The sequence below is a fragment of the Exiguobacterium qingdaonense genome, assembly GCF_018617855.1.
Lineage (GTDB): Bacteria > Bacillota > Bacilli > Exiguobacteriales > Exiguobacteriaceae > Exiguobacterium > Exiguobacterium qingdaonense.
The window spans coordinates 230,687-288,357 of sequence record NZ_JACSKY010000001.1 but is presented as its reverse complement, the minus strand read 5'-3'; the positions used below and the strand labels follow the sequence as shown (position 1 = coordinate 288,357).

Below are 57,671 nucleotides of genomic sequence, written 5' to 3'. Positions count from 1 at the left end.
GATAAGATTTACCGGAACGCCGAGGTCGATCGTCTCGTCTCCGGTGTCACCGGTGTGAAACGGACGACGGGTCAACACCCGGGGGGGATCATCGTCGTGCCGGACTATATGGACATCGCGGACATCTCTCCGATTCAATACCCGGCAGACGACAAAACGTCTGAGTGGAAGACGACCCACTTCGACTTCCACTCGATTCATGACAACTTGCTCAAGCTTGATATCCTCGGACACGATGACCCGACCGTCATCCGGATGTTACAGGACTTGTCTGGAATCGACCCGAAGACGATTCCGACAGATGACCCGACCGTCATGAAGATCTTCTCGTCACCTGAGGTACTCGGAGTGACACCGGAACAGATTGAGTCGAAGACCGGTACGCTCGGGATACCTGAATTTGGAACGAAGTTCGTCCGTCAGATGCTTGAAGAGACGAAGCCGTCTACGTTCTCGGAACTCGTTCAAATCTCTGGTCTATCCCACGGGACAGACGTCTGGCTCGGTAATGCGAATGAATTGATTTATAACGGGACGTGCGAACTGAAGGACGTGATCGGTTGTCGAGACGATATCATGGTGTATTTGATTTATGCGGGACTTGAACCGTCATTTGCCTTTAAGATCATGGAGTCCGTCCGTAAAGGGAAAGGGCTCACGGACGAGATGGAGTCCGAGATGCGAGAAAATGACGTGCCGGAATGGTATATCTCGTCTTGTAAGAAAATCAAATACATGTTCCCGAAAGCACACGCGACAGCATACGTCTTGATGGCGGTTCGAATCGCTTACTTTAAAGTGCATCATCCGATTCTCTATTACGCGACGTACTTCACCGTTCGGGCGGGAGACTTTGACTTGTCCGCGATGATCAAAGGACCTCAAGCGGTCCGTAAGGCGATGTCGGACATTCGCGAAAAAGGATTTGATGCGACTGCAAAAGATAAAGGACTGCACACGGTTCTTGAACTTGCACTTGAAATGCTCGAGCGGGGAATGAAGTTCCAAAAGATCGACCTATATCGGTCGAGTGCGACAGAGTTCTTAATCGAGGACAATACGCTGATCCCACCATTCAATGCGGTCGACGGACTTGGGACGAATGCGGCGAAAGCGATTGTTGAGGCGAGGGGAGAAGGACAGTTCCTCTCGAAAGAAGATTTGCGGAAACGCGCGAAACTGTCGAAAACGGTCATCGAGACACTCGATACGATGAAATGTCTCGAAGGTCTGCCTGATGAGAACCAGCTTTCATTCTTTGATTTTGGGGTGTAAGTTGCGATTTATCGGGAAAATATGATATATTGGTATCGAACAAAGTTGGATACTACGACGGAAAGGAGTAGGGAACCCTACTCCTTTCTTGTATGTAAAAGCCAGAAGGAGGGATGAGAGTGTCCAAAATAACAGAAGCCGTTGAGTCGATTGCGTTGCCGATCGTTGAACGGGAAAACATGGAATTGGTTGATGTGGAATTCGTAAAAGAAGGTCCAGACTGGTTCTTACGTGTCTACATTGACAAACCGGGGGGCGTCGATCTAGACGATTGTGTCAAAATCAATGAACAGCTCTCGGAAGAACTAAACGAAACCGATCCGATTGAACAGGCTTATTATCTTGATGTCTCGAGTCCTGGTGCGGAGCGTCCGCTGAAAAAGCCGAGCGACTTCGAACGTGCTGTAGGCAAAAACGTCTACATGAAAACGTTCGCTCCGATCGATGGTGCCAAAGAGTTTGAAGGAATTTTGACGGCATATGATGGGGAGACGGTCGTGATCGAGACGCGCATCAAGACTAGAAAAAAAGCGGTATCGCTACCGATAGACAAAATCGCACAAGCCCGCTTAGCGGTCACGTTTAGTTAAGGAGAGGGAAGAAGATGGGTCCACAATTACTCACTACAATCGAACAGATTGCCAAAGAAAAAGGAATCGACAAAAATATTATTATCGAAGCACTTGAACAAGCGCTCATCTCTGCGTATCGCCGCAACGTGGCGAACCCGAACGAGCACGTGAAAGTTGAGTTCGACCAAGTGACGGGAGATATTCGTGTCTACGCACTGCTAGAAGTGGTGGAGCGCCTCTCGCAACCAGACCAACAGCTTTCACTTGAAGAGGCACATGAGATTGACCCGAACTATGAGCTCGGTGATTTTCATAAAGAAGAAGTGACACCGAGCGATTTCGGACGTGTCGCGGCGATGACGGCAAAACAAGTCGTCACGCAAAAAATGCGTGAAGCGGAACGTGAGCGCATCTACAACCATTTCGCTGACAAAGAAGACGAGATCATGACAGGAATCGTGGAACGTTTTGACCCACGCAACTTGTATATCGGCCTCGAAAACAACATTGAAGCTGTCCTTACACCGAACGAGCAGATGCCAAACGAGTCATACCAAATTCATGACCGCATCAAAGTATACGTCACAAAAGTCGATTCGACGACGAAAGGATCTGGAGCCGCGATTCAAGTGTCGCGTACGCATCCTGGACTGTTACGTCGTTTATTTGAACTTGAAGTGCCTGAAATCTCGAACGGGACGGTTGACGTGATGTCGGTATCACGTGAAGCGGGAGACCGTTCAAAAATCGCTGTACACTCGGATATCGTCGACCCGGTCGGCGCATGTGTCGGGCCGAAAGGACAGCGTGTCCAAACGATCGTTGACGAATTGAATGGTGAGAAGATTGACATCGTCCGTTGGTCTGAAGACCCGAAAGAGTTCGTACGTAACGCACTTAGCCCTGCACAAGTAGTGGCTGTTTATGTGAATGAGCCAGCTAAATCGACGACAGTCGTCGTACCGGACTATCAGTTGTCACTCGCCATCGGGAAGCGTGGACAAAATGCGCGTCTCGCTGCGAAATTGACAGGTTGGAAAATCGACATTAAGAGTGAGACTGACTCAGAAGCGCTCGATTTGTTCGATACGTTCGCTGAAAAAGTTGAATCAGAACCAGAAATTGTTCAAAATGAAGTAGAACAAGAATTAGTAGATGCTTCGGTTGAAACGACTACGGTGAAAGAAGAGGAATGACCATGAAGCAAAAGAAAGTTCCTTTGCGCAAGTGTGTGGTCACACAAGAAATGCTCCCGAAAAAAGAATTGGTTCGTGTCGTTCGGACGCCTGAAGGTGACGTGGTCATCGATCAGACGGGTAAAGTGAACGGTCGCGGCGCTTACTTATCAAAAGATATCGAAGTCGTTCGTCAAGCAGAAAAGAAACGAACGCTCGACCATCACTTGAAAGTAAAGACGAGCGATGACTTGTATGAGCAGCTGAAAGCTGTCGCAGGTGGCGAATCATGAATCAGTGGGAATCATTGTTAGGCCTCGCCGCTCGAGCGAGGAAAGTAACGATGGGAGAAGAGTTTGTATTAAAGGATGTACGAGCGGGTCGTGCGAAGCTCGTTATTCTAGCCGGAGATGCAGGTGCCTCGACAAAAAAACGAGTCACGGACAAATGTGCATCTTATCAAGTGCCGCTGATTGAAGTGAGCGATCGTTATACAATCGGCGCCGCACTCGGTAAAGATATGCGTGTCGTCGTATCGGTGACAGAATCCGGATTTGCGAACAAGCTTAAGCAACTTCTCTCTTAACTATTAACGGAGGTGGATGCTTTGGGAAAACGCGTCTATGAATTTGCAAAAGAACAGAATGTTACAAGTAAACAAGTCATTACTCAATTAGAGAAATTAAAAAAACCGGTGAAAAACCACATGGCTGTCCTTGATGAAGAGACAGTTAAACAATTGGACCGCGTGTTCAATCCTGAAAAATACCGTGCTGAGAAGCAAACTGAGGCAAAAGCGACATCAACGTCGAACGAGCCGAAACAAGAGAAAAAAGAAGCACCAAAAGCACGTCCTCAAGCTGGGCAACAAAATCGTGGCGGTCAAAACAATCGCGGTGGTCAAACACGTAACGACAACCGTAACAACGACCCACGCAATAAAAAACGCGGAAAAGGGAAAGGGAAAGGCAAGCCGGTAAAAGCGGCCGTGCCACAAGAAGCCGACCCGAATTCGAAGACGAGTCAGCGTAAAGCGGCACGACTCGCTCAAGAGGCGGAGATGGGCAATGTCATCAAGTATGACGATGTTCTCACCGTATCTGACCTCGCTTCAAAAATGAATAAAAAACCGAATGAAATCATCATGAAATTGATGGGTCTCGGTGTCATGGCGACAATCAACCAGACACTTGATGATGAAACAGTTGAACTGCTCGCATCCGAGTTTGGTTTTGAAGTTGAAAAAGAAATCGTCGTGGATGAAACGGACTTTGAAACGGTTGAGATTGATTTCACGGAATACGATCTTGAAGAGCGCCCAGCGGTCGTCACTATCATGGGTCACGTCGACCACGGGAAAACGACGCTTCTTGACTCGATTCGAAACACGAAAGTCGTGGCTGGAGAAGCAGGTGGAATCACGCAGCATATCGGTGCTTATCAGGTTTCGGTGAACGATAAGAAAATCACGTTCCTCGATACGCCAGGTCACGCGGCATTTACAACGATGCGTGCCCGCGGTGCGGAAGTGACAGATATCGCCATCATCGTCGTCGCTGCAGATGACGGTGTCATGCCACAAACAGAGGAAGCGATCTCGCACGCGAAAGCTGCGAACGTTCCGATCATCGTGGCAGTGAACAAGATGGACAAAGAAGGAGCGAACCCTGACCGTGTCAAGCAGGAGTTGACTGAATTCGGTCTCATTCCTGAAGAGTGGGGTGGCGAAACGATCTTCGTCCCAATCGCTGCAATCAAAGGCGAAGGAATCGATGAGTTGCTCGAGATGATCCTTCTCGTGTCTGAAGTAGAGGAATATAAATCAACGCCAGACATGCCGGCTCGTGGTTCGGTCATCGAAGCCAAGCTCGATAAAGGACGTGGACCGGTCGCGACGCTTCTCGTCCAACACGGTACGCTCCGCATTGGAGACCCGATCGTCGTCGGTAGCACGTTCGGTCGTGTCCGGGCGATGGTCAACGATATCGGTCGCCGTGTGAAACAAGTCGGTCCATCTACACCGATTGAAATCACAGGTTTGAACGACGTCCCGCAAGCCGGAGACCAGTTCATCGTATTCGAAGATGAGAAGAAAGCGCGTGCCATCGGGGAGAAACGTTACCAACGTTACCTCGAGTCACAACGTCGTGAATCGGCGAAAGTCAGCCTAGACGACTTGTTCAGCCGTATTCAGGAAGGCGAAGTGAAAGATTTGAACGTCATCATTAAAGCAGACGTTCAAGGTTCTGCCGAAGCATTGGCTGGTTCACTCCGCAAGATTGATGTCGAAGGTGTCAAAGTCAACATCGTGCACCAAGGTGTCGGTGCAATCACGGAAGGTGACGTGATCCTCGCATCAGCGGCGAACGCCGTCATCATCGGATTCAACGTCCGTCCTGACGGGAACGCCCGTTCAATGGCTGAACAAGAAAACGTTGAGATGCGTCTCCACCGTATCATTTACAACGCGATCGAAGAAATTGAGAGCGCGATGAAAGGGATGCTTGACCCAGAATTCGTCGAAGAAATCACTGGTCAAGTTGAAGTCCGTGACGTCTTCAAAGTATCGAAAGTCGGTACGATTGCAGGTTGTTATGTGACAGAAGGTAAAATCACACGCGACGCCGGTGTCCGTGTCATTCGTAACGGAATCGTCGTATACGAAGGTAAACTCGATACGCTTCGCCGCTACAAAGATGACGTGAAAGAAGTGGCGACAGGCTATGAGTGTGGAATCAAAGTAGAGAAGTTTGATGACATCAAAGTGGAAGACGTCATCGAAGCGTTCGTCATGAAAGAAGTCGAACGGAAATAATGTGAGGAGGGATCACGTATGAATATTCGTGCCCAACGTGTTGCCGAGCAAATGCGCAAAGAGATTACAGATGTCTTGTTACGAGAAGTCAGTGACCCGCGTACTAAAAACGCTACAATCACGAGCGTCGATGTGACAGGAGACTTACAACAAGCAACGGTCTATTATACGGTGCTCGGTGATGAGGAAGATGTGAAAGCAGAGACACAAGCTGGTCTTGATAAGGCGAAAGGATTTATCCGTCGCGAAATCGGGAACCGCATCCGTCTTCGTAAAACACCAGAAATCTCGTTTGAATACGACTCATCGGTCGCATATGGTAGCCATATCGATTCATTGATTCGTGATTTGAACAAAGACCAATAATTTGAAAGGGGAGACATCGTTCTCCCTTTTTTGTATGGAGGGATGAAGTTGGAACCGAACGGAGTGCTCGTACTTGATAAGGACAGCGGGATGACAAGTCACGATTGTGTATTTAAACTAAGGAAGTTGTTCCAGACGAAAAAAGTTGGTCATACCGGCACGCTCGACCCGGAAGTGACGGGTGTTTTACCCATCTGTTTAGGGCGTGCGACAAAATTGTCCCGGTTTATAACGGATGAAGGCAAGCGCTATGTCGCCGAAGTGACAATCGGGACCTCGACGATGACCGAGGATGCACATGGCGAAATCGTTGAACAAAAATCTGTCGCTATGAGTGAAATCGATGCAGCACGAATCGATGAAGCGATGCGTCAGTTGACCGGCACGATTGAACAGATTCCTCCGTATTATTCAGCAGTCAAAGTGAATGGGAAGAAACTCTATGAGTATGCGCGAAAAGGACAAACGGTAGAACGCCCCCGTCGCTTGGTCGAGATTCATCGTTTGGAGCGGACGAGCGAACTGGCGTTTGAAGGAGGCGTGTGTCGATTCAACATGGCAATCGAATGCGGGAAAGGGACGTATATTCGAACACTCGCTGTACAAATTGGTGAAAAGCTCGGTTACCCCGCTCATATGAGCGAACTTCGCCGTACGAGTTCTGGGTCGTTCGATGAGACGATGGCGGTATCGCTTGAAACATTGCAGGCTCTTGACACGGTCGAGGAACGTCTGGCGTATGTGATTCCACTCGAAGACGTGATTAAACGCTGGCCCGCCTTGACGATTCCAAAAAATCGGGAACGCTATATCCGTAACGGCGGGAAGCTGAACGACGTTTCACTCGAATTTGAGTTGTTTACTGTCTATAATGAAGAAGGAATCCCTCTTGCTATTTACAAAAGACAAGAAGGAACGACAGACGCTACAGTCGAGGTCATGCTTGCCATCGACTAAGGGGGAATTTGACAGTATGGAAACAAGACATCTCACCTATCCAGATCAACCTGATTTGTATCCATCGGTCATGGTACTTGGATTTTTTGATGGTGTCCACAAAGGGCATCAATCTGTAATTGCGCACGCGAAGCGTGTGGCGGCGGAGCACAACCTTCCGGTGACGGTCGTCACGTTCGATCCTCATCCGAAACAAGTGCTCTCGAATAAACCGGATGCGATCCGTTATATTACACCGCTGTCCCGAAAGTTAAAGCGCATTGAAGCACTCGGTGTAGACCGTTGCCTCGTCCTGACGTTTACAAAAGAGTTGGCCGACTTGTCACCGCAACAGTTTGTCGATGACTATTTGATTGCTGCCGGTGCCGTACACGTGACAGCAGGTTTTGATTACTCTTATGGCAAGTTCGGTGAAGGGACGATGGAGACACTTCCGTACCATGCGCGTGACCAATTCACGACGTCCGTCGTCACAGAACAGACGATGGATGGTGAGAAAGTGTCGTCTACAAGGATCCGTAAGCTGTTGGCAGAAGGGGAGGTAAACGAGGCTCATCAGCTTCTCGGAGCTCCCTATGTCATTTGCGGAGAAGTCATTCACGGAGACGCGAGAGGGCGCACCATCGGTTTCCCGACAGCGAACGTCTTGATGGACGCATCGTACGTCATGCCACGCCTTGGTGTGTATGCGACACGGGTCACGCTCCCGGATGGCCGCACGTTCCATGCGATGACAAACGTTGGACGACGTCCGACGTTTTATGAGACGGGGTCGGTCTCTGTCGAGAGTCATCTTTTTGACTTTTCAGAGGATTTATACGGACAACTGATCGAGATTGAATGGATTCAATTCATCCGAAACGAGCGTGCGTTCGACGGTTTAGATGCATTGGTCACCCAACTGAAACAAGATGAGGAGACGGCCCGCTCAATCCTATCTTGACTTTCAAGAGCGGGTACGCTATCCTTGTCAAGTACGCAAAGTACACCGTTTCGCTTGGCTGGTCGATTCACCAACGCCGGCTCGGCAACACGGCAATTTTTCATTAAATGGAGGTGGAGAGGCAATGGCACTCTCAAAAGAACGTAAAAACGAAATTATCGCGGAATTCGCGACAAAACAAGGTGACACTGGTTCACCGGAAGTACAAGTGGCTGTGTTGACTGAACAAATCAACACGTTGAACGACCACCTTCGTACACACAAGAAAGACCACCACTCACGTCGCGGTCTCTTGAAAATGGTTGGACGTCGTCGTAACTTGCTTACGTACCTTCGTAACAAGGACGTTACGCGCTACCGTGAATTGATTCAACGCCTCGGTCTCCGTCGTTAATCGATCGAGACTGTTTAACGGGCTGGGACAATGTCCTAGTCCGTTTCTTCTTTTTAAAGAAAATGATTAGACATTCGTAGGAATGAGTTACATAATAAACTAGATAAGGTTTGAGAGGAGAATGTACATGTTAGGTACGAAACAAGTATTCTCTACAGAATGGGGCGGACGCCCGCTGTCTGTAGAGGTCGGCCAACTTGCGAAGCAAGCAAACGGCTCGGCGCTCGTGCGTTATGGAGATACGGTTGTCCTTGCGACAGTGACGGCTTCAAAGGCACCAAAAGATTTAGACTTTTTCCCATTGACGGTCAACTATGAGGAGAAATTGTACTCGGTCGGTAAAATTCCAGGTGGGTTCCTCCGCCGCGAGGGACGCCCAGGTGAGAACGCGATTTTGACATCACGTCTCATCGACCGCCCGATTCGTCCGCTCTTCCCAGACGGGTTCCGTCATGACATTCAAGTCATGATTTACGTCATGTCAAACGACCCAGACTGTTCGGCTGAAATGGCCGGTATGCTCGGTACGTCGATTGCGCTCTCGATTTCAGACATCCCGTTCGATGGCCCGATTGCCGGAGCGACGGTCGGACGTGTTGACGGTGAGTTCGTCGTTAACCCGACGACAGCTCAGCTCGAACAGACGGACCTCGAACTCCAAGTCGCCGGAACGGCAGATGCGATCAACATGGTTGAAGCAGGCGCGAGCGAAGTACCGGAAGACGTCATGCTCGAGTCGATTTTGTTTGGACACGATGAAATCAAGAAACTAGTTGCGTTCCAATCAGAAATCGTAGAGGCTGTTGGGAAACCGAAGTTCGAATACACGGTATCGAAATTTGATGACGCCTTAACAGAAGAACTCGAGGCGGCTCGTCCAGAAATCAACGCGGCGGTCCAAGTCGAAGAAAAGCATGCACGTGACGAAGCGATTAATGAAGTGATTGCTAAATACGTAGCTGCCTATGAAGAGACGCTCGCCGATGAACCAGCCAAGTTGAAAGAAGTGTCTGGCATTTTGAACAAATTCGTTAAAGACGAAGTCCGCCGTTTGATTACGGTCGACAAAGTTCGTCCGGACGGTCGTCGTCCTGAAGTCATCCGCCCGCTCGCATCAGAAACTGGCTTATTGCCACGTGCACACGGTGTCGGTCTCTTCACGCGAGGTCAAACACAAGTCATGTCGGTTGCGACACTCGGTGTGATCGGGGACGCGCAAATTATCGACGGAATCGGTTTGGAAGAGAACAAGCGCTTTATGCACCACTACAACTTCCCGCCGTTCTCAGTCGGTGAAGCTCGTCCGGTCCGTGCGCCAGGTCGTCGTGAAATCGGTCACGGTGCACTCGGTGAACGTGCGCTTCTTCCAATCATTCCGAAAGAGGCAGACTTCCCATACACGATTCGTCTCGTCTCGGAAGTACTCGAATCAAACGGTTCAAGTTCACAGGCTTCAATCTGTGGATCGACGCTCGCCTTGATGGATGCTGGTGTACCGATCAAAGCGCCAGTCGCCGGGATTGCCATGGGTCTCATCATGGAAGGTGAACACTACACGGTCTTGACGGATATTCAAGGACTTGAAGACCACCTCGGTGATATGGACTTCAAAGTAGCGGGGACGAAAGACGGAATCACGGCTCTTCAAATGGATATCAAGATTGCCGGAATCACGCGTGAGATTCTAGAGGAAGCGCTCGAACAGGCACGTGTCGGTCGGTTGCACATCCTTGACCACATGCTCGAGACGCTAGATACGCCACGCACGCAATTGTCGAAATATGCTCCGAAGATTGTGACGATGACGATCAATCCGGATAAGATCCGCGACGTCATCGGACCAGGTGGTAAGATGATTAACAGCATCATCGACCAAACCGGCGTCAAGATCGACATCGAACAAGATGGTACGGTCTTCATCGCTTCGACGGATCAAGAAGGAATCGACCTTGCCATGTCCATGATCGGTGACATCGTCCGTGAAGTCGTCGTCGGGGAAGTATACGATGCAACGGTACGCCGCATTGAGAAGTTCGGCGCGTTCGTCGAGTTATTTAAAGGGAAAGATGCACTCGTACACGTATCCGAATTCAGCCTTGAGCGTGTCGCTAACGTCGAGGATGTCGTGAAGCTCGGTGATTCGATTCAAGTCAAAGTCACTGAAATCGACGACAAAGGTCGTGTCAACGCATCGCGTAAAGCGCTCATCTTAGAAGGGTTGTCTCCTGAAGAGCGCGAGGCATATGAAGCGAAACGGAAGGCAGCACGTGAAAGCCGTCCACCTCGCGAAGGCCGTCCGCCACGTCGTGACGGGGACCGTCGTCCACCGCGCTCGACAAATTAATTATTCTGGCCATCGTCTTGGTGCGATGGCCTTTTTCATAGGAGTGAGGATATGGAACAAATGACATTAGAGAACGGTGTCCGCATCATCATCGAACCGATTGAAGGTTCGCGCAGCACGTCGACCGGGGTGTTTATTAAAGCAGGCACACGGACGGAGTCGTTTGAGAATATCGGCATCAGTCATTTGATTGAGCATATGTTATTTAAAGGGACAAATAAGATGAGTGCAAAAGAGATTGCTTCATTTTTCGATGAGCTCGGAGGAAGCGTCAATGCGTTCACTTCAAAGGACCATACATGTTTTTACGTCAAGACGCTCGATGAACATGCGGTCATGGCGTTTGACGTGCTGACAGATATGTTGTTTGAGTCGCTACTTGACGAAGCGGAGCTCGAGAAAGAGAAGCGGGTCGTGGTGGAAGAGATTAAAATGTATGAGGACACGCCGGAGGACCTCGTCCATGAACTGCTGGCCATTGCCGCATATCGGGACGACCTCCTCGCCCAACCAATCCTTGGAACAGAGGAGAGCGTCAATCGATTGACGCGGGACGAACTCGTTCGTTATCTAGAGGAGCGGTATACGGCACATGAGATTGTCGTCTCGATTGCGGGGCATGTGTCTAAAGAATTGATTGAGTCCGTGAAGCGCAGGTTTGCCAATATCCCTTCAAGGGAATCATCGAATGAGTTCCATCGACCAACGTTGTTTCATGACACGTTGACGAAACAGAAGGATACGGAACAAGCCCATCTTTGTTGGAATTACGAAGCGATTCCCGCGAATGACCATCAGTTACCACATTTGGCATTGATGAATAACGCGATCGGTGCGACGATGTCCTCACGATTGTTTCAGTCCATTCGTGAAGAAGAAGGTTTGGCCTATTCCATTTATTCTTATTACACGACGTTTGCCGATCACGGCACGTTCACGATTTATGTCGGAACTTCTCCGAAAACATTGAAACGAGTTGAACACATTCTCGAAAGAGAGTTGAAGCGACTCATTGAAGAAGGGTTGACCGATGAAGAAGTGGACAAAGGGAAGCGGCAGTTGAAAGGCTCGCTCGTCCTCGGGAACGAAAGCACGAGTGCACGTATGAACCGGAATGGACGGAATCTATTGTTACTCGATGAAGTGGAGCCGATTGAACAGGTGATTCAGAAGGTGGAACGGATTGAACGGAACGAGGTCAATGCATTGATTAAACAGGTGCTCAGCCTTCAACCAGCGAAGTCTTACGTCCTCCCGAGCGAAGCGTGACTTGAAACCGAATTGTAAGTTCTCTACACTGATTAAGAGGTATTCTTTAGTTTGGATAGGATACAGGTGAAAGAAGGGAAAGACTTGAACTTAACAGATTTAGTGAAGACGATACAGTTAATTAATCAACCTAATCTTGAAGGCATCGTCGTGACCCATGTGACGACGGATTCACGAGAAGTGATACCAGGGACACTGTTTGTCGCAATCAAAGGGTATACGGTCGATGGACACGAATATGCTTCACAAGCAGTGGCAAGTGGGGCGGTGGCAGTCGTCAGTGAACGACCGCTCGATCTGCCAGTGCCCAACCTGATTGTGCGTGACAGCTCGCGTTCGATCGGGTTGTTGGCTTCGGCCTTTTATGCGTATCCGTCTGAACAGATGCGTTTATTCGGAATCACAGGAACGAATGGAAAGACGACAACGACGACGATTTTGCGAGATGTCCTCGATGTTCTCGGTCACTCGACTGGATTGATCGGGACTGTTGAAGTACGAATCAATGACAAGGTCGTCCCAAGTAAAAACACGACACCTCAAAGTTCAGAACTTCAACAACTGCTGGCGCAAATGAGAGACGAAGGTGTAACGGATGTCATGATGGAAGTGTCCTCTCACGGTCTTGAACTCGGACGAGTCATCGGAGCGGACTTTGACATCGTCGGATTCACAAACTTAACGCATGATCATTTAGATTTTCATGGAACGTTTGAAAATTATGCACGGGCGAAAGGTCTACTCTTCTCACAGCTCGGTCAACAGGCATCACAAGGGAAAGTAGCCGTCTTGAACGCAGATGATGCTCAAAGTGCCCTTTATGAGACGATGACTGGCGCAAAAGTGTTGACGTACGGAATTGATACGACGGCGGATTTGATGGCATCAGACATCGAACAAACGTTGTCTCAGACGAGTTTCGTATTGAACTATCAAGGCGAGCGTTTACCGGTGACCGTGCAGTTCATCGGTCGTTTCAACGTGTACAATCTGTTGCTTGCGACCGGTTGTCTCCTCGCGGCAGGATATTCTCTCGACCGAATCGCAAAAGCACTTGAGAAAATTCATCCGGCTAAAGGGCGGATGCAACGATTGAACGTACCAGGCTATAACGTTTATGCAGATTATGCCCATACACCGGATGGAATCGAGCAATGCTTGAAGTCTCTTGTCGGTGTACCAAAAGAAAACATCATCTTTTTAATCGGTACGGGCGGAAATCGTGATATTACAAAACGTCCTGCGATGGGTGAGATGGCATCGACTTATGCCGGCACCGTCATCATTACGACGGACGATCCACGTTTCGAGCCGTACGAGACGATCACAAAAGGGATTGCGGCCGGGATGACCCATGACAATTATGTTGAGATCGGCGACCGAGAAGAGGCGGTACGTTATGCTGCAAGGTTGGCCAAGCCGGACAACATTCTCGTATTGGCCGGTAAAGGACATGAGAAATATCAGATTATCGGAAATGAGAAATTACCGCTCGATGAAGAGGCAATCGTTCGAGCTACCATTTTGAATACGGAGGAAGCATGATTTATGGCAGTACAACCAGTTAAGTTGACAGAAAAAGAACATGATGACTTCGTCAAGGCACACGATCGAGGGGATCTGTTGCAACTATCGAGTTGGGGAGACGTGAAACGTCAAAACGGTTGGATATCAGAACGTGTCGCAGTGGCGCGAGATGGTTTGACGACCGGTGTTGCACTACTCTTGTTCAAACGCGTTCCGAAACTACCATACACACTATGTTATGCCCCGCGCGGATTTGTCGTGGACTACGATGACTTAGCGTCCCTACAGGAGCTCGTAAAAGAAGCGAGACGCGTGGCATCGACACATAAGGCGGTTGTCATAAAAATCGACCCGAATATCGACCGGGATGAGATGCCGGGATTATTGACCGAGATGGAAGCCATCGGATTTAAACATAAAGGATACGGGGGCGGCTTTGACTATGCCCAACCTCGGTTCACAATGGAGACGGATTTGCGACCGAATGAAAAAGACATTTTCGCAAAGTTTCATCACAAGTTCCGGTATAACGTCCGTTTAGCAGAGAAGAAAGGGATTGTCTGTAAGGAAGTCGGACGTGACGGGTTAAAAACGTTTGCTGACCTCATGAAGGTGACGGGGGAACGTGACGGGTTTGCCATTCGTGGTCTCGATTACTTTGAGAACCTATACGATTGTCTGCAACCGAATGACGCCCGTCTCTTCTTGACGAAGCTTGAACCTCAAATTGCACTCGATCAACTTCAGACGACGCTTCAAAAGGCGAAAACAGATTTGGAGAAAATTGGACGCAATCTAGAGAAAGAGACGGTCGAAAAGAAACGGACGAGCCTTCTCAATCGCAAGGAGCAGACAGAGGCACAAATTGTGAAAGCCGAACAAGCGTTACCTGAACTCGTCGAACTGAATCAGACATACCCTGATGGTCTCGTCCTGTCAGGTGGGTTGTTGACACTCGCCGGACGTCGTTCTTATTACTTATACGGTGCCTCATCCAACGAGTTTCGTGAGTTCATGCCGAATCACTTGATGCAATGGACGATGATGAAGGCGGCTAAAGAGAGTGGAGCGGAGCGATATGACTTCGGTGGGATTTCAGGTAGTACAGACCCGGATGATGAGTATGCCGGATTGTACGCCTTCAAGTCTGGTTGGGGAAGTGACGTGATCGAGAAAGTCGGAGAGTTCGACCTCGTCTTGAATCGTCCATTATATATGGCATTTGAAAAAGGATTACCAATTCTAAAAGGGCTACGTAAACGGTTAAGAAGATGAGATGGACTGGCGTATTATCACTTGCGATGATTGCCTTTCTAATTGGGGTCACGCTCGCCTATTTCTACATGCAACCCGATCCGGTGCCATGGGTGGATGAACCGACGTTTGAGGCGGACATGTGTGTACGAGATATGGAAGCGGAGAATGCGGTTCTAGCGAGGACGAATATCGATTTCGATCAATTGCACCCTCATGTCGCGAATCGAGGTGCCTCGTTCGTACGATTGGCACATTCTTGTCTAGATCTCGAGATCCGACTTACATCGGGATTTCGTTCGACCAAAGAACAGAATGACCTGTATGCACAAGGTCGTTCTGAACCAGGTCGCATCGTGACGAATGCTAAAGCAGGTCAAAGCTATCACAATTACGGACTTGCGATTGATTTCGTCATCATCTATAACAATAAAGTGGATTACGATTTGAGCACTGACCGGAATCGAAATGATCTACCGGATTGGCAAGAACTCGGTGAATTAGGGAAGGCGCTCGGGTTCGAATGGGGAGGGGACTGGAACTCATTTCCTGACTATCCTCATCTTCAAATGGACTTTGGTTTGTCGATTCGACAGCTGAAAGCAGGCAAACGACCGGACAAGGAAGCAACCATTCCAGTTGCTGATACACTACAGCCTCTACTAAATTGAACGGGAATGTTGGCAATGAAGCCGTTTTCCGCTACAATATTCAGTAGCGATAAGGGACGGAACAGAATATGAATCAATTAGGAGGTTTTTGTTAGTGTCAAAAAAGAAGACAGAGAATGTTAGCGTCTTTGCGCTTGGAGGCGTAGGCGAAATCGGGAAGAACATGTACGTCGTGGAACTAGACGACGACATCTTCGTGATCGATGCCGGTCTCATGTTTCCGGGCGATGAGATGCTTGGGATTGATATCGTCATCCCGGATATCACGTATTTGAAAGAAAATAAAGAGCGCGTACGGGCGATTTTCATCACACACGGTCACGAGGACCATATCGGTGGACTTAGCTACGTGCTACGCGACTTGAAACACGTTCCAGTATATGGGACGAAATTAACACTTGGGTTGATTGAACTAAAATTAAAAGAGGCCGGCTTATTGAAAGAGGTCGACCTTCGCATGATTGACGCAAAAACGAAATTGACTATCGCTGATCATTTCATCACGTTCTTCCGCGTCAATCACTCGATTCCTGATTGTGTCGGGGTTTGCATTCAAACCTCTCAAGGGGCGATCGTTCATACTGGAGATTTCAAGTTTGATTATACGCCCGTTGATGGAAAACAATCCGACTTTAACAAGTTGGCTGCAATCGGACAGCGAGGAGTACTCGCGTTACTTTCAGACTCGACGAACGCTGAGCGACCGGGACAAACCGGTTCAGAGTCGATTGTTGGCGCCGAATTGAACGATGTCATCTATCAAGCGGAAGGCCGAGTCATCGTGGCGTCGTTCGCGTCGAACGTCCATCGCCTGCAACAAGTCTTCGCGGCAGCAGAAGCAAACGACCGTAAAGTCGCCGTCGTCGGTCGCAGTATGGTCAACATCGTCGAAGTCGCCCAAAAACTGAACTATTTACGCTTCAAAGCGAAGACACTCGTCGAGTTGTCACAAGTGAATCGTCTTCCCGACGATAAAGTCGTCATTTTGACGACTGGTTCACAAGGTGAGCCGATGGCGGCATTGACACGCATGGCACGCAATGCGCATAAACAGGTCAATATCCGTTTGAACGATACCGTCGTCATTGCGGCCACTCCGATTCCGGGGAATGAGAAGTCCGTTTCAAAAACAATCGACTTATTGTTCCGCTCAGGCGCAAATGTCATTTACAATCAGCGTAAAGTACACGTATCTGGACACGGTTCGGCCGAAGAGTTGAAGTTGATGCTCAACCTCGTCAAACCGAAATACTTCCTCCCGATTCACGGAGAGTATCGGATGCAGATGGCGCATTCAAAATTGGCTGAACAAGTCGGCGTAAAGCCAAACAACATTTTCATCGTTGAAAAAGGGGATGTCGTCGAATTCACCGGTCGAAAAGCCCGAATGAGCCGTAAAGTACCTGCAGGGAACGTCTTGATTGACGGAATCGGCGTCGGTGACGTTGGAAACATCGTCTTACGTGATCGTCGATTGTTGTCACAAGACGGGGTTGTCCTTTGTGTGGTCACGTTGAATCGGAAACAGAAGAAATTGATTTCAGGACCTGAGCTCATCTCACGTGGATTCGTTTATATGCGCGAGTCAGAAGAGATGATTTCAGAGGCAAACCGGATTGTCACGAAACAGATTGAAAAGAGTCTGCAAGCTGGCAGTGATTGGACCGAATTGAAATCAAATATCCGCGAGCGGCTGAGCGTCTTCTTGTTTGAACAGACGAAACGTCGTCCGATGATCTTGCCGATCATCATGGAGATTTAATGGAATGAGAGTGAGGCAAAAGTCATCCGACTTTTGCCTTCTTTTTTTAGGAGGAACTAATGTGGCTCAAAAATCAAGTAAGACTCCCGTGAAGCGCAAGCGGCCAGCGACAAGGAATACGAGAAAACGAAGAAAGCAATCGATTGCGCCACGTACATACGGATGGGGGATCTTTGTTCTCGCCATCGTCGCATTCGTATTTTCCTTGTTTGACTTAGGATGGGTCGGACAACAGTTATCAAATCTAGCTGAATATATATTTGGCGGATGGGGGGCGCTCACATACTTAATGGTGGCCCTGCTTTCGTGGATCATCCTTCAACCGATGAAGCCGATCGAGCGAACCGGGTTACTCAGCATGACCTTCTCATTTCTACTGTTCGGTGATTTATTGTGGGGAGAAGAACGGGGGGGCATCAACGGTGTCCTATATGATTTAAATCAATATTTACTTTCTGACTTCGGCATCATCTTTTTAGGAATCGTCTGTTTCCTCGTCGGTGTCTCTCTATACGTGCCAACAATTTGGGGGACGATGTATCATCGGATGAATGAGTCGTTTGTGGCTGTAAGAAAAGAATGGCAAGCCCGTCCGAAAGGCGAGAAGAAGGCAACGAGCCAAGCGAGGAAGAGACAGTCTAAGCCAAAAGATGTAGATGCGGTGACAGAAACTGAGTCGGACGTTGAGTCGGATGCGGTCACGATGAGTGATATTCCAATCGTCGGGTTCAGTGAGAAGGTAGTGGCGGAAAAGAAAGAGACGGGGCATGAACCATCGACGTCTGAGGAGACGGTCACGACCGAGGAGATGATGATGACTGCAGCACAAGATGTTTCAGATTCATACGAACTCCCTCCTTTCTCACATTTGAAAGAACCGGTGCTCACCGACCTATCGGGTGAAAACGCCCGATTAAAAGAGAATGCGTCTAAATTGGTGAAGACGTTGAAATCGTTCGGTGTCGGGGTGAAAGTATTGAAGATTCATTTGGGACCGACCGTCACAAAATATGAGTTGCAACCTGATATCGGAGTGAAAGTCAGTCGCATCACCTCTCTAAGCGATGACTTGGCATTGGCTCTTGCGGCAAAAGATATTCGGATTGAAGCCCCGATCCCTGGAAAAGCGGCGATTGGAATCGAGGTGCCGAATCAAGAAGTCGCCCCTGTTTGCTTACGAGAAGTTCTCGAGGCGGATGTTGTGAAACAAGATGAAGCAAAGTTACTCGTCGCTCTAGGACGTAGTATAAGTGGAGAGACGGTCGGCATTTCTCTTAATAAAATGCCACATTTGCTTGTCGCAGGATCGACAGGTTCAGGTAAATCAGTCTGTATCAATGGGATGATCGTATCTTTATTGATGCGTTCTCGACCGGACGAGGTGCGGCTCATGATGATTGACCCGAAAATGGTCGAATTGAATGTTTATAACGGTGTCCCACATTTATTGACACCGGTCGTCACCGACCCAAAAAAAGCGGCGCAGGCGTTGAAGCAGGTCGTTGCCGAGATGGAACGTCGGTATGAACTCTTCAGTCGGTTCGGTGTGCGCAATATCGAAGGGTACAATGAACTCGTCGACCAATCAGAAGATGAAGATGCGAAGCGATTGCCGTTCATCGTCGTCATCGTCGATGAATTGGCGGACTTGATGATGGTCGCATCAAATGACGTCGAGGATGCGATCATGCGACTCGCTCAGATGGCAAGGGCGGCAGGCATCCATATGGTGCTCGCCACGCAACGTCCGTCGGTTGATGTCATCACAGGGGTCATCAAAGCGAACATCCCGTCTCGAATCGCCTTTGCGGTCTCATCTCAGACCGATTCACGAACAATCCTTGACGGTGGAGGAGCTGAAAAACTGCTCGGACGAGGAGATATGCTCATGTTAGCCAACGGAATGAACAAGCCGGTCCGAGTGCAGGGTGCGTTCGTCTCAGACCAAGAGGTCGAGACGGTCGTCAATCATGTGATTGCACAACAACGCGCACAATACGTTGAATCGATGATGCCAAAAGAAGAAGAGGTCACAACGATTGACTCGGATGATTCGTTATTTGGTGAAGTCACTCAGTTCATCATCACTCAGGAAACGGCATCGACTTCGATGATACAACGAAGATTTCGGATTGGGTACAACCGTGCGGCCCGTTTAATCGATTCACTCGAAGAGGCGGGTTACGTAGGCCCGTCAGAGGGGTCGAAACCACGGAAAGTACTCATCCATGAACGGGAAGAATGAATATTACGAACGATTATGTATTTATATATATAATCGTTCGTTTTTTATTTGGTTTTAAATAATATGGAAATATGTATCGATTCGATAGAGGTTCGTTATAATTTAAATGTAATATAGCACATATGACCTATATCAATAATTAGTACATACTTTTAAAAAACACTGAAGCGCTTACATTTTTTAATAACGTTTACATTTTACAAAAGTTTTTCAGAGGAGATTGAAATAGGGAAAAATGGCTCAGATGTACGGTTATTCGTAGTTTTTCAAAATATTTCCCTGATTCCGAACAAAAACTATTGCGTTCTAATTCTCGAATCCCTATACTTAAAATTGGCAAGGACATTCATACGTCAGATGTCTGAGCACCGGAAAGTAAATTAAAGGTGGTGAGGCCAATGTCGATTAAGCTCGATCATCGATTGCTCTATCTTCGAGTGATTGAGAAAATTAAGCAAGATATCGACGCTGGTGTCTATCGTGAAGGTGAGAAACTACCTTCAGAATTTGAACTATCGAAGCAACTCGGAGTCAGTCGGGCAACCCTACGTGAAGCGCTCCGAATTCTCGAGGATGAAAAGTTTGTCGTGCGAAAACACGGAGTGGGGACGTTTATCAGTTCTAAGCCTCCATTCACGTCAGGCATTGAAGAATTGTTCAGTGTCACGGACATGATCACACGAGCGAAAATGACACCAGGAACGAAAGTATTGGTGGCCGAGAAAGTGTTGGCAACAGAGAGAGAAGCCGAGCGTCTCAAAATTGAGCCGAACTCACCGATTTATCGAATCGTCCGGATTCGATACGCGGATGACACACCGGTCGTTTATTGTGTCGACAAAGTGCCGGCCCATCTCGTCTCAAATCCTGAGGCGTTGACAGAAGGGAAGTCTTTGTTTGACGCTCTCGAACAAGAGGTAGGACGTCGAGTCGCATATGCGATTACGCACATCGAACCGAGTGTCAGCTCTGAAATTTCGTCACAGCTTCAGACGGACCAACCGTTACTCGCTTTGAAACAATTGCATTATGATGAGAGTGATTTACCATTGCTCGATTCAGCCAACTTTTTCCGTGCTGATCGATTCGACTTCCATGTCGTACGTAAACGAGTTTGAACAGGCAGTTCTGAACGGAAGAGTTATTTTTGGGGAATAGCGTGAAAGCGCTTTCTTATACCGGTGTAAAGACTACTGATGACATGACAACAAATTTGTTATGAACCGAAAGGGGAAACACGACGATGATGAACAAAAAGAAAACGATTCTCTCAGCTTTAGCAGCAGGACTTACACTCTCTACAGTACTCGCAGCTTGCGGTGGAGACGACAATGAAGGTGGCTCATCTAACGGTGAAGGCGGCGGCGAAGGCAGCGACTTCAAAGTAGCCATGGTTACGGACACTGGCGGTGTTGACGACAAATCATTTAACCAATCAGCATGGGAAGGGCTCACAAAGTTTGGTGAAGATAACGACTTGACTGAAAATGAAGGGTTCAAATACCTTCAATCAGCTAAACAAGCGGACTATCAACCTAACTTGCAACAATTGGCTCGTGACAACTTCAACTTGATTTACGGAATCGGTTTCTTGATGGCTGAAGACGTAAAAAAAGTAGCTGACCAGTTCCCAGATAACAACTTCGCAATCGTAGATATGGTTGTCGATGCTCCTAACGTCGCTTCAATCACGTTCAAAGAGCAGGAAGGTTCATTCCTCGTTGGTGTCATCGCAGGTCTTTCTACAACGACAGATAAAGTCGGTTTCATCGGTGGGGTAGAATCAGACTTGATCAAGAAGTTTGAGAACGGATTCAAAGCAGGCGTCATGGCTGTCAATCCAGATGCGACGATCGACGTGAAGTATGCAGAAGACTTCAACTCAGCTGAAAAAGGAACTGCGATCGCTTCAGGTATGTACGGTTCTGGGTCTGACATCATCTACCACGCAGCTGGCGGTACGGGTGTAGGGGTGTTCACAGAAGCGAAAAACCGTAAGAAGAACGGTGAAGATGTTTGGGTAATCGGTGTCGACCGTGACCAATATGAAGAAGGTCTTCCAGAAGACGTCACATTGACTTCAATGGTCAAACGTGTAGATACGGCGACTTATGAAGTATCGAAACAGACGATGGACGGAGAGTTCCCAGGCGGCGAAATCATCGAGTTCGGTTTGAAAGATGAAGGTGTCGGCATCGCGGAAACATCTGACAAGCACGTGTCACAAGACATCCTCGACAAAGTTGAAGAGTACCGCACACAATTGGTTGACGGAGAACTTACTGCACCAGCAACTGATGCTGAGTTCGAAGAGTTCATGAAAAACGTAAAATAATTCATTTGAGTAAAGGGGGGACCCATGTGGTCTCCCTTTACTTAAAGTTAGGGGTGAACTTCCTTGGAATATGTAATTGAAATGCTAAATATTCGCAAAGAGTTCGGTACGTTCGTTGCGAACGACAATATTACGCTCCAATTGCGCAAAGGAGAAATCCATGCGCTTCTAGGAGAGAACGGAGCGGGGAAATCGACGCTCATGAACGTGTTGTTTGGTCTTTATCAGCCTGAGGGCGGAGAGATTCGCGTACACGGTAAAAAAGTGGATATTGAGAATCCGAACATCGCCAACGAGCTCGGGATCGGGATGGTCCACCAACACTTTATGTTGGTAGAAAAATTCACGGTCACTGAAAACATCATCCTTGGCCTTGAACCGAAGAGTGGAGTCACGATTGACCGTGATACAGCTCGTAAGAAGGTTATGGAAATTTCAGAGCAGTATGGACTTAAAATTGACCCGGACGCAAAAATTGAAGATATTTCAGTCGGCATGCAGCAGCGCGTAGAAATCTTGAAAACACTTTATCGCGGAGCCGATATCTTGATTTTCGATGAACCGACAGCAGTGTTGACACCACAAGAGATTCAAGAACTTATCCAAATTATGAAACGTCTGATTGCTGAAGGTAAGTCGATCATCTTGATTACGCACAAGCTAAAGGAGATCATGCAAGTCGCCGATCGTTGTACGGTCATCCGTCGTGGTCGCTATATCGGTACGGTTGAAGTGGATGAAACGGTGAATGAAGACAGTCTCGCAGAGATGATGGTCGGACGTGAAGTCAACTTTGCTGCGGAGTATTCAAAAGCCGACCCACAACAAGTCGTGCTCGACGTCCAAGGGCTCGTCGTCAAGGACAGTCGTGGATTGAAGGTCGTTGAAGGATTAGACTTACAGATTCGAGCGGGAGAAGTGCTCGGAATCGCTGGGATTGACGGGAATGGACAAACCGAGTTGATTGAATCCATCTCTGGATTGAAAAAACCGGAGTCAGGTAAAGTGTTACTCAATGGAAAAGATGTGACGGGACATACACCGCGTAAAATGACGGAAGCCGGGATCGGACATATCCCACAAGACCGTCATAAGCACGGGCTCGTCCTCGACTACTCGATTCGTGACAACATGGTTCTTCAAACATATTATAAAGAACCATTTTCAAAGCGCGGTCTCATGAACTATAAAGCTGTCGCTGAGAAGGCGAAGGCGTTAATTGAGAAGTTTGACGTCCGAACTCCGTCGATTGATGTGGCGGCGCGTGCACTTTCGGGAGGAAACCAACAAAAGGCGATCATTGCTCGTGAAGTCGACCGTTCACCTGATTTGCTCATCGCGGCTCAGCCGACACGCGGACTTGACGTTGGTGCGATTGAATTTATTCATGAGCAACTGATAAAAGAGCGCGAGAAAGGTCGTGCGGTCTTGCTCATTTCGTTCGAGCTTGATGAGATTTTACACGTATCCGACCGGATCGCTGTTCTCTATGAAGGAAAAATCGTAGGGATTCGTGATCCGAAAGAGACGACGGAACAAGAACTAGGCTTCTTGATGGCCGGCGGTCAGAGAGGGGACGAAACAGAATGAAAAAATTAAGTTTAAACCAGCTTCTCATTCCTTTCCTATCCATCATTTTAGGACTGCTCGTCGGAGCAATCGTCATGTTGATTGGTGGTTACGACCCGGTTCAAGGGTTCATCTCCTTGTTTAACGGGATGTTCGGTAGTCCTTATGCAATCGGTGAGACGTTACGTGCGGCTGCACCGCTCATCTTCTCAGGTCTAGCGGTCGCGTTTGCATTCCGTACAGGACTATTCAACATCGGGGTAGAAGGGCAAGTACTCATCGGCTGGGTCGCCGCCGTGTACGTCGGAATCAATTTCGACTTGCCGATGTTCATCCACTTACCGCTCGCGCTTCTCGCAGCAATGCTCGCAGCAGCGATTTGGGCGTTTGTCCCTGGTTTTTTAAAAGCGAAGTTTTACGTGCACGAAGTCATCACGTCAATCATGATGAACTATATCGCGCTTTACACGACGAATGCGATTTTGCGTAACATCATCGGTGTGACGAATGAACGTACAGATTCAATCAACGAATCAGCGTCGCTCGCATCTCCTTGGTTACAGGAATTGACCACGTTTTCACGTCTACACTGGGGTGTTCTCGTCGCGGTTCTTGCGGCGATCGTGTACTACTACATTCTTCAACGTACGACGCTCGGTTATGAGTTACGCGCGGTTGGATTCAACAAACATGCATCTCAATATGCGGGGATGAGCGTCAACCGTAACATTGTCCTCTCGTTCGTCATCTCTGGGATGTTCGCAGGTCTTGCCGGTGCGATGGAAGGTCTCGGAACGTTTGGCAGTATGACGCTGTCGGCATCGTTTACTGGTGTCGGTTTTGATGGGATCGCCGTAGCGCTCCTCGGTGCGAACACGGCAATTGGAGTCGTTCTCGCAGCAATCTTATTCGCAGGATTGAACATTGGCGGTTTGGCGATGCAACTCGGTGCGAACGTGCCGTCTGAGCTAGTTAAAGTCATCATCGCGGCAATCGTCATCTTTGTGGCATCTGGTTATGCCATCAACTATGTCATCGATAAACTTAAAGGAAATCGTAAGAAAGGAGTGGAGAAAAAATGAGCTTCTTAGAAGTCCTTTACATCGTCGTACCGGTAGCACTCGCCTATGCGACTCCACTCATTATTGCAGCACTCGGTGGAATCTTCAGTGAACGTTCTGGTGTCGTCAACATCGCCCTTGAAGGGATTATGATTATCGGTGCCGCAACGGGAATCATCACGACCCTCACTTTGACAGATTTAGGGGCCGGTGTGTTTAGTCCGTGGATCTCCTTGCTCGTCGCGATGGTCGTTGGTGCATTGTTCTCACTCTTCTTGGCCGTCCCGGCTATCCTTTGGCGTGCTGACCAAACGGTTCTCGGGGTAGCGATCAACATGCTTGCAATCGGTCTCGCCATCTTTGTCGTCCGTGTGCTTTATAATAAAGGTCAAACTGACTTTATTGAGTACCGCATTGCGAAAGAGAACGTACCATTCTTATCAGATATTCCTGTTATAAAAATGTTCTTCATTAACGTGCAATACACGTCATTCGTTGCCATCGCCTTGGCGTTTGTCGTCTGGTTCGTCATCTTCAAGACACCGTTCGGGCTTCGTCTTCGCTCGGTCGGGGAACACCCGATGGCCGCAGATACGATGGGGATCAACGTCACAAAAATGCGCTTCATGGGCGTCATGCTCTCTGGGGCATTCGGTGGTCTTGCCGGTGCGGTCTATGCTGTAACGGTTACGACGAACTTCAGTGGAACGACAATCGTCGGTCAAGGATTCTTGGCGATTGCCGCCATGATCTTCGGGAAATGGAATCCACTTGGTGCACTCGGTGCCGGGCTGTTCTTCGGATTCGCCCAAGCGCTCTCGATTATCGGAAGCAACTTGCCGGTGATCAATAACGTGCCGCAACTTCTGCTTTTGATTGCGCCATATGCCCTCACGATTCTCGCACTTGCCGGTCTCGTAGGTCGCGCGGATGCGCCGAAGTCGGTCGGTATCCCATATATTAAAGGGAAGCGATAATTCAAGATAGGACATATGTCCATTTTAGTAAGGTTGTTTGGTACTTAAGCCAAACAACCTTTTTTGATATACTTGTCTAAAGATGTCATAATCGACACAATGTGAGAGCGGACAAATAAAAAAGACATATCAGTCGAGTGACCGATATGTCTTTCATTGATTATTCGAATTTTAAAGCGTCGCCATCGAACGACTCGTCCGCCACTTTGATTGAATCAGTCGGACAACCTTCGAATGCATCCATCATGTCTTCGTATAGTTCATTTGGGACTTCAACGGTACCTGTGTTGTCATCCATCAAGTTGAACGCGAGACCTTCATCGTCATAATCGTAAATATCTGGTGCTGCCGCGCCACATGCGCCACAGGCGATACATGTGTCTTTGTCAACGATTGTAAATTTTCCCATAGTGATTCCCCTCCAAATAGTTCGTTACGCATATTGTACGTAAACAATTAACGGACTACGAGTTATTGTAGTCTACATACCCAATTAATTCAATGAGAAAACGAGTGTCTTTTTGTTAAGATAATGATTTTTTTAAGGATGTGACGATTTGATTCATTTAGCGGATGGCGTTTTATTACTGGCCATTAAACGATTGAACGGTGAACGAAGTGAACGCAGTCTGTACCATGTTTTAAACGGCAAGCGATCGGCGACGACGTTACAAGATGCGTTCTTTTATGAGATGGAACCCGTTTTTGGACAGTTTCCGCAAACGACGTACTTATATGAGGCGATGTTGAAACGCTTCGAGAAACGTGGATGGTTGAATCGAAAAGACTTTACGTTGACCGAGGCGGGCGAGATGTTGGCGTCACCCGAAGCGGTTGAGCAGTTGATGAATCGACTAGGCGGTGAACGTCGTGATTATAATTTGACGACGTGGAAGCGGTTGAGCCTGTTCGTTCAAACGTTCATGTCGCGAGAGCATGACCGGACGTTTTATCCGGTTCAAGCCGACCGGCCGGCAGAACAGTGGGTCAAACAGTTATTACGGTTCGATCGCGATTGGAAAGAGCTTATGCGAACGTTCCATCAAGAGATTGAACGAGCGCTCGAGCGTATCGGGGACCCGTACGCGTCGGCCGTCGTCTATCGATTTACTGGCGCCTTTGAGACAGGTCTGACATATGAACAAATCGCCAAACTGCTCAATGTCGATGCTGAAACGGCTCGTCTGTACTTTTTGGCAGGATGGAATGAACTGTTGATCGTTCTACCGGACGAGGCGAAACTCCGAGGGTTTACGTATGGGTTATCGACGGAACGGATGACGTTCTCGGCACGTGAATCGTACGATCTGTTTTTGAAAGGGTACACGTTCGAGCAGGTTCAGGCAAAAAGACGTTTGCGGACGAGTACGATTGAAGATCATGTGGTCGAGATGGCGATGTATCTGGACGTCTTCCCTCTCGATCAATTCGTGCCGATGGAGGATGTCGCTACGATCGAACAACTGCGACATCCGAGCAGTTGGGCACTGAAACCGATCTTTGAGAAAATGGGGCGTGTCAGTTACTTTCAAATACGTCTTGTGTTCGCAAGGCTGAAACGAGGTGAGACATTTGTATGAATCGACATTAAAGCGAGTGTTCGGATATGATTCGTTCCGAACAGGTCAACATGACATCATTCATGCGGTAGTAGAAGGACACGACGTATTGGCTGTCATGCCGACCGGGGCAGGGAAGTCGTTGACGTTCCAACTCCCTTCTTATATCAAAAATAAAGGTTTGACGGTCATCGTCTCACCACTACTCTCATTGATTGAAGACCAGATGCAACATATCCGTGCGCGTGGGGAACGAGGTGTCGCGCGACTGACATCGATGGAGTCGGCAGAAGAAAAACAAGAGATTATCAATCAGTTGAAACGTTACCGCTTCCTCTATTTATCTCCTGAACAACTGGCCGTCCCATACGTCACGCGCGCACTTTCGAATGTATCCGTTCAAATGCTCGTCATCGATGAGGCGCATTGTATATCGCAGTGGGGGCACGAGTTTAGACCGGAGTATGCCCGACTAGGAGAGTTACGAAAGCAAATCGGTAGCCCACAATGTATGGCAGTGACGGCGACGGCACCAGAAAACGTGAAACGAGACATCATCGAGAAGCTTGCGCTCTTCACGCCCGAACAGTTTGTTCATTCCGCCAATCGACCGGAAATACGGTTGGTCGTCGAACGATTGGACAAAGAACGAAAACTAGAGCGGTTGAAGGAACTGATTCAAAACATCCCAAAACCGGCAGTCGTTTATACGGCGACACGTCGCGAAGCGGAGGCGCTGGCGTTTGAACTAGACGATGCCTTGTTTTATCACGGTGGGATGTCTACGGAGGATCGACGGCTCGTGCAGTCCCAGTTTCTACGAGACGAGGTGTCTGTCATGGTATGTACGAGTGCGTTCGGGATGGGTGTCAATAAGGACAACGTTCGTTCCGTCGTCCACTTTCAAATACCGGCGACCGTCGAGGCGTATATGCAAGAAATCGGACGGGCGGGTCGAGACGGGCAGCCGGCGTTCGCCATCCTTTTGTACGCAGAAGGGGACGAGCGCATCCAACAGTTTTTAATCGACGGTCAATATCCAAAAGATGAAGACGTTCGTATGGCCTATTTCGAGAGTGAGAACGGGACTGCTATAACCCAGTTGCCACGCTTGCTACGAATGAGTGAGGAAGAGTCAAAGTTTTTACTCCTTAAACAATTGCTTACGGAACGCTCTCTTCAAGAAGCGCTCGAGTGGGTAAAAGAAAGAAGACGGGATCGCTATCGTCAACTCGGTCAAATGATGGACTATGCACTCATCCGTACGTGCCGACGTGATTATTTGCTTCGTTATTTTTCGGAGCCGACGATTGAGCAGGAGGAATGTTGTGATATTTGTGGAGAGATCATTTATCCCGAGACTTCAACAATTGTTCGAGAAAATGTGACAGAATGGAAAATACGGTTGACGCAAATCTTTTCCTTTGAATAATATCATAGTAAAATGATAAAAAAGGTAAAGGAGGGCATACGTTGCGACATCGGAATCAAGCGGATTCTTTACGTGAGCAATTGGCAGACACGTTGCCGTCTCGAGCGGAGCGGCAAGAGGGCGAACGAAAGAGGAAGTTGAATGATAACTGGATGAAGCGCCCATTGGCGATGACATTGACTTTCGCCATGTTAGCGATTATTCTCATTTTCATATATATCGGGCGACATGCCATGTTTTAACGGGTGCGGACACAGTCCGCATCTTTTTTATATTCAAAAAATACTCAATTGCACAATAAAAGGGGTAAACCGATTTGATTGAGGATATACTTATAGCATAAGAACAAGTAAGGGAGGAGGGCGGAGATGCCGAAATACTCCATCAAGACCGTGGCGACATTGACCGGTGTCAATCCGACGACCATTCGTGCATGGGAACGTCGATACCAATTTATCGTACCGAACCGAACCGAATCTGGTCACCGCCTGTATTCAGATCAAGATGTCGAGAAAATCAAGTGGGTCGTAGACAAGCAAAAAGAGGGACTGTCCGTCTCACAGGCGATTCAACAACTTCAACATAACTTTGAGCCTAAACCATCGGCCACCAAGTTATACGATGAAGAATTAAAAGATAGACTGCTCGAGGCATTGCTATCTTTTGACGAACGTTTGGCGCATGACTTGATTAACCGTGCGTTCAACACGTTCAGTTTTGAAAAAGTGACGAATGATATCATTCAGCCTTTATTAATGGATATTGGCTCGAAATGGGAAGAAGGTTCGATCACAATCGCCCACGAGCATTTTGCTACTGCCTTCTTAAGAGCGCGACTTTCGACGTTGTCTCTTCAAATGCCGATGAACCCATTTCTTCCGAGAATCACCTGTGTGTGCGCGCCGGACGAAGTGCATGAAATCGGATTACTGTTCGTCACACTCTACTTGCGCCAGCATGGATATGACGTGATCTTTTTAGGGGCGGGATTTCCTAAGGAAGATTTGAACAGGGCGTTACACGATATAAACACGACGTTTCTCATCTTCGCGTGCACACAATCCGAACACATCCCAAACCTTCTCGATGCGATGGATTATATTCAGGCAGACCACCCTGATCTGAAAATCGGTGCTGGTGGTATTGCGGTCAGCCTCGAGAAAGAACGATTCCAAGAAGCGTTTCTTGGGGACACCCCAGAAGAGTGGACGAAATGGTTATCTACTATTTGACAAGGGATAAAAACGAGAGTAGCTTATTAGTAGGATTGACTATTCACTGGAGGTTTTCGATTGAGATTTGAAAAACAAACAAAAGAGCATCTTCGTGTATATGTGACTGCGAACGAACTCTCGTCGCGTGGCATCGCCATCGATACAATCGTAGGAGAAAACGGTCAACTGCTATGGAAAGAACTGCTTGAGACAGCAGAAAGCGAGTACGGATTCTCACCGCAAGGAGCGGTCGATTTGAACGTGACGATGTTCCCTCGGGACGGACTCGTCATCGACGTCCAAAAAGGGGAGGCGATCGCGGAACTCGATGTCGAGCAGGTCGAGATTCGACTGACGATCGATGTGATTCATCATTTGATTTATCAGTTCGAGGATCTCGAAGATTTGATCAACGCCTCGATTCGCCTGTTTCCTCACATGCATGAGACCGAGCAAGGCGGCGCACTATATCACTACGAAGGCCGATACTATTTGCATTTTGTGGAGGTGCTCCCTTCACAGGTAGAAGAACGACTTGCTGCCATCCTGTCCGAGTATGGGAAGACGACTACGGTCAGTCCATACGTCATGTTGGAGTACGGCAAGACGATTCAAACAGAACACGCCGTCAAAGAGCTGTACGATGCATTCGCATGAGTACGGCTTTTTTACTGTTCTGTTTCTATTGTTTTGATCACACCCGTGTTATGATAAGACTTGAATTTTCAGTAGTTAGTTGAAGGAGAGATTGGAATGAAAGTCGCTGTATTATATGGTGGAGTGTCAGGAGAACGAGAGGTATCTCTTACGAGTGGTAAAGGAATGATTGATGCGTTGACGGAGCGTGGCCATGACGTCACGGCAATCGACTTTCATCCGGAACGGGCGAACGAGCTTTTGACGCTCGATGTTGATGTCGTCGTCAGCGCGTTGCATGGTAAGTACGGCGAGGACGGTCGCGTGCAATCATTACTTGAGATGGCCGGAATTCCATATACTGGTTCGGGTGTTTTGGCATCTGCTCTGGCGATGGACAAGGCGAGAGCAAAGATCATCTTTGCGGCATCCGGGATTCGGGTCGCGCGAGATGTGTTGATTGAGTCCAAGCATTCCATTGATGCGAAATTGAGTGAGTGGGGGGGCGAGTTCCCGTGTGTCGTCAAGCCGGCACAAGAAGGTTCTTCCAACGGGCTGACGATTGCTATGAACGAAGAGATGTTGCGTGAAGGGATCGACAAGGCGTTTGGCTGCGATTCAGCAGTTTTAGTCGAGCAGTACATCAAAGGGAAAGAACTGACCGTCCCGGTCATCGGAAACTTCGGGAAGGAAGAGGCGCTTCCTGTCATCGAGATCATTCCGAAAAATGAGTATTACGACTATGAGTCGAAATATACAGAAGGTGGTTCTAAACATGTCTGTCCTGCTGACATTTCAGTTGAACTGACGACAGAGGTTCAAAAAGCCGCTATTCTGGCGCATCGTGCACTCGGTTGTTCCGGCTATTCGCGATCGGATTTTCTCGTTTCACAGACGGGGGAAGCTTATATTTTAGAGACGAATACACTACCGGGTATGACACCGCTCAGCTTGTTCCCGGACAGCGCAAAAACAATCGGGATCTCATACGGGGAGCTGTTAGAGCGATTTATTGAACTCGCTCTCGAACGTGAAGGGTCGACGAGCTAAATCATCGCCCTACCGAAGAAAACGCTTTCATTATTTTTCTAAAACCCTTTCAAATTGAGCGTGTATCGGCTATACTTTTAAACGAATACGAGGTTGATTCTTGGGGGAGAATCGACAATTTAGGGGAGGAAACCTTCATGATTACGGATCAAGAAAAAGGTCATCAAAAACGAAAAAACATCTTGGAATCGACACAAGAAGTGATTCACGAAGCTTTAGATAAACTCGGCTATCCAGACGAGATGTACGAGTTGTTAAAAGAACCGCTTCGCATGCTGACCGTTCGGATCCCTGTTCGCATGGACGATGGCTCAACGAAAATCTTCACAGGCTATCGTGCTCAACATAATGATGCCGTTGGACCGACTAAAGGGGGAATTCGGTTCCACCCGAGCGTAACGGAAGTAGAAGTGAAGGCACTGTCCGTATGGATGAGCTTGAAAGCCGGGATTGTCGACTTACCTTACGGTGGAGGTAAAGGTGGGATCGTCTGTGACCCTCGTGAAATGAGCTTCCGCGAAATCGAGCGCTTGAGCCGCGGATATGTTCGTGCCATCAGTCAGATCGTTGGCCCGACGAAGGATATTCCGGCACCTGACGTGTTCACGAACTCACAGATCATGGCCTGGATGATGGATGAGTATAGCCGGATTGACGAATTTAACTCACCTGGGTTTATTACCGGTAAACCACTTGTTCTTGGAGGGTCGCACGGTCGTGAGACGGCGACAGCGAAAGGTGTGGCGATCATGATTCGGGAAGCGGCGCTTCGCCGTGGCATCGAACTCAAAGGGGCGCGGGTCGTCGTCCAAGGGTTCGGGAACGCGGGTAGTTTCCTGTCGAAATTCATGTATGATGCTGGAGCAAAAGTGATAGCGGTCAGTGACGCTTACGGTGCCATTCATGACGAGAACGGGCTCGACATTCCGTATTTGTTGGATCGTCGCGACTCGTTCGGTACGATTTCAACATTGTTCAAAAATACCATCTCGAATAAAGAGATGTTAGAGCTTGACTGTGATATTCTCGTTCCTGCTGCGATTGAGAACCAAATCACGGAAGAGAACGCGGATGCCATCAAAGCGTCCATCGTCGTCGAGGCGGCGAACGGTCCGACAACGAACGAAGCGACGAAAATCTTGACAGAGCGTGGGATCCTCCTCGTTCCGGACGTGTTGGCATCGAGTGGTGGTGTCACGGTTTCATACTTCGAATGGGTACAAAACAATCAAGGATACTATTGGACGGAAGAGGAAGTCGAAGAAAAACTCGAAAAAGTTCTCGTTCACTCGTTCAACACAGTCTACAACACATCATCAGCCCGAAAAGTCGACATGCGTCTCGCCGCCTATATGGTCGGTGTACGGAAGATGGCGGAAGCATCACGTTTCCGCGGCTGGGTATAAAAAAGTTCGGTCAACTCGCGTTGACCGAACTTTTTTTAGACGTTGATTCGGTTGGCAATCGTATGTGCGATCGCCTTACCGTGGAACCGACCATTTTCGATGAAAATTTTATTCGCATCGTTTCCGGCTGCCACGACCCCGGCGATGAACAAATGCTCGACATTCGTTTCAAACGTTTCTTCATCATACGTCGGGACACCAGTCGCTTCATCGATTGATATACCGGCGTCTTTGAAAAGATGATGATCTGGCTGATATCCGGTCATGGCGAACACGTGATCCGCATATACATGCTTCTCTTCACCATGCTGACGATAGTAGACACCGTCTTCGGTGATTCGCTCGATCGTCGACTCAAACTCCATCCGGACTTTTTCATGACGGACGAGTGAGTCGAAGTTTGGGAGTACCCACGGTTTGACGGATGGGCTATACGCATCCCCTCGGTAGAGTACCGTCACATATGCGCCGGCCTTCTCGAGTTCAATCGCTGCGTCGACTGCGGAGTTTTTTCCCCCAATGATCGTGACGTGTTGCCGGTAAAATGGATGCGCCTCGTTAAAGTAGTGATGGACGTGTGGAAGCGTCTCACCGGGAACGTCGAGCATACGGGGGCGTCCATAATATCCTGTCGCTAAAATCACATAGTCCGCGTCACGAACCGTCACGCCACGTTTTTCATGTCTAGATGTCACGACGAATCGGTCGTTGACTTTTTCAACGGATTCGACCGTTTCGAACGGCTGGACGTTTAGACCGGTCCGCGTCACGACTTCCCGATAGTAGACGAGGGCATCCTGCCGTCGTGGTTTCAAATCTTTACAAATAAACGGAACGTCTCCGATTTCGAGTAGGCTAGCGGAAGAGAAGAACGTTTGGTGGGTCGGATATCGATAGATCGCATCGACGATGTTTCCGCGTTCGATCACGGTACATGAGACACCGATTTTTTCTAACTCGATTGCCGCCGAAAGGCCACAAGGGCCTGCGCCAACAATAATCGCTTGTTTCGTCACAATAAATCACCTCTTTGCTCATTGTAGGGAAGGAGATGCGGTTGCGCAAGCTTATTGCTGAAAACTGAAGCTATGTTCCATGACCGATTGAGAAGAACCGGACTCGAGTTCTACGAGAAGCCGGAGCCGAGCTTTTTGTGAATTCAAACCGTTTGAAAAAATCACACCTAACTCTTTCAATTGTTTCCCGCCCCCATCGTAACCGTACACGTCTTGGACGATTCCGTTGAAGCAACGACTGACGATCACGACGGGGATTTCTTCTACTAAACGCTCAAGCGCTGATAGGAGCGTCGGTGGGACATTCCCTTGTCCTAGTACTTCAAGGATCAGTCCGTCATATCCGAGTGCGGCGACGGACTCGAGTAAATCAGGCTCCATTCCCGCGACGACCTTCAAGACGGCTACACGCTTTGTGATAGAGGGAATCATTTTAGGCTGTCTAGTCGATGGTTGACTATATATGAGTACGTGGTCCTTTGTGACCATACCCACATTTCCGAAATGGACGGATTTAAATGTGTCGACTGATGACGTATGTGTTTTTGTGACGTTGAACGCTGAATGGATTTCCCCATTGAATACGACGAGCACCCCTTTTCCGCGAGCGACCTCACTCTTGGCGACACGCAGTGCCGTGATCAGGTTGAACTCGCCATCGGAACCGACTTCGTTTGAAGAGCGCATCGCCCCAGTCAATACGATTGGGACAGGTGCCCCGAGTGTGATTTGTAAAAAATAGGCGGTCTCTTCAAGCGTATCGGTGCCATGTGTGATGACAATCCCGTCGTATGTGGCCTGTGTCAATTCTTGTTGGATGAACTGCGCCAACTCGAGCATTTTTTCCGGGGTCATATGCGGAGACGGGATGTTTGAAAAATGTTTTGTTGTAATCTGGGCGATGTCCGTCGCCTTCGGCAATGTGGCATCGATTGGATTGACGTCACTCGGTGCGACGTGGCCCGCCCCCGATTGAGACATGGCAATCGTTCCACCGGTGTGGATTAATAATAAATGATTCATGGATGACCTCCTGATTATTTTTATCGTTTTTTCCATTTTCTAGGCTTTACGCACTTTTTCTTTCAAGCATTTCAGTGTATGCTAATGAGAGAAAGGAGAGATGCATCATGATCGCAATCGCCTTGTCTGCGGTTGCACCTGGGCTCGCCCTTCTTTCCTATTTCTATCTTCGCCATGAGCTAGAGGCGGAACCGCTCGGATATGTGATTCGTTCTTTCGTAGCCGGGGCCGTTCTTGTGTTCCCGATTATGTTTATCCAATATGCATTCGTCGAAGAAGGGGTGCTTACCGGACCGTTTTGGCAAGCGTATGTCGCTACTGCCTTGCTTGAAGAATTTTTCAAGTGGTTTATGATTTATTATACAATATATATACATAAAGTCTTTGATGATTACTACGACGGGATTCTCTATGCGGTAGCCTGCTCATTAGGCTTTGCGACGTTAGAGAATTTTTTATACTTATGGGTGTACGATTCACTAGAGATTGCGATTTGGCGAGCAATCCTGCCGGTAAGTGGACATGCCTTGTTCGCAGTCGTGATGGGTTATTGTTTAGGGAGAGCGAAACATTCGGCGCGAGAACGGATTTGGCTCTTCATGGCGGTCTTTTCCGCGACGGTCATTCACGGCACGTTCGATTTGATCTTGATTCTCGAGCCGGACCACAAGCTACCTGCCGTTCTTTATATCGTCATTTTATGGATGGTGGCATTCCTGCTCGTACGAGCAGCCAACCTGTCTAACCGCCGTCAATTTAAATAAAGGGGAAGAAAACGTATGTTAAAAGAAGGTCAAGAATTAAGAATCGAAGTGGAAGGACGCAAAGAAGGAAAGACGAAGATTGCGGGTATTACCGGCCAGGTCGTATGGATTGAGTCACCGAGTGATATGGCGACGCTAAAAACATTTTTTTTACATGAAGAAGAGGAGATGCGAGTCTATTTCTTTCAAGGTGAAAATCAACTGTATGCATTCGACACAAAAGTCGTAAAACGAATGAGCGATGCACAGTTGACGCTTCGCTACGCCTTCAAGATGCCGGACGAGAAAAAAATCAAACGAATTCAACGACGTGAATACTTGCGTGTACCTGAAATGATTGACGTAACGGTGCTTGCCGCCGATGGGGAAAGCTTTGAGTCGTTCGAGACGATGTCGCTCGACGTTTCCGCCGGTGGGATGAAAATCATCGCCAACCGTGCGCCGGTCGATGTCGATGAGTCGCTCATCGTCGTCTTTCGAATTGAAGACGAACATGGCACACCTCAGCTGTTCCGAGTGAAGAGTCGCCTTGTGCGGGTACACGAGCAAGAAGTGAAGCAAGAACTTTCTTTGGCCTTTGAAGATTTGACCCCTCGTGACCAGGAGACGATTTTACGATATTGTTTCCGTGTGCAGCTAGAAGCACGGAAGCGGACAGGGTCTGTATTTTCTTCAAGATAAAAAACTGTTATGATGTTCTCGGGATTATTGACCGAGAGGAGGAGGGTATCGGGAACACTCGATACCCGTTTTGTATGAAAAAATCATTACAAATTGCATTGGACGGACCGGCTGGTGCCGGAAAGAGCACGATTGCCAAGTCATTGGCGAAACAATTGGGATATGTCTATATCGATACAGGTGCGATTTATCGGGCGGTCACTTACCGTGCGTTAAATGAGGGCATCGCACTTGAAGACGGTGACATGCTTGCGAAGATGATTGACCGCATGTCACTTCGACTCGTTCCATCCGAAGAAGGACAACGCGTGTTTGATGGTGAAGAGGAAGTGACATCTGTCATTCGTTCAAGTGAAGTGACGAACAACGTCAGCTTTGTCGCGCGTCAGCCTGAAGTGCGCGATGCCTTGATGGATTTGCAACGGGACTTGGCCAAGGATGGCGGGGTCGTCATGGACGGTCGTGACATCGGAACTCACGTATTGCCACATGCGGACTTAAAAGTATTTATGACCGCTTCGGTCGAGGAGCGTGCACGTCGTCGTCACGAAGAAAATGTCTCGAAAGGGATTCCGAGCGACTATGAACAACTGAAAGAAGAGATTGCGCTTCGTGACAAACGAGATTCAGAACGTGAAGTCGCGCCGCTCCGTCAAGCGGAGGATGCTTATTATCTTGATACGACGACGTTGTCCATTGAGGGTGTCGTTCAAGCGATTGAAAGACTGATCGGTGAGGTGAGCGCATGAGCAAGCCATTGAACAACGGGCCTTTCGGCATGTATCGGCTAGCGAGGGGCGTCGTGAATGTCATTCAACGGGCTTCGTTTCGAGTCGAGTTCATCGGACGCGAGCATGTCCCGATGGACGGGTCGATTCTCGTCTGTTCGAATCACCAGTCGAACTGGGACCCGGTGCTCCTCGCATGCGCGATCCCAAAAGAACGTCCTCTTCGCTTTTTTGCGAAAAAGGAACTGTTTAGCGTCCCTGTGTTGAAACATATTTTAAATCGGGCAGGTCAAATTCCCGTCTCTCGTGGAGAAGGTGACCGTCAGGCACTTCGTGTCGTCCTTCAAAAGATGAAAGAAAACGAGGTCGTCTCTATATTCCCTGAAGGCACGCGCTCAAAAGACGGGACACTCGGAAAAGCACAAGCTGGTGTCGGCTTCTTTGCGATGCGGTCCGATGCCCACGTCCTGCCGATCGCCATCATCGGTCGATATAAGTTCCGTGCAAAACTCCGGGTTGTCATCGGTCAGCCGATCGACTTGACCGCGTTAAAGGAACGTAAAGCAAGTGCACAAGAAGCGGCTGACTTGATTATGGAAACGATTGCTGACCTCTATTTACAACATTCGTTTACAAAGTGAGTGACGGATCGTGAAAATGAGGTTTAAACATCTTACGATAGAGGTACAATCTTCATAACGCCTTGACAAATTCTCGGAATTATAAGAGATTTATACTAGGTGTAAGCGCCTGTTGGCGCTCCTTTTTGTACTCATCGTGAGGGGGTAGTGTTGGAATGGTCGAAGAAATGAAAGATATGCCTGATTTTGAAATGAATCGTGGTCAGATTGTGACCGGAACTGTCGTCAAAATCGAGGATAAGCAAGCGCTGATCGATATCGGTTATAAGACCGAAGCGATTTTGCCAATTAGCGAAGTATCAAGCATGCATCTAGACGATTTAAACGAATCACTCCAAGTGAACGACGAGATCCGTGTCAAAGTGAAAAAGGTCACGGACGAAGAAGTGGTCGTTTCGAAAAAAGATGTCGATGCTGAAGCAGCATGGGATCGCATTGTTGAAAAATTCGAATCGGGCGAAGTGTTTGAAGTGATGGTGAAAGACAAGGTCAAAGGTGGCCTCGTCGTCGATATTGGAATCCGTGGGTTTATCCCAGCTTCCCTAGTCGAAAGTCACTTCGTCGAGGACTTCTCGTCATACTTGAACAACCCAATTACCGTAAAAGTCGTCGAGATCGATCGCGAAAAAAATCGCGTCATCTTGTCACATAAAGCAGTTGTCGAAGCAGAGATGAGCGCGAAGAAATCAGAGACACTTGAATCACTCGAAGTCGGTCAAGTGATCGAGGGGACGGTTCAACGGTTAACGGACTTCGGTGCGTTCGTCGATATCGGTGGCGTGGACGGCCTCGTTCACATCTCAGAAATGGCACATAGCCGTGTCGAGAAACCGAGCGACGTCGTAACGGAAGGCGACCGTGTCAAAGTGAAAGTACTCGGGCTCGACTTAGACAATGAAAAAGTGAAGCTTTCCATCAAAGAAACGCAACCAGGTCCGTGGGAGACGATCGAAGGGAACATTCAACCTGGCGATGTCATCGAAGGAACGGTCAAGCGTCTCGTGACGTTCGGTGCGTTCGTTGAAGTCGCTCCACAAGTCGAAGGGCTCCTTCATATTTCACAAATTGCGAACCGTCACATCGCAACGCCGTCTGAAGTGTTGACGGAAGGGCAAGAAGTGAAAGTAAAAGTGTTAGATGTTCATCTCGACGATAAGAAAATCTCATTGTCGATGCGTGCACTCGAATCATCTGAACCGACTCGTCAAGATGATGACCAGGCGCTACTCGATGAATATAGCGACCAAGGAGGATTCTCTGTCTCTGAATTGACAGGCGATGATTCTTCGGACGATTCTAAATAAGATGATCGTTCAAGCGGGAGTCATGCTCCCGCTTCTTTTTGTATGGTCACTTAATTTTGCCTGTGATATGATAGGTAAGTTGCGTTTCGAAATGATGAAATGATGAAATTTTGATAGAAAGTTAGTGAGGTGTTGTTATGGGAATTCCAGCAGTGGCCATCGTTGGCCGTCCGAATATCGGAAAATCCACAATTTTTAACCGCATCATCGGGGATCGTGTGTCGATCGTCGATGACAAGCCAGGTGTCACACGTGACCGTATTTACGGCACAGGAGAGTGGCTCAACCGTAAGTTCCACTTAATCGATACAGGTGGGATCGAAGTAGGGGACGAGCCGTTGCTCGTTCAAATGCGTCATCAGGCGGAGCTCGCAATCGATGAAGCGGACGTTATCGTCTTCATGGTGAACGGACGTGAAGGGATCACGGCGGCCGATGAGGAAGTCGCGAACTTGTTGTTCCGTTCGAATAAACCGATCGTTCTTGCCGTCAACAAAGTCGATAACTTTGAAATGCGCGATCTTATGTATGAGTTTTATTCCCTCGGATTCGGGGACCCGTTCCCGATTTCAGGTACGCACGGGTTAGGTCTCGGTGATTTACTCGACCAAGTATTTGAACTCGCGCCAGAAAAAGATGAGTACGAGTACAACGAAGACGTCATTCAGTTCTCGCTCATCGGTCGCCCGAACGTCGGGAAGTCAAGTTTGACAAACTCAATCCTCGGTGAAGACCGTGTCATCGTTTCAAACATTGCCGGTACGACTCGCGATGCGATTGATACACCGTTCACACGTGACGGACAAGAGTACGTCATTATCGACACGGCAGGTATGCGTAAACGCGGAAAAGTATACGAATCGACAGAACGATACAGTGTCATGCGCGCGCAAAAGGCGATTGAACGCTCGAACGTGGTTCTCGTCGTCCTCGACGGTGAAGAAGGAATCATCGAGCAGGATAAGCGTGTTGCCGGTCTCGCGCACGAAGCAGGGAAGGCGATCGTCATCGTCGTCAACAAATGGGATGCCGTCGAAAAAGACGATAAGACGATGAAGAAGATGGAAGAAAAGATTCGTCAAGAGTTCTTATTCCTCGACTATGCACCGATCGTCTTCTTGTCAGCGCTCACGTCGAAACGCTTACAGACATTGTTGCCTGTCATCAAACAAGTTGCAGAAACACATCGTCGTCGTATCTCGACGAGCGTGTTGAACGATGTCATCGTCGACGCGGTCGCGATGAATCCGACACCGACGGACAAAGGACAACGATTGAAAATCAACTATGCGACTCAAGTTGCAATCGAGCCACCGACGTTCGTCTTGTTCGTCAACGATCCTGAGTTGTTGCATTTCTCTTATAAGCGTTATTTGGATAATCAAATCCGTAAAGCGTTCGATTTCACCGGGACACCGATCCATATCGTGGCTCGTCAGAAAAACTAATATCGGGGGGTGCCACTTATGGCAAACGTAGCTGTCATTGGAGCAGGGAGTTGGGGAACGGCCATCTCGCTCGTCTTAGCGGATAACGGTCATGATGTCTTGCTCTATGGACGTGAACAGGAACATGTAGATGAGATCAATACATCTCACACCAATTCGTTTTATTTAAAAGACGCACCTTTACCGGAGTCGATTCGTGCGACGACAGACTTGAAAGAAGCGCTTGATGGTCGAAACATCGTGTTTCTCGTCGTCCCGAGTTCAGCGATTCGACCGGTGGCAAAACAGTTGAACACGATGTTGACGGAACCGGTCACGATCATCCATGCGGCGAAAGGGATTGAACCGAAGACCCATAAACGCCTCTCGGAGATCGTCACAGATGAAATCGATTCATCGAAACGCCTTGCGGTCGGCGTCTTGACGGGTCCTACCCACGCAGAAGAAGTGGCCGTCAGAAAACCGACGACGATTACGATCGCTTGTGAGAATCTTGACGTCGCTGACGAAGTACAAGAGTTGCTCACGAACGATCAGTTCCGTGTCTATTTGAATTCCGATGTCGTCGGCGCCGAGTACGGCGGTGCGCTCAAAAATATCATCGCCCTTGCTGCCGGTATGACGGACGGACTTGGATATGGGGACAATGCGAAAGCGGCTCTCATGACCCGTGGGATCGTCGAGATTGCAAGGCTTGGTGTGAAGCTCGGTGCGAATCCGGCCTCATTCTCAGGATTGACTGGAATCGGAGATTTGATTGTGACGGCGACGTCACAACATAGCCGAAACTGGAGAGCAGGCAATGCGATCGGACGCGGGGAGAAACTTGAAGACGTTCTTGGAAACATGGGAATGGTCGTCGAAGGTGTCCGGGCCTGTGAGGCGGCTCATTCACTCGCGAAAGAGGCGGGTGTCGAGATGCCGATTACAGAAGCGCTCTATAACGTATTGTTCGAAGGCAAAAGCCCTCACGACGAAGTGAAAAAATTGATGCGTCGCCCACAAAAACATGAAATGGAACAAGTGTTTCATTTTGAAGAGTGATGACTGAATACAGAGGAACTGACGTTTTCGTTCAGTTCCTCACTTTTTTTTGTTAAACTTAAACTCTGGAGAACATAGAGAAAGTAGGGGGATAGACGTGACACCGTCACTCATCAAAATGTGGATTTCTTTTGCAGGGATTGGTGCATTCGCCATCGCTGCTTTAATGGTCGCGATCAGTCACACGAAATTGACCGGTTGGTTTGCGGCAATTGTACGTTTGGTTGCATTCATCATTTTCTTGTTTGGAACTGTGATTATGATTTTTGTCGTCGTCTCAGGACCGACGGGAGGATAACGATTATGAAGAAGATGATTGTCATAGTCAGCCTTGTGCTGACAACGTTTTTAGCAGGGTGTATGTTCCCTGAATCGGAACGGGCCAATAACCTTCCGTATGAAGACCAATTGAATAGTGTGCAAAGCGCGGTCGATGCATATCGTGAACAGTCAGGCGTGTTACCGATAAAGACGAAACCGGCGGATACCCCTCTCATGGAGCGCTATCCAATCGATTTTTCCCGTCTCGTCCCTGGGTATATGGCGGATCCTCCAACGAACAGTTTCGAAGGTGGAGGTTTGTTCCAATATATCCTCGTTGACGTGGAATCAACACCGACCGTCAAATTGATTGACTTACGCGTAGCTGAGCGTTTACAGCGACTTCAGACAAATATTAATGCGTTTCGGGCGAAGGAAGGCAAATTCCCGTTCGATGGATCGCTCGGAAAAAACCAGTTCACTCTTGATTACGAGAAGATTTTTGTCACAGAAGAACCTGTCATCCCGAGCCCATACTCCGACCGTGAGCTTCCGATCTATGTAGATGGGACGGGGCAGCTTTTCGTTGATTACCGAGCTGACGTGGAAGAAGCGCTTCAAAAGACGGATGAGTCGGTGCAAAATGGTGAGGACATTCGTTATTTGCTCTATAAAGACGCCCCATTTGCCCCGGCGTATTCACAAGGTTACACGATAGATGAACGAGGGGAAGTCGTTTTTTTAAACAACTGAACCCGAATTGATGGTGAATGTCGTGAAATCACGTAAAAAATGTTGTCATATCAACGTTTGTGCGATATGATTAATCCCGTAAACTCCCTGTGAGAGGAGGTGAATCGTGATGAACAAAACTGAATTGATCCAAGCTGTTACTGAGAAAGCCGATGTTTCTAAAAAAGAAGCAACGAAAATCGTAGAAGCTACGTTTGAATCAATCACTGAAGCACTCCAAAACGGTGAGAAAATTCAATTGATCGGTTTTGGTACTTTTGAAGTTCGTGAGCGTGCTGCCCGTAAAGGTCGTAACCCACGTACAAAAGAAGATATCGAAATCCCAGCGAGCAAAGTTCCTGCATTTAAAGCAGGTAAAGCGCTCAAAGACGCGGTCAAGTAATCTGCAATACATAAGTCGCCGAAAGGCGGCTTTTTTTGTTGTGTTTGCGAGTTCGAATGACGTGAATGTGAAGAAAATGTGCTATACTATGTCAGAATGACAATGAAGTGGACGAGGGGGGATAGCATGGAAAAGTTGACAAATGATTTCGTTGTCACAGACCTTGCTCGTCAAATCGAACAACGTATGAATCATCCCTATTTGACGAAACATTCGGTCGTACCAGCCGTCGACATGCTGTTGCTTCGTTGGATGGTCGAGATGATTGATTTGGAATCGATTGAGCATCGACAACTCGTGATGGCAACCTATTTCGCACATCAAGCGCTCGAATTGCATGATCAAGTGAATACGAGTCCGAGCGGATCGCTAGAGCGTCAGTTGACGGTGCTCGCAGGCGATTTTGCGTCGGCCCAGTTCTATAAAATGTTGACGGACTTCCCTTCGTCATACAGTGACCGGTTCGGACAGTCCGTACAACGGGTCAATGCAGCGAAGTGCACGTTATTGCTCGAGAAGAACGTCTCAATGGACGTTTGGCTCGTGGCGAACGTCGGATTGATTCAAACACTTTCCGAACTGATTGGACAGCCTTATTTGACAACGAGTGGGAAACGAATGATTGAAATAAAAGCGACTGCACTGAGACAAGACCAAAAAGAGCAACTCACAACGCTGCTCGCGCATGCGGTCGCTTAGAACGGAAAGGATGTTACACGTTGCAACCGATTGAAAAAGAGCAAAAAGTATACGAAGTATTTCAGTCCATTTCTCCTAGCTACGATACGATGAACTCGATTATCAGTTTCCGACTTCACAAATGGTGGCGACGGACAACGATGAAAAAGATGAACGTCTTTCCTGGGGCCAAATGCTTAGACGTTTGTTGCGGGACTGCAGACTGGACGATTCAATTGGCAGAAGCTTCCGGAAATACGGGCGTCATAAAAGGGATCGATTTTTCAGAGAATATGTTAAAAGTGGGAGAAGAGAAGGTCAAAGCATGGCCAAACATCGAGCTACTTCACGGCAATGCGATGGCACTGCCGTTTGGAGACAACTCGTTTGATTATGTCACGATCGGCTTTGGACTACGGAACGTCCCGGATTATATGACGGTGCTACGTGAAATGCATCGTGTCTTGAAACCGGGTGGGACGGTCGTGTGTCTCGAAACGAGTCAACCGACGGCACCAGTCTTCAAGCAACTGTATTCGCTTTATTTTGGAACGGTCATGCCGCTCTTTGGAAAAGTGTTTGCCGGCTCATACGATCAGTATAAGTGGCTACAAGAATCGACTGACCAGTTTCCTGACCGTTTAAAACTCAAGCGGATGTTTGAAGATGCCGGGTTTGAACAAGTCGAAGTGAAGACATTCTCCGGAGGTGCATGTGCCATGCATCTAGGAAAGAAGTGGTGAGACATGTCTTTGAAGCGACTTTATCGTCATATGAACCGAGAGATTGATCAGATCGATCAATTCTTATCCACTCGTGTCAGGACGGACCACCCCATCATTGAATCAGCATCTCGACAATTACTCGATGCCGGTGGCAAAAGGATTCGACCGGCTTTCGTCCTTTTAAGCGCTGGCTTTGGTGAGACAAAAGATATCCGTTTGACGAAAGTTGCCTCAAGTCTCGAATTGATTCACATGGCGTCGCTCGTCCATGATGATGTGATCGATGATGCGATGCTCCGGCGGGGAAAACCGACCGTGATGGAGCGGTATGATGAAACGGTAGCGATGTATACAGGGAACACGTTGTTTGGTGAGGCGATTCGCCTCGTATCCGAAATCGAATCGCCGGAAGTGATGCGCATCATGGCGGACACGATGGAACGCATCTGTGTCGGTGAAATCAATCAAATCCAAGACCAGTTCGAGTGGGCGCAATCACCGAAACGGTATTTAGACCGGATCGCACGAAAGACCGCCTTGTTGATTGAGACGAGTTGTGCTGCCGGTGCCGTCATCTCGGGAGCATCTCCTCAAGTGGTGAAGCAGTTGAGTCTGTTCGGGTATGATATCGGCATGGCCTTTCAAATGACAGATGATTTATTGGACTTCACGGCAAAGAGCTTTCAACTTGGTAAGCCGGTCGGTGAGGATTTAAAGCATGGTCACAAAACATTGCCCCTCCTTTACTCGTCCGAAGATGCTGGCTTTTATGAGCGCCTTTCTAAAGTGAGTGCGTCGACCGACCCGGATGTGACGAAATCACTCGTCCGAGAGGTACAGCGGAACGGGACGTTAGAGCGCAGCCAACGAACGATCGACCGATACGTCGAGCGCGCGATTCGACGGCTCGATGGGTTGCCGGACGTCCCAGATAAACGTTCATTGATCGAGATTGCACAGTATATCGGAAAACGTAAGTGGTGAATGCTTGGGTACCCCCTTTTAAAAACGTGTTGGACCGTGTACACTAAAAACGTACATCGTACACATTTATTGACTTAGGGGGATTTGGGGAATGGAAAAGACTTTTTTAATGGTTAAGCCGGATGGGGTGAAACGTGGATTGATTGGGGAAATCATTTCACGCTTTGAAAACAAAGGATATACGTTGAACCGTCTCGAAATGGTGACACCGTCAGTTGAGGTCGCAGAGGCACACTACGCAGAGCATAAGGAAAAACCGTTCTTTGGTGAATTGGTACAGTTTTTGACTTCTGGCCCGGTCGTTGCGATGGAATGGGAAGGGGAAGACATCGTTGCGGTCTCCCGTCTCATGATCGGCAAGACGAAGCCGCTTGATGCGCAACCAGGAACAATTCGCGGTGACCTTGCATCAACGATGTCACAAAACGTGATTCATGGTTCTGATAGTGTGGATAGCGCAGAACGTGAACTTTCACTTTGGTTCGCTAAAGCAGCCTCACACGTTTCATAACTGATGGAGGGACGGGGAAACCTGTCCCCTTTTTGATTCCTTTGAAATGGCGGTAGGTTGAAGAACGAGGAAATGAGATAGAATTGAGGTTGAAACTGGTGATGAATGATTATGCCATCTTCGTAAAAAAATTTTATATCAAGTCGGGCATCGACTTGAATTTATATAAAGAGGCGCAAATGAAGCGCCGCATGATTGCCTTGCGTGAAAAAAAGGGATACGCTTCGTTTCTTGAGTATTTGAAGGCGATGGACACGGATCGTCAGTTATATGAAGAATTTCTTGATCGGATGACGATCAATGTGAGTGAATTTTACCGTAATCCAATCCGCTGGAAACAGTTAGAAGAAGATATACTCCCGCATTTAAGTCGTTCAAGTCAAGGAAAGCTCCGCGTGTGGAGTGCTGCGTGTTCGACGGGGGAGGAACCTTATTCGCTCGCCATGTTACTATCGAAGCATTTGGCTCCATCTCAATTTTCCATCACGGCCACGGATTTAGACGATATCGTCATCGAAAAAGCAAAGCAAGGGAAGTATCATGAACGTGCACTCATCGATTTACCAGACGAATTTCAGAAACGTTACTTCACACGTCGTGGTGACGACTATTATATTTCAGACGAAATCAAACAGCTCGTGACGTTTAAGAAACACAATTTGCTGGCGGACGTCTATGAACGCAATTTTGACTTGATTGTTTGTCGAAATGTGTTGATTTACTTCACGGAAGAGGCGAAAGAGAAAGTGTATACATCGTTCCAACGAGCATTACGGCCAGGTGGGGTGTTGTTTGTCGGGGGGACCGAACAAATCTTTCAGCCGAAGCGTTACGGTTATGCGATGAAGCAAAGTTTCTTTTACGAAAAAATAGATGGATGAGGTGAACGGATGCGTTATTTGACAGCTGGAGAATCGCACGGTCCCGGGCTTACGGTCATCATTGAGGGGGCTCCTGCCGGACTCGCCGTGAATCTAGATCAAATCAATCTGGAATTGAAGAAGCGCCAATCCGGTTATGGGAGAGGCCGTCGCATGCAAATCGAATCGGATGAGGTGGAAGTCCGTTCCGGTATTCGACATGGGAAGACGACCGGTGCGCCCGTCACATTTTGGATTGAGAATAAGGACCATACGCATTGGAAGCATGTGATGCAGCCAGGACCGATTGAGGATGACACGGAAGTGAAACGCCGTGTCTCGCGACCCCGTCCGGGACATGCGGACCTTGTCGGTGGATTGAAGTATGACCACCGCGATTTACGGGACGTGTTGGAACGCTCGAGTGCGAGGGAGACGGCTGCCCGTGTCGCGGTCGGTGCATTTTGTAAGCAGATGCTACAACAGGTCGGAATATCCCTTTTCAGTTATGTGAGGGTGATCGGTGGGGAGAAGGCGGATTCCATGACGTTTGACACGCTAGAAGAAGCGATGCGCGTCATCGATGATTCACCCGTCCGTACACTTGATCCAAAAGCAGAGAAACGAATGATGCAACGAATCGATGAAGCGAAGGCGAACGGTGATTCAATCGGTGGGATCGTCTGTACGGAAGTGCATGGGGTTGTGCCAGGCCTCGGTTCTTACGTTCAATACGACCGAAAGCTCGATGCTAAAATCGCACAGGCGGTCATGAGCGTCAATGCCTTCAAAGGTGTTGAATTCGGGGATGGATTCGAGATGGCATTCCGACCGGGTTCGAAAGTGATGGACCCGATTGCTCATGAGGATGATGGATACACGCGGCTTAGTAACCATCTTGGGGGCTTTGAAGGCGGTATGACGACGGGCATGCCGATTGTCTGTTCGGCGGTCATGAAACCAATCCCGACGCTCTATAAACCGCTACAATCCGTTGATATCGATACGAAAGAGCCGTTCCTCGCTCAAATCGAGCGGAGTGATTCATGCGCCGTTCCCGCGGCATCTCTCGTCGTCGAGGCGGTCATCGCTTTTGAAATGGCAAAGGAGATTTGTGAGACGTTCGGGCACGACACGATGGAACGGATCAAACATCGGGTCGACGAGTATCGAGAGGAGTTGCGCGTATGGTAACCATCCCGATTGAAGCGACGACCCCGTACGACGTCGTCGTTGACGATCAAGATCGTTGGATTGAAATGAAAGAGTGGTCAAGTTATTCGATGCTATGGGTCGTAACAGACGAGCATGTCGACTCCCTTTACGGGGAAACGTTCCGCTCGAAATTGACGCGAGTTCATCCGCACGTCGTCTGGTCTGTCGTCGAACCGGGTGATGCCTCGAAGTCTTTATCATCCCTTGAACATCTTGTCACGGAAGGGTTAGGACATGGATGTGACCGCCATACGCTACTTGTCGCCTTTGGTGGCGGAATGATCGGTGACCTGGCTGGCTTTTTGGCGAGCGTCTATATGCGTGGTATTTCATACATACAAGTGCCCACGACCATCTTGGCGCATGACTCTGCCGTCGGTGGAAAAGTGGCGGTCAATCATCCGCTTGCAAAAAATGCAATCGGTTCATTCCATCAACCGTCAGGCGTCTACTATAACGTCTCCCGTCTGGATACGTTACCAGTGCAGGAAGTACGAAGCGGTCTAGGTGAACTATTGAAACATGCGTATTTATCACGTTACGTCCTCGAATCTTCTTTCGAGGACGACTTGTTTTTAGCCTTGAACAAAGGTGAAGAGATGGACTGGGTGTCATGGCTCGCCCGTGGGATCCGGGTGAAGCAAGCGATTGTCGAAACGGATGAAAGGGAACAGGGGATTCGAGCCTGGCTCAATTTTGGGCATACGTTCGGTCATGCCCTCGAGTCAGTCGAGTCCTATCGCATCCCACATGGAGAAGCGGTTTTACATGGGATGGTGTTTGCCTTTTTATTATCTGGGGATGAGGAACGGGCCGAGCGATTGTTTGATTGGATGCGCTTGAACGATGTCACGCCAATCGACTGGAAACCGTCGGCCCACTATATTGAACGAATGATGGTAGACAAAAAGAATCGTCATGGATCGATTCGCTTTGTCCTACTCCGTGAATCTATCTCTGTTGAATCAGTATCAACCGAACAGATTTACTCTACGCTAGAAAAGATGAAAGGATGGTGGGGACGATGAGTTTAAACGGTTCGATCCGTGTCCCGAGTGATAAATCGATTACACATCGGGCACTTGTTTTTGGAATGATGGCATCCGGAACGACGAGAATTAGACGACCGCTCCTCGGCGCCGATTGTCGCTCGACGCTCGATGCGATTCGGTTGCTCGGTGCAGATGTGACGGAACGAGAAGACGAGCTCATCATCAAAGGTGTCGAATCACCGCGTCCGGCTCGTCTAGATTGTGGGAACTCTGGAACGACGATGCGCTTACTCATTGGACTTTTAGCCGGCTATGACGGTACGTTCGAACTCGTAGGTGATAAATCGTTATCGAAGCGTCCGATGCGACGTGTCAACGCTCCACTTCGTGAGATGGGGGCGCATGTGACGGGAGATATGGCACCGCTCGTCATCGACGGCGCATCGCTAAAGCCAATCGATTATACACTACCGGTCGCAAGTGCCCAAGTGAAATCGGCCGTCCTTCTCGCCGGACTACGAGCTGAAGGAACGACAATCGTCCGTGAACCAGTTCTGTGCCGTGACCACACCGAGCGAATGCTGCCACTCTTTGGGGCGAACCTATCTGTTCAGAAGACGGAGATGGGACGTGTCATTCGCGTCGAACCATCTCGTTTGACTGGAGCGACGATCGATGTGCCGGCAGATCCTTCGTCTGCGGCATTTTTCTGGGCAGGTGCGGCCATCATACCGAACAGTTCAGTCACGACGACTGACGTTTGTTTGAATGAGACGCGCATCGGATTTTTGCGCACGTTAGAACGGATGGGCGCCGATGTCACCATTTCAAATGAACGAACGGTCGGCGAGGAAATGATTGGCGACGTCACGGTCACGACGAGCACCCTGGTCGGTACGACTGTCGAAAAGGACATGATTCCTGCGCAAATCGACGAACTCCCGTTATTCGCACTCGTCGCCTCGCAAGCATCGTCACCGTCCGTCGTGAAGGATGCGGCAGAACTTCGGGTGAAAGAGACCGACCGAATCGACGTGGTCGTGTCGGAGTTAAGTAAGTTGGGCGTAGATATCACTGCGACAGAAGACGGATTTATCGTAAAACCGAGCCGTCTTCATGGCGGGAGTGTCTCAACATACGGTGACCATCGTCTGTCGATGATGTTACAAATCGCGTCACTCGTGACGGATGAGACGATCCAGATTGAGGGGCTCGAGGCATCTGATGTCAGCTATCCTCGCTTCCGTGAAGATTTACAACAGATTCAACGTGATATAAAATAACGACAAACCGTAAGCCAGGAGGACGAACCATGCTAGATGAAACAGCATTGACACATATAGTCGAGATGCTTGAGTCCGGAGACACGGAACATGCACTCATGCATTTAGAAGAACTTGAGAAGGAAGGGTCGGATGACGACCGCTTGGCGATCGCTGACCTATATTTAGAACTAGGTCTTGCCGACCGGGCGACAGACGTACTCTCGAAACTGTACGTCGACTATGAAGGGGACCCGAATGTCGCCTTGTCGCTCGCGGAAGCGTATTTGGATAGCGACCGGGAAGAGGAGGCGATTGCCGTTCTTGAGAAGGTCAAGTCGGATGATGCGGATACACAAGTGAGAAGCCTCGTCCTCTTAGCTGACTTATATCAATCCCAAGGGTTGGATGAAGTGGCTGTGAAAAAACTGATGGAGGCACTCGAGAAAAATCCGGATGAACCGTTACTCATTTATGGGTTAGCCGAACTGTATGCCTCTACCGGTTCATTTGAGCAAGCCATCCCACTCTATGCACGACTTTCAAAGTCCACGCTACCTTCAGAAATCGATTATCAGGCAGACTATGCCGAGGCACTGACGATGGTCGGGTCGTTCGAAGAGGCGCTTAAGGAGTACGAATCGGCAAATCATCGCGATTTGAACACCGTCTTTGGCCATGCGATGACGGCCCATCGCATCGGTCGCGAAGAAGTGGCGATCAAACAGTTCAAAGAACTACAGGCGATGGACCCGGACTTCACGTCACTCTATCTGCCTTACACAGAGTCGCTCGACGCCCTCGGACAAACAGAAGATGCGTTAGAGGTCGTCGAACAAGGAATCACGCGTGATGATTATAACGATGAGCTTCGACACGTCAAAGCGAGACTACTTCTCAAACTTGGCGATCGGGATGGGGCCATCAAAGAGCTGCGTGAAGCGCTCGTATTAAACCCGGAATCGTTACAAGCGACAGAATTGCTCTTATCCATCTTGTTTGAGGCAGGGGAAGTCGATGATGTTCTCGAAACAATCGATGCGCTTGAAGAACATACGACATCGCCGCTCATGACATGGTACAAGGCGAAAGCAAAATATGCGCTTGAAGAATATGATGAAGCGGTCAGTCTATATGCATCAATCGAACCGATTATGCAAGAGGACGTGTCATTTGTGACGGAATGGGCTACACTGTTGATAGAGGAAGGTCGTAGACAAGATGCACGACGCGTGGTCGAGCAATCGCTTGCATTAGTGATTGACCTGGAAGATCGCCAAATGCTCGAAGATCAGCTCGAACAATTGTCTGATGACATAGAATGATAACAGGAAGGGAATGAGGTCAAATGGTCGAGCGAAAACGGAACTTCTTGAAGCGATTCGTCGCTCATCATACACTTCGGAAGCGTGAAGCAAAGTGGATTCTTGATTATTGGTTAAGACATCCTGAAAAGCTTGGTAATGTCCACTTCGTGACAAACGCCTCGGTCTCGCCACGAAGTCTTGTGATGACGGCGTATGGATTTGATGGCGAACCGTTTCGGTACCGGCGGGGAGACCTTGTGACTATGAATCCAGAGAAGGCGTATCATGACATCCGCTTACACGATGGACCGATTTATGTGGAGTTAAACTTTCAAGGGATGATGATTGACGAGAACTGGGTCGATATCGTAGAGCAAAATCCGTTCGAACCTGTGGCAGAAGTGAAAGATGAAGTCTCTACCTCTGCCCAAACGGTCATCCAAGCTTCAGTCGCTCAGTTTGAAGAAGAACGATTATTGATCGAAATCGATCGTGCCCTCGATTGCAGAGATGAGAATTTATTCCGCAATTTGACGTCAAAGCTTCACCAAGTGCGAGCATCTAAATTATTTTAAAAAAAACAAGCGCTTCCGTTCCGGTCGGCGCTTGTTTTTTGGTATATTAATAACGAAGGAATACACAATTATTTCACAGTTCGTTCATAACTTTGAAAGGTGAGCGAAGTCATGTACGCTACAATAGACATGATGAGATAAGTTGGAGAGGAGGGAAAAGATGAGGTTCGATAGTCAAGGGGCACTCCGCTCAATTGCCGAACGACAATATGTCGATACGCTCATCGTTCCGCTCGCAGAATTGGCGTTTGGTGAGGAGATGGTTCGTAAAGCGGAAAGCTATGAAGTCATTCATGCTGTCACTGTCGAGACAGAACGTCAACTATCTGGTCGAACGATGCTTAGCCCGACAATTAGTTACGTCGATGTAGAGGCAGGCGTGAAACTGGTAGAAGATGTCGTTTCAAACGCCGGCTCATCCGGATTTTCTCACGTGTTGTTCATTGCGTCAGACGTTCGTTTTAAACCGTATGATTTACCGATTTTGTTCGTACCGCCGCTTGCACTTGGGTCGATGTCGGGCGATCAGGCGCATACGTTAGTTCAAAATTTTGCAACACAAGTCATCACGGAGCTTTCGAGCCGTTGGATGGCGACATGAAGCGGTTGACGTAGAGGTTTTATTGATATACTATTTTGTTGAGTGAGAAATTTTTGTGAAGAATGCATAAAGAATTATGGGGTTATGCACACGAATGAGGGGGGAACGAAATGGCTCAAAATGGGTCTAAAGTCACACGCCGACAGTTCTTAACGTATACACTGACTGGAGTAGGTGGCTTTATGGCGGCAACATTGATCAGTCCGATGGTCAACTTTGCGATCGATCCGGTATTAAAAAAATCTGGAGCGGGCGACAAAGTAAAAGTAATCAGTCTTGATGACATTACGACTGAGCCGCAACGTGTCGACTATAAGAAACAAACACAAGATGCTTGGTATGAGTTCGAAGAAACACTTTCAGCATGGGTATACAAAACAGAAAGTGGCGAAATCGTCGCACTTTCTCCGATTTGTACACACCTCGGTTGTCAGGTCGCATACGCAGGTGACCCGACTCGCCCAACGGAGTTCTTCTGTCCATGTCACTTAGGACGTTATGAAAAAGATGGAACGAACATCCCAGGGACACCACCGACAGCACCGCTCGCACGATATGAAAAAGAAGAAAAAGACGGCTTCCTATATCTAGGTAGTCCAGTCGCTCAGTAATGAGAGGGGGAACTAGCCGATGTTACAAAAAATTTATGACTGGGTCGATGAACGCGTAGACATCACACCGCTCTGGCGCGATATCGCAGACCATGAAGTACCGGAACACGTCAACCCTGCTCATCACTTCTCTGCATTCGTCTATTGTTTTGGCGGTTTGACGTTCTTTACAATCGTCATCCAAATCCTTTCGGGGATGTTTTTGACGATGTATTACGTACCGGATATCATTAACGCGCACGCGTCGGTTTACTATTTACAAAACGAAATTGCACATGGTCAAATTGTACGTGGGATGCACCATTGGGGCGCATCGGTCGCAATCGTCATGCTATTCTTACATACGCTCCGCGTGTTCTTCACGGGATCGTATAAGAAGCCGCGTGAGTTAAACTGGGTCGTCGGTGTTCTCTTATTCTTCGTCGTCTTGGCGTTAGGATTAACGGGATACCTTCTCCCATGGGATATGAAAGCATTGTTCGCAACGAAAGTTACACTTCAAATCGCTGAGAGTGTACCGGTCATTGGTGGTATTGCGAAGACACTTCTCGCCGGTGGTGAGATTGTCGGGGCAAGTACACTCGCACGCTTCTTTGCGATTCACGTCTTCTTCTTACCAGCGGCATTGTTCGGATTATTAGGAGCCCACTTCATCATGATCCGTAAACAAGGGATTTCTGGACCGCTATAAGCCGATTCGAGGAGAAAAAGGAGGAGAAACGTTATGCATCGCGGTAAAGGGATGAAATTTGTTACCGACTCTCGAGTAGGGATCTCGAATCGGAAACAAAACATTGCAAAAGATTACTCAGAATATCCAGGACGCACAGAGGCGTTTTGGCCGAACTTCTTGCTTAAAGAGTGGATGGTAGGATCGGTCTTCTTGATCGGGTTCATCGCTTTGACAATCGTCGAGGAACCACCGCTTCAAAACATCGCTGATCCAACGAACACGTCATACATTCCATTACCGGACTGGTATTTCTTGTTCTTGTATCAGTTACTCAAATATCAATTTGCTGCTGGGGATTGGATTTTGCTCGGTACCGTCATCCTCCCAGGTTTGGCGTTCACAGCACTTCTCATCGCACCTTGGCTCGATTTAGGTATCGAGCGTCGACCGGCCAAGCGGCCCGTCGCCATCAGCTTCATGTTGCTCGGTATTCTCTCGGTATTTTATTTGACTTGGGAATCTGTGCAAACAACTCACTGGGACCAAGTTCATGAGCAAGGTAAACTTCAAATTCCTGGAGAAGGTCCTGAAATTGATACGGCTGCCCCAGGATATGAGATTTATACTGCTCAATCTTGTGTGAACTGTCACGGTCAAAACTTAGAAGGTGGGGCTGCGGCTCCTGGTCTGATCGGTACGACTTATTCTGCTGATGAGATTGCGGATATCGCAGTAAACGGAATCGGTACGATGCCTGCCGGCCAATGGGACGGATCACCTGAAGAGTTGCAAGTACTATCTGAGTTCCTCGCTTCGTACGGTGAGGGCGGAGAAAACAACGAGTAAGCAATCAAGTGTAGCCCGAGAATATCGGGTTACACTTTTTTACTAATGCCCGACTCTTGCGGTAAACTGAAGAAAAAGGATTGAGAAGATGAACTTGATGTTTTTGAAGCCGTTCTTGATGCATCGAATCGTATTAACCGTTCTGTTTATCATCAATTTAGGGGGGACAATTTACGGCTACATATGGTATGAGCCTCAACTACGTGCCACGCCGTTCGTATATTGGCCGTTCGTTCCCGATAGCCCGACAGCCTCTCTTTTTTTTACGATTGTCCTATTGCTATGGTTGACCAAGAAGCGTTCTCCGTTGATTGAGACACTCGCATTCATTACGTTAATCAAATACGGTGTCTGGGCCGTGGTCATGAATATCATGTACTTAGGCACGTTACCGACGGATGCGCCGACGCTCACCATCTTAATGGCGGTCATGCTAATGGTTTCGCACGGCGCGATGGCTCTCCAAGCACTGATTTATGCACCATTCATGAAATGGACAGTTACATCGTTTGTTTGTTCGATGATCTGGGTAATTCATAATGACGTAGTGGACTATGTGCTCGGGCAGTGGCCGCGCTATCCGTCGCTCGCGGAGCATATCATGTGGATCGGCTACGGTTCGTTTTGGTTGAGTGGATTATGTTTTTTTATGGGATATGCGTTCGTACTACGTCCATCGCTTGAAAATAAGTTCATAAGAATGTAAAATCAAATTATCAAATATACGCAGAGGTGAAATAGAAAATGTCATTAGGTGGCTATATTTTCTATCTTGCACTGATTATGCTCATCCCATTATGGGCCCAGATGCGAGTGAAAAGTACGTATAAACAATTTTTGAAACAACCGCTCCAAAGCGGTGTCACAGGTGCACAAGTGGCTGATTTTATCATGAAGCAAAACGGCGTGCAGGACGTGAGAATCGAAATGGTCGACGGACTCATGAGTGACCATTACGACCCTGTCAATAAAGTCGTCCGTTTATCCCGTGAGGTATACCAAGGATCGACGATTTCTTCTGCTGCAATCGCAGCGCACGAGATCGGTCACGTCATTCAAGATGCTACGGACTACAAAATGATGCGTGTCCGTCACAGTCTCGTCCCGGTCGTTAACATCACGTCGAACTTGTCGTTCCCGTTGTTGCTCGGTGGTTTCCTGTTTGGTGCACTCGGCTTAGCTCAACTCGGTGTCATCATGATGCTCGGGGCGGTCGTGTTCCAATTGATCACGTTACCGGTCGAGTTCGACGCTTCTAAACGGGCGATGGCTCAGCTGACGTCTCACGGAATCGTCACGGCGACAGAAGAAACGGGCGCACGCAAAGTATTGAATGCGGCTGCGTGGACATATGTCGCGGCAACGCTTGTCGCGGTGGCCGAACTTATTCGCTTGGCGCTCATCGTCTTCATGCCACGTGAGGAATAGGATGGAATGGAATCTCGTTGATCGACGAGATTCTTATTTTTTTCGAATGAAAGGAAGTCGTATGGATGAAGCCGAAGTTGACAGCGACAGGACATGACGAACTGACAAGAAAACTTGCGGCGTTAAAGACTGCCCGGACGGATGCACGTGAACGAATCCGTTCAGCACGAAAGTTTTGTGATTTCCGTGAGGACGTTACCTATACTGAGGCGGTACGTCATTATGAGCGGATTGAGGCGGATATCGTCCATCTTGAGCGCTTGCTTGATGACGCGAGGGTTGTCGAATCAGAACGATCGGATGTCGTGACGTTCGGGAACCAGGTTACGATTCGGGAAAAGAACGAGGGCACGGAGACTTATCGAATTGTGAGTGAGGCAGAGGCGGATATAGAATTTGGGAGCATTTCAATGACATCGCCACTCGGTCGTCGTTTGATGGGAGCGACGGTTGGCCAAACGATTCGTGTCGAAACGCCCGGAGGCACAGTTCAAATCGAAGTGCTCAACGTCGAGCCATAAGAAATCGCCCCGTTCTTTCGTGAACGAGGCGATTTTTTGATTATTTCAACGGGATCCGATTCTCATCGAACGTGAAGCCCTCACCGCCGACTTCATACACATGATGGAATGTGACGAACGCATGTGGGTCAATTTGCTTGACGATTGTCTTCAGTCGGTTTACTTCGTTTCGACCGACGACGACGTATAGCACTTCAAGTTCTCGGTTCGAGTAGCCACCTTTTGCGAGTAATCTCGTCGTTCCGCGGTTCATCGTCGCATGGATTCCGTCGGCGATGGCTGTCCGATGGTCGCTAATGATCATCGCTGCTTTTCCGGCATATGTCCCTTCTTGCATCGAATCGATGACGCGTGCCCCGATATATACAGCGAGAAGCGTATACATCGCTTCGCGAATGTCAAGATACGTCAAGCTAAGGACGATGACGAAAAAGTCAAAGATGAGAAACGTCTTACCGATTGACCAACCAAGGTAGCGTTGTACGAGGCGGGCGATGATATCAACACCACCGGTCGTACCACCATTGTTGAAGATGATTCCGAGTCCTACGCCGATGAAGAGTCCGGCGAAAAGACTCGCGAGCACCATATCATCCGTCAAATCGATGACAAGCGTTGAGTATTCGGCAATGAGTGCATACCAAAGAGAGAACGAGAACGTCCCGATGAGCGTGTAGACGAATGTCGTTCGACCTAGCAACTTGTAACTCATGAAAAAGAGTGGAATGTTCAGTGCCAAGTTTGTGATCGAAGGCGAGATATCAAAGAGACCTCGAAGAATCAATGTGATACCTGTAAACCCACCTTCGGCCAAATTGTTTTGGACGTTAAAATGATAAACGCCGAATGCAAAAATAAAAGAACCTATCAAGATAAAGATTATATTTTGAACACGAATCGGTAATTGTACCGTCATCAGGTTCACCTCCCTTAGATAGAGTACTCGAAAAATGATTCGATTGACTACCCTGAACATATGACATTCAGAAACGAGTCGGCTATACTTTTCAAAGAAGAGGTGATGTAGAT

Annotated in this window: 61 protein-coding genes (2 of these 61 running past the window's edge); 57 read left to right on the top strand and 4 right to left on the bottom strand. The window is 48.4% G+C overall.

Annotated elements, in window-relative coordinates; all coding sequences use genetic code 11:
* The 22 genes from KNP00_RS01435 to KNP00_RS01330 all read left to right on the top strand — a co-directional run.
* A protein-coding gene (locus tag KNP00_RS01435; protein ID WP_338082248.1) for a PolC-type DNA polymerase III crosses the window boundary here: on the top strand, positions 1-1,275 show its 3' portion. The gene continues 3,018 nt to the left of window position 1, outside the view; the window shows 1,275 of its 4,293 coding nt (coding positions 3,019-4,293); its start codon lies beyond the left edge, outside the window; the stop codon is at positions 1,273-1,275.
* 119 nt (positions 1,276-1,394) lie between these two features.
* Positions 1,395-1,865, top strand: coding sequence for a ribosome maturation factor RimP (gene rimP / locus KNP00_RS01430; RefSeq protein WP_215141564.1), 471 nt, complete (start codon positions 1,395-1,397; stop codon positions 1,863-1,865).
* Between the two features lie 14 nt (positions 1,866-1,879).
* Complete coding sequence (nusA, locus tag KNP00_RS01425; protein ID WP_215141562.1) at positions 1,880-3,043, top strand: transcription termination factor NusA; 1,164 nt, start codon at positions 1,880-1,882, stop codon at positions 3,041-3,043.
* On the top strand, positions 3,040-3,315 hold the full coding sequence (gene rnpM, locus KNP00_RS01420) for an RNase P modulator RnpM (protein ID WP_215141560.1): 276 nt from the start codon (positions 3,040-3,042) through the stop codon (positions 3,313-3,315). Before nusA ends, rnpM begins: the two co-directional genes overlap by 4 nt.
* On the top strand, positions 3,312-3,608 hold the full coding sequence (locus tag KNP00_RS01415; RefSeq protein ID WP_215141558.1) for a YlxQ family RNA-binding protein: 297 nt from the start codon (positions 3,312-3,314) through the stop codon (positions 3,606-3,608). Before rnpM ends, KNP00_RS01415 begins: the two co-directional genes overlap by 4 nt.
* A gap of 21 nt (positions 3,609-3,629) precedes the next feature.
* A complete protein-coding gene (gene infB / locus KNP00_RS01410) occupies positions 3,630-5,837 on the top strand; it encodes a translation initiation factor IF-2 (RefSeq protein WP_215141556.1) in 2,208 nt (735 codons plus the stop codon).
* An 18-nt stretch (positions 5,838-5,855) separates the two neighbouring features.
* On the top strand, positions 5,856-6,203 hold the full coding sequence (rbfA, locus tag KNP00_RS01405; RefSeq protein WP_215141554.1) for a 30S ribosome-binding factor RbfA: 348 nt from the start codon (positions 5,856-5,858) through the stop codon (positions 6,201-6,203).
* A 42-nt stretch (positions 6,204-6,245) separates the two neighbouring features.
* Positions 6,246-7,160 carry a tRNA pseudouridine(55) synthase TruB gene (gene truB, locus KNP00_RS01400; RefSeq protein WP_240542647.1) on the top strand — a complete coding sequence of 305 codons (915 nt, stop codon included), beginning with the start codon at positions 6,246-6,248 and terminating at the stop codon, positions 7,158-7,160.
* A gap of 16 nt (positions 7,161-7,176) precedes the next feature.
* Positions 7,177-8,103, top strand: coding sequence for a bifunctional riboflavin kinase/FAD synthetase (locus KNP00_RS01395; protein ID WP_215141550.1), 927 nt, complete (start codon positions 7,177-7,179; stop codon positions 8,101-8,103).
* A 124-nt stretch (positions 8,104-8,227) separates the two neighbouring features.
* Entirely contained in the window at positions 8,228-8,497 is a 270-nt protein-coding gene (gene rpsO / locus KNP00_RS01390) for a 30S ribosomal protein S15 (RefSeq protein ID WP_074037213.1), read from the top strand.
* A gap of 127 nt (positions 8,498-8,624) precedes the next feature.
* Positions 8,625-10,841, top strand: a complete 2,217-nt coding sequence (gene pnp / locus KNP00_RS01385) for a polyribonucleotide nucleotidyltransferase (protein ID WP_215141549.1) — start codon at positions 8,625-8,627, stop codon at positions 10,839-10,841.
* 51 nt (positions 10,842-10,892) lie between these two features.
* Positions 10,893-12,110: a M16 family metallopeptidase gene (locus tag KNP00_RS01380; protein WP_215141547.1), complete on the top strand. Its 1,218-nt coding sequence runs from the start codon at positions 10,893-10,895 to the stop codon at positions 12,108-12,110.
* A gap of 84 nt (positions 12,111-12,194) precedes the next feature.
* Positions 12,195-13,655: a UDP-N-acetylmuramoyl-L-alanyl-D-glutamate--2,6-diaminopimelate ligase gene (locus KNP00_RS01375; RefSeq protein WP_240542646.1), complete on the top strand. Its 1,461-nt coding sequence runs from the start codon at positions 12,195-12,197 to the stop codon at positions 13,653-13,655.
* A gap of 3 nt (positions 13,656-13,658) precedes the next feature.
* On the top strand, positions 13,659-14,912 hold the full coding sequence (locus KNP00_RS01370; RefSeq protein ID WP_215141545.1) for a lipid II:glycine glycyltransferase FemX: 1,254 nt from the start codon (positions 13,659-13,661) through the stop codon (positions 14,910-14,912).
* Entirely contained in the window at positions 14,909-15,562 is a 654-nt protein-coding gene (locus KNP00_RS01365) for a M15 family metallopeptidase (RefSeq protein ID WP_215141543.1), read from the top strand. Before KNP00_RS01370 ends, KNP00_RS01365 begins: the two co-directional genes overlap by 4 nt.
* Positions 15,563-15,656: 94 nt before the next feature.
* A complete protein-coding gene (locus KNP00_RS01360) occupies positions 15,657-17,324 on the top strand; it encodes a ribonuclease J (protein WP_215141541.1) in 1,668 nt (555 codons plus the stop codon).
* 61 nt (positions 17,325-17,385) lie between these two features.
* Complete coding sequence (locus KNP00_RS01355; RefSeq protein ID WP_215141539.1) at positions 17,386-19,569, top strand: DNA translocase FtsK; 2,184 nt, start codon at positions 17,386-17,388, stop codon at positions 19,567-19,569.
* 398 nt (positions 19,570-19,967) lie between these two features.
* Positions 19,968-20,687, top strand: a complete 720-nt coding sequence (locus KNP00_RS01350; protein ID WP_215141537.1) for a GntR family transcriptional regulator — start codon at positions 19,968-19,970, stop codon at positions 20,685-20,687.
* Positions 20,688-20,815: 128 nt separating this feature from the next.
* Positions 20,816-21,904, top strand: coding sequence for a BMP family lipoprotein (locus tag KNP00_RS01345; protein WP_215142256.1), 1,089 nt, complete (start codon positions 20,816-20,818; stop codon positions 21,902-21,904).
* Between the two features lie 63 nt (positions 21,905-21,967).
* Positions 21,968-23,494, top strand: coding sequence for an ABC transporter ATP-binding protein (locus KNP00_RS01340; RefSeq protein ID WP_215141535.1), 1,527 nt, complete (start codon positions 21,968-21,970; stop codon positions 23,492-23,494).
* Positions 23,491-24,555: an ABC transporter permease gene (locus KNP00_RS01335; protein ID WP_215141533.1), complete on the top strand. Its 1,065-nt coding sequence runs from the start codon at positions 23,491-23,493 to the stop codon at positions 24,553-24,555. Before KNP00_RS01340 ends, KNP00_RS01335 begins: the two co-directional genes overlap by 4 nt.
* Positions 24,552-25,511 carry an ABC transporter permease gene (locus KNP00_RS01330; RefSeq protein WP_215141531.1) on the top strand — a complete coding sequence of 320 codons (960 nt, stop codon included), beginning with the start codon at positions 24,552-24,554 and terminating at the stop codon, positions 25,509-25,511. Before KNP00_RS01335 ends, KNP00_RS01330 begins: the two co-directional genes overlap by 4 nt.
* Before the next feature lie 160 nt (positions 25,512-25,671).
* Here the strand turns inward: KNP00_RS01330 and KNP00_RS01325 are convergent, their stop codons facing one another.
* Positions 25,672-25,920: a ferredoxin gene (locus KNP00_RS01325; protein WP_215141529.1), complete on the bottom strand. Its 249-nt coding sequence runs from the start codon at positions 25,918-25,920 to the stop codon at positions 25,672-25,674.
* Between the two features lie 148 nt (positions 25,921-26,068).
* On the opposite strand from KNP00_RS01325, the gene KNP00_RS01320 reads away from it, so the two are divergent.
* The 7 genes from KNP00_RS01320 (at position 26,069) to KNP00_RS01290 (ending at position 32,808) form a co-directional block, all read left to right on the top strand.
* Positions 26,069-27,091 carry a YpbB family protein gene (locus KNP00_RS01320; RefSeq protein WP_215141527.1) on the top strand — a complete coding sequence of 341 codons (1,023 nt, stop codon included), beginning with the start codon at positions 26,069-26,071 and terminating at the stop codon, positions 27,089-27,091.
* Positions 27,075-28,502: a RecQ family ATP-dependent DNA helicase gene (locus KNP00_RS01315; protein WP_338082247.1), complete on the top strand. Its 1,428-nt coding sequence runs from the start codon at positions 27,075-27,077 to the stop codon at positions 28,500-28,502. The genes KNP00_RS01320 and KNP00_RS01315 overlap by 17 nt, the downstream gene beginning before the upstream one ends.
* Before the next feature lie 41 nt (positions 28,503-28,543).
* The gene (locus tag KNP00_RS01310) at positions 28,544-28,744 is read left to right on the top strand and encodes a hypothetical protein (protein WP_215141523.1); all 201 of its coding nucleotides are present in this window, start codon (positions 28,544-28,546) and stop codon (positions 28,742-28,744) included.
* 126 nt (positions 28,745-28,870) lie between these two features.
* Positions 28,871-29,734 carry a MerR family transcriptional regulator gene (locus KNP00_RS01305; RefSeq protein WP_215141521.1) on the top strand — a complete coding sequence of 288 codons (864 nt, stop codon included), beginning with the start codon at positions 28,871-28,873 and terminating at the stop codon, positions 29,732-29,734.
* Positions 29,735-29,794: 60 nt separating this feature from the next.
* Positions 29,795-30,373: an adaptor protein MecA gene (locus tag KNP00_RS01300; protein ID WP_215141519.1), complete on the top strand. Its 579-nt coding sequence runs from the start codon at positions 29,795-29,797 to the stop codon at positions 30,371-30,373.
* A 96-nt stretch (positions 30,374-30,469) separates the two neighbouring features.
* Positions 30,470-31,402 (top strand): D-alanine--D-alanine ligase, encoded by a 933-nt coding sequence (locus tag KNP00_RS01295; protein ID WP_215141517.1) that lies wholly within the window; start codon positions 30,470-30,472, stop codon positions 31,400-31,402.
* Between the two features lie 137 nt (positions 31,403-31,539).
* Entirely contained in the window at positions 31,540-32,808 is a 1,269-nt protein-coding gene (locus tag KNP00_RS01290; protein WP_215141515.1) for a Glu/Leu/Phe/Val family dehydrogenase, read from the top strand.
* 35 nt (positions 32,809-32,843) lie between these two features.
* On the opposite strand, the gene KNP00_RS01285 is transcribed toward KNP00_RS01290, so the two are convergent.
* Both KNP00_RS01285 and KNP00_RS01280 read right to left on the bottom strand, forming a co-directional pair.
* Entirely contained in the window at positions 32,844-33,827 is a 984-nt protein-coding gene (locus KNP00_RS01285; RefSeq protein WP_215142254.1) for a YpdA family putative bacillithiol disulfide reductase, read from the bottom strand.
* Positions 33,828-33,875: 48 nt separating this feature from the next.
* Positions 33,876-34,847 carry an asparaginase gene (locus tag KNP00_RS01280; RefSeq protein ID WP_215141513.1) on the bottom strand — a complete coding sequence of 324 codons (972 nt, stop codon included), beginning with the start codon at positions 34,845-34,847 and terminating at the stop codon, positions 33,876-33,878.
* 107 nt (positions 34,848-34,954) lie between these two features.
* On the opposite strand from KNP00_RS01280, the gene prsW reads away from it, so the two are divergent.
* From prsW to KNP00_RS01145, 27 genes are all read left to right on the top strand, one after another.
* Positions 34,955-35,611 carry a glutamic-type intramembrane protease PrsW gene (prsW, locus tag KNP00_RS01275; protein WP_215141511.1) on the top strand — a complete coding sequence of 219 codons (657 nt, stop codon included), beginning with the start codon at positions 34,955-34,957 and terminating at the stop codon, positions 35,609-35,611.
* Between the two features lie 15 nt (positions 35,612-35,626).
* Positions 35,627-36,292, top strand: coding sequence for a flagellar brake protein (locus KNP00_RS01270; RefSeq protein ID WP_215141509.1), 666 nt, complete (start codon positions 35,627-35,629; stop codon positions 36,290-36,292).
* A gap of 74 nt (positions 36,293-36,366) precedes the next feature.
* Positions 36,367-37,041: a (d)CMP kinase gene (gene cmk, locus KNP00_RS01265; protein WP_215141507.1), complete on the top strand. Its 675-nt coding sequence runs from the start codon at positions 36,367-36,369 to the stop codon at positions 37,039-37,041.
* Entirely contained in the window at positions 37,038-37,661 is a 624-nt protein-coding gene (locus KNP00_RS01260) for a lysophospholipid acyltransferase family protein (protein ID WP_215141505.1), read from the top strand. The genes cmk and KNP00_RS01260 overlap by 4 nt, the downstream gene beginning before the upstream one ends.
* 155 nt (positions 37,662-37,816) lie before the next feature.
* On the top strand, positions 37,817-38,965 hold the full coding sequence (gene rpsA, locus KNP00_RS01255; protein WP_215141503.1) for a 30S ribosomal protein S1: 1,149 nt from the start codon (positions 37,817-37,819) through the stop codon (positions 38,963-38,965).
* A 137-nt stretch (positions 38,966-39,102) separates the two neighbouring features.
* Complete coding sequence (gene der, locus KNP00_RS01250) at positions 39,103-40,413, top strand: ribosome biogenesis GTPase Der (protein ID WP_215141502.1); 1,311 nt, start codon at positions 39,103-39,105, stop codon at positions 40,411-40,413.
* 18 nt (positions 40,414-40,431) lie between these two features.
* Complete coding sequence (locus tag KNP00_RS01245) at positions 40,432-41,457, top strand: NAD(P)H-dependent glycerol-3-phosphate dehydrogenase (RefSeq protein WP_215141501.1); 1,026 nt, start codon at positions 40,432-40,434, stop codon at positions 41,455-41,457.
* A 97-nt stretch (positions 41,458-41,554) separates the two neighbouring features.
* Positions 41,555-41,755: a DUF2768 family protein gene (locus tag KNP00_RS01240; protein ID WP_215141500.1), complete on the top strand. Its 201-nt coding sequence runs from the start codon at positions 41,555-41,557 to the stop codon at positions 41,753-41,755.
* Between the two features lie 5 nt (positions 41,756-41,760).
* Positions 41,761-42,471 (top strand): hypothetical protein, encoded by a 711-nt coding sequence (locus KNP00_RS01235; RefSeq protein ID WP_215141499.1) that lies wholly within the window; start codon positions 41,761-41,763, stop codon positions 42,469-42,471.
* 109 nt (positions 42,472-42,580) lie between these two features.
* Complete coding sequence (locus tag KNP00_RS01230) at positions 42,581-42,853, top strand: HU family DNA-binding protein (protein WP_015881465.1); 273 nt, start codon at positions 42,581-42,583, stop codon at positions 42,851-42,853.
* Positions 42,854-42,979: 126 nt separating this feature from the next.
* Entirely contained in the window at positions 42,980-43,552 is a 573-nt protein-coding gene (locus KNP00_RS01225) for a heptaprenyl diphosphate synthase component 1 (protein ID WP_215141498.1), read from the top strand.
* A 20-nt stretch (positions 43,553-43,572) separates the two neighbouring features.
* Positions 43,573-44,274 (top strand): demethylmenaquinone methyltransferase, encoded by a 702-nt coding sequence (locus KNP00_RS01220; RefSeq protein WP_215141497.1) that lies wholly within the window; start codon positions 43,573-43,575, stop codon positions 44,272-44,274.
* A 3-nt stretch (positions 44,275-44,277) separates the two neighbouring features.
* Positions 44,278-45,240: a polyprenyl synthetase family protein gene (locus KNP00_RS01215; protein ID WP_215141496.1), complete on the top strand. Its 963-nt coding sequence runs from the start codon at positions 44,278-44,280 to the stop codon at positions 45,238-45,240.
* A gap of 91 nt (positions 45,241-45,331) precedes the next feature.
* Positions 45,332-45,751 carry a nucleoside-diphosphate kinase gene (gene ndk / locus KNP00_RS01210; protein WP_215141495.1) on the top strand — a complete coding sequence of 140 codons (420 nt, stop codon included), beginning with the start codon at positions 45,332-45,334 and terminating at the stop codon, positions 45,749-45,751.
* A 101-nt stretch (positions 45,752-45,852) separates the two neighbouring features.
* On the top strand, positions 45,853-46,632 hold the full coding sequence (locus KNP00_RS01205; protein WP_215142252.1) for a CheR family methyltransferase: 780 nt from the start codon (positions 45,853-45,855) through the stop codon (positions 46,630-46,632).
* A 9-nt stretch (positions 46,633-46,641) separates the two neighbouring features.
* Positions 46,642-47,805, top strand: a complete 1,164-nt coding sequence (gene aroC / locus KNP00_RS01200) for a chorismate synthase (protein ID WP_215141494.1) — start codon at positions 46,642-46,644, stop codon at positions 47,803-47,805.
* Positions 47,799-48,854, top strand: coding sequence for a 3-dehydroquinate synthase (locus KNP00_RS01195; protein ID WP_215141493.1), 1,056 nt, complete (start codon positions 47,799-47,801; stop codon positions 48,852-48,854). Before aroC ends, KNP00_RS01195 begins: the two co-directional genes overlap by 7 nt.
* Positions 48,851-50,101, top strand: a complete 1,251-nt coding sequence (gene aroA / locus KNP00_RS01190; protein ID WP_215141492.1) for a 3-phosphoshikimate 1-carboxyvinyltransferase — start codon at positions 48,851-48,853, stop codon at positions 50,099-50,101. The genes KNP00_RS01195 and aroA overlap by 4 nt, the downstream gene beginning before the upstream one ends.
* Positions 50,102-50,130: 29 nt before the next feature.
* Positions 50,131-51,405, top strand: a complete 1,275-nt coding sequence (locus KNP00_RS01185) for a tetratricopeptide repeat protein (protein WP_215141491.1) — start codon at positions 50,131-50,133, stop codon at positions 51,403-51,405.
* Positions 51,406-51,428: 23 nt separating this feature from the next.
* Positions 51,429-51,962, top strand: a complete 534-nt coding sequence (locus tag KNP00_RS01180; protein WP_215141490.1) for a ReoY family proteolytic degradation factor — start codon at positions 51,429-51,431, stop codon at positions 51,960-51,962.
* 160 nt (positions 51,963-52,122) lie between these two features.
* On the top strand, positions 52,123-52,563 hold the full coding sequence (locus KNP00_RS01175) for a DUF2487 family protein (RefSeq protein WP_215141488.1): 441 nt from the start codon (positions 52,123-52,125) through the stop codon (positions 52,561-52,563).
* A 110-nt stretch (positions 52,564-52,673) separates the two neighbouring features.
* Positions 52,674-53,174, top strand: a complete 501-nt coding sequence (locus KNP00_RS01170; RefSeq protein ID WP_215141486.1) for a QcrA and Rieske domain-containing protein — start codon at positions 52,674-52,676, stop codon at positions 53,172-53,174.
* A 19-nt stretch (positions 53,175-53,193) separates the two neighbouring features.
* Positions 53,194-53,865: a menaquinol-cytochrome c reductase cytochrome b subunit gene (qcrB, locus tag KNP00_RS01165; RefSeq protein ID WP_215141484.1), complete on the top strand. Its 672-nt coding sequence runs from the start codon at positions 53,194-53,196 to the stop codon at positions 53,863-53,865.
* A 33-nt stretch (positions 53,866-53,898) separates the two neighbouring features.
* The gene (locus tag KNP00_RS01160; protein WP_215141482.1) at positions 53,899-54,693 is read left to right on the top strand and encodes a menaquinol-cytochrome c reductase cytochrome b/c subunit; all 795 of its coding nucleotides are present in this window, start codon (positions 53,899-53,901) and stop codon (positions 54,691-54,693) included.
* Positions 54,694-54,781: 88 nt separating this feature from the next.
* A complete protein-coding gene (locus tag KNP00_RS01155; RefSeq protein ID WP_215141480.1) occupies positions 54,782-55,399 on the top strand; it encodes a DUF1405 domain-containing protein in 618 nt (205 codons plus the stop codon).
* Positions 55,400-55,437: 38 nt separating this feature from the next.
* Positions 55,438-56,121, top strand: coding sequence for a zinc metallopeptidase (locus tag KNP00_RS01150; protein ID WP_215141479.1), 684 nt, complete (start codon positions 55,438-55,440; stop codon positions 56,119-56,121).
* Between the two features lie 65 nt (positions 56,122-56,186).
* A complete protein-coding gene (locus tag KNP00_RS01145; RefSeq protein ID WP_215141478.1) occupies positions 56,187-56,642 on the top strand; it encodes a GreA/GreB family elongation factor in 456 nt (151 codons plus the stop codon).
* Between the two features lie 40 nt (positions 56,643-56,682).
* Here the strand turns inward: KNP00_RS01145 and KNP00_RS01140 are convergent, their stop codons facing one another.
* A complete protein-coding gene (locus KNP00_RS01140) occupies positions 56,683-57,558 on the bottom strand; it encodes a YitT family protein (protein WP_215141477.1) in 876 nt (291 codons plus the stop codon).
* A gap of 111 nt (positions 57,559-57,669) precedes the next feature.
* Here KNP00_RS01140 and bshB1 point away from each other — a divergent pair, with 111 nt between their 5' ends.
* Positions 57,670-57,671, top strand: partial view of a bacillithiol biosynthesis deacetylase BshB1 gene (bshB1, locus tag KNP00_RS01135; protein ID WP_215141476.1) — a 2-nt sliver only. Its footprint extends 682 nt past the window's final position; just 2 of its 684 coding nucleotides fall inside the window; only part of the start codon is in view: it crosses the right edge, with 2 bases visible at positions 57,670-57,671; its stop codon lies beyond the right edge, outside the window.

Coding starts and splice junctions, on each gene's coding strand:
- KNP00_RS01415 (WP_215141558.1), top strand. CDS start 3,312: ATGAATCAGTGGGAATCATTGTTAGGCCTCGCCGCTCGAGCGAGGAAA.
- KNP00_RS01195 (WP_215141493.1), top strand. CDS start 47,799: ATGGTAACCATCCCGATTGAAGCGACGACCCCGTACGACGTCGTCGTT.
- KNP00_RS01205 (WP_215142252.1), top strand. CDS start 45,853: ATGAATGATTATGCCATCTTCGTAAAAAAATTTTATATCAAGTCGGGC.
- KNP00_RS01380 (WP_215141547.1), top strand. CDS start 10,893: ATGGAACAAATGACATTAGAGAACGGTGTCCGCATCATCATCGAACCG.
- KNP00_RS01395 (WP_215141550.1), top strand. CDS start 7,177: ATGGAAACAAGACATCTCACCTATCCAGATCAACCTGATTTGTATCCA.
- KNP00_RS01160 (WP_215141482.1), top strand. CDS start 53,899: ATGCATCGCGGTAAAGGGATGAAATTTGTTACCGACTCTCGAGTAGGG.
- rbfA (WP_215141554.1), top strand. CDS start 5,856: ATGAATATTCGTGCCCAACGTGTTGCCGAGCAAATGCGCAAAGAGATT.
- KNP00_RS01150 (WP_215141479.1), top strand. CDS start 55,438: ATGTCATTAGGTGGCTATATTTTCTATCTTGCACTGATTATGCTCATC.
- KNP00_RS01225 (WP_215141498.1), top strand. CDS start 42,980: ATGGAAAAGTTGACAAATGATTTCGTTGTCACAGACCTTGCTCGTCAA.
- KNP00_RS01170 (WP_215141486.1), top strand. CDS start 52,674: ATGGCTCAAAATGGGTCTAAAGTCACACGCCGACAGTTCTTAACGTAT.
- truB (WP_240542647.1), top strand. CDS start 6,246: ATGAAGTTGGAACCGAACGGAGTGCTCGTACTTGATAAGGACAGCGGG.
- rpsO (WP_074037213.1), top strand. CDS start 8,228: ATGGCACTCTCAAAAGAACGTAAAAACGAAATTATCGCGGAATTCGCG.
- KNP00_RS01260 (WP_215141505.1), top strand. CDS start 37,038: ATGAGCAAGCCATTGAACAACGGGCCTTTCGGCATGTATCGGCTAGCG.
- KNP00_RS01370 (WP_215141545.1), top strand. CDS start 13,659: ATGGCAGTACAACCAGTTAAGTTGACAGAAAAAGAACATGATGACTTC.
- KNP00_RS01295 (WP_215141517.1), top strand. CDS start 30,470: ATGAAAGTCGCTGTATTATATGGTGGAGTGTCAGGAGAACGAGAGGTA.
- KNP00_RS01270 (WP_215141509.1), top strand. CDS start 35,627: ATGTTAAAAGAAGGTCAAGAATTAAGAATCGAAGTGGAAGGACGCAAA.
- KNP00_RS01350 (WP_215141537.1), top strand. CDS start 19,968: ATGTCGATTAAGCTCGATCATCGATTGCTCTATCTTCGAGTGATTGAG.
- prsW (WP_215141511.1), top strand. CDS start 34,955: ATGATCGCAATCGCCTTGTCTGCGGTTGCACCTGGGCTCGCCCTTCTT.
- rnpM (WP_215141560.1), top strand. CDS start 3,040: ATGACCATGAAGCAAAAGAAAGTTCCTTTGCGCAAGTGTGTGGTCACA.
- KNP00_RS01280 (WP_215141513.1), bottom strand. CDS start 34,847: ATGAATCATTTATTATTAATCCACACCGGTGGAACGATTGCCATGTCT.
- aroA (WP_215141492.1), top strand. CDS start 48,851: ATGAGTTTAAACGGTTCGATCCGTGTCCCGAGTGATAAATCGATTACA.
- KNP00_RS01155 (WP_215141480.1), top strand. CDS start 54,782: ATGAACTTGATGTTTTTGAAGCCGTTCTTGATGCATCGAATCGTATTA.
- KNP00_RS01330 (WP_215141531.1), top strand. CDS start 24,552: ATGAGCTTCTTAGAAGTCCTTTACATCGTCGTACCGGTAGCACTCGCC.
- KNP00_RS01230 (WP_015881465.1), top strand. CDS start 42,581: ATGAACAAAACTGAATTGATCCAAGCTGTTACTGAGAAAGCCGATGTT.
- KNP00_RS01365 (WP_215141543.1), top strand. CDS start 14,909: ATGAGATGGACTGGCGTATTATCACTTGCGATGATTGCCTTTCTAATT.
- KNP00_RS01305 (WP_215141521.1), top strand. CDS start 28,871: ATGCCGAAATACTCCATCAAGACCGTGGCGACATTGACCGGTGTCAAT.
- nusA (WP_215141562.1), top strand. CDS start 1,880: ATGGGTCCACAATTACTCACTACAATCGAACAGATTGCCAAAGAAAAA.
- ndk (WP_215141495.1), top strand. CDS start 45,332: ATGGAAAAGACTTTTTTAATGGTTAAGCCGGATGGGGTGAAACGTGGA.
- KNP00_RS01145 (WP_215141478.1), top strand. CDS start 56,187: ATGAAGCCGAAGTTGACAGCGACAGGACATGACGAACTGACAAGAAAA.
- KNP00_RS01335 (WP_215141533.1), top strand. CDS start 23,491: ATGAAAAAATTAAGTTTAAACCAGCTTCTCATTCCTTTCCTATCCATC.
- KNP00_RS01235 (WP_215141499.1), top strand. CDS start 41,761: ATGAAGAAGATGATTGTCATAGTCAGCCTTGTGCTGACAACGTTTTTA.
- KNP00_RS01180 (WP_215141490.1), top strand. CDS start 51,429: ATGGTCGAGCGAAAACGGAACTTCTTGAAGCGATTCGTCGCTCATCAT.
- pnp (WP_215141549.1), top strand. CDS start 8,625: ATGTTAGGTACGAAACAAGTATTCTCTACAGAATGGGGCGGACGCCCG.
- rpsA (WP_215141503.1), top strand. CDS start 37,817: ATGGTCGAAGAAATGAAAGATATGCCTGATTTTGAAATGAATCGTGGT.
- KNP00_RS01175 (WP_215141488.1), top strand. CDS start 52,123: ATGAGGTTCGATAGTCAAGGGGCACTCCGCTCAATTGCCGAACGACAA.
- KNP00_RS01215 (WP_215141496.1), top strand. CDS start 44,278: ATGTCTTTGAAGCGACTTTATCGTCATATGAACCGAGAGATTGATCAG.
- KNP00_RS01345 (WP_215142256.1), top strand. CDS start 20,816: ATGAACAAAAAGAAAACGATTCTCTCAGCTTTAGCAGCAGGACTTACA.
- cmk (WP_215141507.1), top strand. CDS start 36,367: ATGAAAAAATCATTACAAATTGCATTGGACGGACCGGCTGGTGCCGGA.
- der (WP_215141502.1), top strand. CDS start 39,103: ATGGGAATTCCAGCAGTGGCCATCGTTGGCCGTCCGAATATCGGAAAA.
- qcrB (WP_215141484.1), top strand. CDS start 53,194: ATGTTACAAAAAATTTATGACTGGGTCGATGAACGCGTAGACATCACA.
- KNP00_RS01185 (WP_215141491.1), top strand. CDS start 50,131: ATGCTAGATGAAACAGCATTGACACATATAGTCGAGATGCTTGAGTCC.
- KNP00_RS01290 (WP_215141515.1), top strand. CDS start 31,540: ATGATTACGGATCAAGAAAAAGGTCATCAAAAACGAAAAAACATCTTG.
- KNP00_RS01325 (WP_215141529.1), bottom strand. CDS start 25,920: ATGGGAAAATTTACAATCGTTGACAAAGACACATGTATCGCCTGTGGC.
- KNP00_RS01245 (WP_215141501.1), top strand. CDS start 40,432: ATGGCAAACGTAGCTGTCATTGGAGCAGGGAGTTGGGGAACGGCCATC.
- KNP00_RS01140 (WP_215141477.1), bottom strand. CDS start 57,558: ATGACGGTACAATTACCGATTCGTGTTCAAAATATAATCTTTATCTTG.
- aroC (WP_215141494.1), top strand. CDS start 46,642: ATGCGTTATTTGACAGCTGGAGAATCGCACGGTCCCGGGCTTACGGTC.